The 55,508-nt window shown below is 68.3% G+C and carries 53 protein-coding genes and 3 tRNA genes (2 of these 56 cut by a window edge); 40 read left to right on the top strand and 16 right to left on the bottom strand.

The window, feature by feature from the left end:
* On the bottom strand, positions 1-992 hold the 5' portion of the coding sequence (locus HUS23_03130; GenBank protein ID QKT02873.1) for a rod shape-determining protein. Its footprint begins 55 nt before the window's first position; the window shows 992 of its 1,047 coding nt (coding positions 1-992); it begins with the start codon at positions 990-992; the stop codon falls past the left edge of the window.
* A 125-nt stretch (positions 993-1,117) separates the two neighbouring features.
* Between HUS23_03130 and gatC the strand changes: the two genes are divergently transcribed.
* The 4 genes from gatC to hslO all read left to right on the top strand — a co-directional run bounded on the left by gatC (position 1,118) and on the right by hslO (position 5,414).
* The gene (gatC, locus tag HUS23_03125; GenBank protein QKT02872.1) at positions 1,118-1,405 is read left to right on the top strand and encodes an Asp-tRNA(Asn)/Glu-tRNA(Gln) amidotransferase subunit GatC; all 288 of its coding nucleotides are present in this window, start codon (positions 1,118-1,120) and stop codon (positions 1,403-1,405) included.
* Positions 1,406-1,417: 12 nt separating this feature from the next.
* Entirely contained in the window at positions 1,418-2,872 is a 1,455-nt protein-coding gene (gene gatA / locus HUS23_03120) for an Asp-tRNA(Asn)/Glu-tRNA(Gln) amidotransferase subunit GatA (protein QKT02871.1), read from the top strand.
* 12 nt (positions 2,873-2,884) lie between these two features.
* Entirely contained in the window at positions 2,885-4,315 is a 1,431-nt protein-coding gene (gene gatB / locus HUS23_03115) for an Asp-tRNA(Asn)/Glu-tRNA(Gln) amidotransferase subunit GatB (protein ID QKT02870.1), read from the top strand.
* Positions 4,316-4,523: 208 nt separating this feature from the next.
* Entirely contained in the window at positions 4,524-5,414 is an 891-nt protein-coding gene (gene hslO, locus HUS23_03110) for an Hsp33 family molecular chaperone HslO (protein QKT02869.1), read from the top strand.
* Positions 5,415-5,439: 25 nt separating this feature from the next.
* Here hslO and HUS23_03105 read toward each other — a convergent pair whose 3' ends face one another.
* Positions 5,440-5,937, bottom strand: a complete 498-nt coding sequence (locus HUS23_03105; protein QKT02868.1) for a phosphatidylglycerophosphatase A — start codon at positions 5,935-5,937, stop codon at positions 5,440-5,442.
* 92 nt (positions 5,938-6,029) lie between these two features.
* Between HUS23_03105 and HUS23_03100 the strand changes: the two genes are divergently transcribed.
* Positions 6,030-6,212 carry a DUF3330 domain-containing protein gene (locus tag HUS23_03100; GenBank protein QKT02867.1) on the top strand — a complete coding sequence of 61 codons (183 nt, stop codon included), beginning with the start codon at positions 6,030-6,032 and terminating at the stop codon, positions 6,210-6,212.
* Between the two features lie 2 nt (positions 6,213-6,214).
* On the opposite strand, the gene genX is transcribed toward HUS23_03100, so the two are convergent.
* Positions 6,215-7,189 carry an EF-P lysine aminoacylase GenX gene (genX, locus tag HUS23_03095; GenBank protein QKT02866.1) on the bottom strand — a complete coding sequence of 325 codons (975 nt, stop codon included), beginning with the start codon at positions 7,187-7,189 and terminating at the stop codon, positions 6,215-6,217.
* 6 nt (positions 7,190-7,195) lie between these two features.
* Positions 7,196-7,765 (bottom strand): elongation factor P, encoded by a 570-nt coding sequence (gene efp, locus HUS23_03090; protein QKT02865.1) that lies wholly within the window; start codon positions 7,763-7,765, stop codon positions 7,196-7,198.
* Between the two features lie 51 nt (positions 7,766-7,816).
* On the opposite strand from efp, the gene epmB reads away from it, so the two are divergent.
* The gene (gene epmB, locus HUS23_03085) at positions 7,817-8,827 is read left to right on the top strand and encodes an EF-P beta-lysylation protein EpmB (GenBank protein ID QKT02864.1); all 1,011 of its coding nucleotides are present in this window, start codon (positions 7,817-7,819) and stop codon (positions 8,825-8,827) included.
* Between the two features lie 76 nt (positions 8,828-8,903).
* Entirely contained in the window at positions 8,904-11,057 is a 2,154-nt protein-coding gene (locus HUS23_03080) for an EAL domain-containing protein (GenBank protein ID QKT02863.1), read from the top strand.
* On the opposite strand, the gene moeB is transcribed toward HUS23_03080, so the two are convergent.
* The 5 genes from moeB to HUS23_03055 form a co-directional block, all read right to left on the bottom strand.
* Complete coding sequence (gene moeB / locus HUS23_03075) at positions 11,041-11,823, bottom strand: molybdopterin-synthase adenylyltransferase MoeB (protein QKT02862.1); 783 nt, start codon at positions 11,821-11,823, stop codon at positions 11,041-11,043. The two genes, HUS23_03080 and moeB, sit on opposite strands and share 17 nt — an antisense overlap.
* Positions 11,824-11,834: 11 nt before the next feature.
* On the bottom strand, positions 11,835-12,227 hold the full coding sequence (locus tag HUS23_03070; GenBank protein QKT04945.1) for a hypothetical protein: 393 nt from the start codon (positions 12,225-12,227) through the stop codon (positions 11,835-11,837).
* 116 nt (positions 12,228-12,343) lie between these two features.
* Complete coding sequence (prmC, locus tag HUS23_03065) at positions 12,344-13,210, bottom strand: peptide chain release factor N(5)-glutamine methyltransferase (GenBank protein QKT02861.1); 867 nt, start codon at positions 13,208-13,210, stop codon at positions 12,344-12,346.
* The gene (gene prfA / locus HUS23_03060; GenBank protein QKT02860.1) at positions 13,210-14,295 is read right to left on the bottom strand and encodes a peptide chain release factor 1; all 1,086 of its coding nucleotides are present in this window, start codon (positions 14,293-14,295) and stop codon (positions 13,210-13,212) included. Before prfA ends, prmC begins: the two co-directional genes overlap by 1 nt.
* 4 nt (positions 14,296-14,299) lie before the next feature.
* Positions 14,300-15,559 (bottom strand): glutamyl-tRNA reductase, encoded by a 1,260-nt coding sequence (locus tag HUS23_03055; protein ID QKT02859.1) that lies wholly within the window; start codon positions 15,557-15,559, stop codon positions 14,300-14,302.
* A 137-nt stretch (positions 15,560-15,696) separates the two neighbouring features.
* Between HUS23_03055 and HUS23_03050 the strand changes: the two genes are divergently transcribed.
* The 9 genes from HUS23_03050 (at position 15,697) to HUS23_03010 (ending at position 23,206) form a co-directional block, all read left to right on the top strand.
* Entirely contained in the window at positions 15,697-17,418 is a 1,722-nt protein-coding gene (locus tag HUS23_03050; GenBank protein ID QKT02858.1) for a tetratricopeptide repeat protein, read from the top strand.
* Positions 17,415-18,062 (top strand): outer membrane lipoprotein LolB, encoded by a 648-nt coding sequence (lolB, locus tag HUS23_03045; protein ID QKT02857.1) that lies wholly within the window; start codon positions 17,415-17,417, stop codon positions 18,060-18,062. The genes HUS23_03050 and lolB overlap by 4 nt, the downstream gene beginning before the upstream one ends.
* Positions 18,059-18,952, top strand: a complete 894-nt coding sequence (gene ispE, locus HUS23_03040; protein ID QKT02856.1) for a 4-(cytidine 5'-diphospho)-2-C-methyl-D-erythritol kinase — start codon at positions 18,059-18,061, stop codon at positions 18,950-18,952. Before lolB ends, ispE begins: the two co-directional genes overlap by 4 nt.
* A gap of 576 nt (positions 18,953-19,528) precedes the next feature.
* A tRNA-Gln gene (locus HUS23_03035) sits at positions 19,529-19,603 on the top strand.
* 47 nt (positions 19,604-19,650) lie between these two features.
* A complete protein-coding gene (locus HUS23_03030) occupies positions 19,651-20,589 on the top strand; it encodes a ribose-phosphate diphosphokinase (protein ID QKT04944.1) in 939 nt (312 codons plus the stop codon).
* Between the two features lie 116 nt (positions 20,590-20,705).
* Positions 20,706-21,338 (top strand): 50S ribosomal protein L25/general stress protein Ctc, encoded by a 633-nt coding sequence (locus tag HUS23_03025; GenBank protein ID QKT02855.1) that lies wholly within the window; start codon positions 20,706-20,708, stop codon positions 21,336-21,338.
* Between the two features lie 18 nt (positions 21,339-21,356).
* Positions 21,357-21,932, top strand: coding sequence for an aminoacyl-tRNA hydrolase (gene pth, locus HUS23_03020; protein ID QKT02854.1), 576 nt, complete (start codon positions 21,357-21,359; stop codon positions 21,930-21,932).
* A 29-nt stretch (positions 21,933-21,961) separates the two neighbouring features.
* Positions 21,962-23,053, top strand: a complete 1,092-nt coding sequence (gene ychF, locus HUS23_03015; GenBank protein QKT02853.1) for a redox-regulated ATPase YchF — start codon at positions 21,962-21,964, stop codon at positions 23,051-23,053.
* Between the two features lie 76 nt (positions 23,054-23,129).
* A tRNA-Met gene (locus tag HUS23_03010) sits at positions 23,130-23,206 on the top strand.
* A gap of 1,089 nt (positions 23,207-24,295) precedes the next feature.
* On the opposite strand, the gene HUS23_03005 is transcribed toward HUS23_03010, so the two are convergent.
* Together HUS23_03005 and HUS23_03000 are read right to left on the bottom strand one after the other, a co-directional pair.
* Positions 24,296-25,531, bottom strand: coding sequence for a conjugal transfer protein TraF (locus HUS23_03005; protein QKT02852.1), 1,236 nt, complete (start codon positions 25,529-25,531; stop codon positions 24,296-24,298).
* Positions 25,532-25,665: 134 nt separating this feature from the next.
* A tRNA-Glu gene (locus HUS23_03000) sits at positions 25,666-25,741 on the bottom strand.
* Between the two features lie 205 nt (positions 25,742-25,946).
* On the opposite strand from HUS23_03000, the gene pcnB reads away from it, so the two are divergent.
* From pcnB to HUS23_02925, 15 genes are all read left to right on the top strand, one after another.
* A complete protein-coding gene (gene pcnB / locus HUS23_02995) occupies positions 25,947-27,314 on the top strand; it encodes a polynucleotide adenylyltransferase PcnB (GenBank protein QKT04943.1) in 1,368 nt (455 codons plus the stop codon).
* Between the two features lie 19 nt (positions 27,315-27,333).
* Entirely contained in the window at positions 27,334-27,828 is a 495-nt protein-coding gene (folK, locus tag HUS23_02990) for a 2-amino-4-hydroxy-6-hydroxymethyldihydropteridine diphosphokinase (GenBank protein ID QKT04942.1), read from the top strand.
* Positions 27,829-27,883: 55 nt separating this feature from the next.
* Complete coding sequence (locus tag HUS23_02985; protein ID QKT02851.1) at positions 27,884-28,537, top strand: deoxynucleoside kinase; 654 nt, start codon at positions 27,884-27,886, stop codon at positions 28,535-28,537.
* Positions 28,534-29,328 carry a 3-methyl-2-oxobutanoate hydroxymethyltransferase gene (gene panB / locus HUS23_02980; protein QKT02850.1) on the top strand — a complete coding sequence of 265 codons (795 nt, stop codon included), beginning with the start codon at positions 28,534-28,536 and terminating at the stop codon, positions 29,326-29,328. Before HUS23_02985 ends, panB begins: the two co-directional genes overlap by 4 nt.
* A gap of 12 nt (positions 29,329-29,340) precedes the next feature.
* The gene (locus HUS23_02975) at positions 29,341-30,201 is read left to right on the top strand and encodes a pantoate--beta-alanine ligase (protein ID QKT02849.1); all 861 of its coding nucleotides are present in this window, start codon (positions 29,341-29,343) and stop codon (positions 30,199-30,201) included.
* Positions 30,202-30,278: 77 nt separating this feature from the next.
* The gene (locus HUS23_02970; protein ID QKT02848.1) at positions 30,279-30,659 is read left to right on the top strand and encodes an aspartate 1-decarboxylase; all 381 of its coding nucleotides are present in this window, start codon (positions 30,279-30,281) and stop codon (positions 30,657-30,659) included.
* A 112-nt stretch (positions 30,660-30,771) separates the two neighbouring features.
* Positions 30,772-31,665 (top strand): isoaspartyl peptidase/L-asparaginase, encoded by an 894-nt coding sequence (locus HUS23_02965; protein ID QKT02847.1) that lies wholly within the window; start codon positions 30,772-30,774, stop codon positions 31,663-31,665.
* Between the two features lie 8 nt (positions 31,666-31,673).
* Positions 31,674-32,756: a PA0069 family radical SAM protein gene (locus tag HUS23_02960; GenBank protein QKT02846.1), complete on the top strand. Its 1,083-nt coding sequence runs from the start codon at positions 31,674-31,676 to the stop codon at positions 32,754-32,756.
* A 162-nt stretch (positions 32,757-32,918) separates the two neighbouring features.
* Positions 32,919-34,289 (top strand): amino acid permease, encoded by a 1,371-nt coding sequence (locus HUS23_02955; protein QKT02845.1) that lies wholly within the window; start codon positions 32,919-32,921, stop codon positions 34,287-34,289.
* Positions 34,289-35,119 (top strand): class I SAM-dependent methyltransferase, encoded by an 831-nt coding sequence (locus HUS23_02950; GenBank protein QKT02844.1) that lies wholly within the window; start codon positions 34,289-34,291, stop codon positions 35,117-35,119. The genes HUS23_02955 and HUS23_02950 overlap by 1 nt, the downstream gene beginning before the upstream one ends.
* Positions 35,120-35,208: 89 nt before the next feature.
* Positions 35,209-35,463, top strand: a complete 255-nt coding sequence (locus HUS23_02945; protein ID QKT02843.1) for a Rho termination factor N-terminal domain-containing protein — start codon at positions 35,209-35,211, stop codon at positions 35,461-35,463.
* Positions 35,464-35,538: 75 nt separating this feature from the next.
* Positions 35,539-36,807, top strand: a complete 1,269-nt coding sequence (locus HUS23_02940; protein QKT02842.1) for an ABC transporter substrate-binding protein — start codon at positions 35,539-35,541, stop codon at positions 36,805-36,807.
* A complete protein-coding gene (locus HUS23_02935) occupies positions 36,804-37,655 on the top strand; it encodes a sugar ABC transporter permease (GenBank protein ID QKT02841.1) in 852 nt (283 codons plus the stop codon). The genes HUS23_02940 and HUS23_02935 overlap by 4 nt, the downstream gene beginning before the upstream one ends.
* A complete protein-coding gene (locus HUS23_02930) occupies positions 37,652-38,464 on the top strand; it encodes a carbohydrate ABC transporter permease (GenBank protein QKT02840.1) in 813 nt (270 codons plus the stop codon). The genes HUS23_02935 and HUS23_02930 overlap by 4 nt, the downstream gene beginning before the upstream one ends.
* Before the next feature lie 29 nt (positions 38,465-38,493).
* The gene (locus tag HUS23_02925; GenBank protein QKT02839.1) at positions 38,494-39,534 is read left to right on the top strand and encodes an ABC transporter ATP-binding protein; all 1,041 of its coding nucleotides are present in this window, start codon (positions 38,494-38,496) and stop codon (positions 39,532-39,534) included.
* Between the two features lie 43 nt (positions 39,535-39,577).
* On the opposite strand, the gene HUS23_02920 is transcribed toward HUS23_02925, so the two are convergent.
* Together HUS23_02920 and HUS23_02915 are read right to left on the bottom strand one after the other, a co-directional pair.
* Positions 39,578-39,865 carry a hypothetical protein gene (locus HUS23_02920; protein QKT02838.1) on the bottom strand — a complete coding sequence of 96 codons (288 nt, stop codon included), beginning with the start codon at positions 39,863-39,865 and terminating at the stop codon, positions 39,578-39,580.
* Between the two features lie 96 nt (positions 39,866-39,961).
* Positions 39,962-40,963 (bottom strand): SDR family oxidoreductase, encoded by a 1,002-nt coding sequence (locus tag HUS23_02915; GenBank protein QKT02837.1) that lies wholly within the window; start codon positions 40,961-40,963, stop codon positions 39,962-39,964.
* A 339-nt stretch (positions 40,964-41,302) separates the two neighbouring features.
* Between HUS23_02915 and HUS23_02910 the strand changes: the two genes are divergently transcribed.
* Together HUS23_02910 and HUS23_02905 are read left to right on the top strand one after the other, a co-directional pair.
* Positions 41,303-42,967, top strand: coding sequence for a diguanylate cyclase (locus tag HUS23_02910; GenBank protein QKT02836.1), 1,665 nt, complete (start codon positions 41,303-41,305; stop codon positions 42,965-42,967).
* Between the two features lie 94 nt (positions 42,968-43,061).
* Positions 43,062-43,616, top strand: coding sequence for a cytochrome c (locus HUS23_02905; protein ID QKT02835.1), 555 nt, complete (start codon positions 43,062-43,064; stop codon positions 43,614-43,616).
* A gap of 282 nt (positions 43,617-43,898) precedes the next feature.
* Here the strand turns inward: HUS23_02905 and HUS23_02900 are convergent, their stop codons facing one another.
* The gene (locus HUS23_02900) at positions 43,899-44,618 is read right to left on the bottom strand and encodes a hypothetical protein (protein QKT02834.1); all 720 of its coding nucleotides are present in this window, start codon (positions 44,616-44,618) and stop codon (positions 43,899-43,901) included.
* Between the two features lie 729 nt (positions 44,619-45,347).
* Between HUS23_02900 and HUS23_02895 the strand changes: the two genes are divergently transcribed.
* The 7 genes from HUS23_02895 to HUS23_02865 all read left to right on the top strand — a co-directional run bounded on the left by HUS23_02895 (position 45,348) and on the right by HUS23_02865 (position 53,335).
* Positions 45,348-47,645 (top strand): ABC transporter permease subunit, encoded by a 2,298-nt coding sequence (locus HUS23_02895; GenBank protein QKT02833.1) that lies wholly within the window; start codon positions 45,348-45,350, stop codon positions 47,643-47,645.
* 11 nt (positions 47,646-47,656) lie between these two features.
* Positions 47,657-49,321: a phosphate ABC transporter permease PstA gene (pstA, locus tag HUS23_02890; protein QKT02832.1), complete on the top strand. Its 1,665-nt coding sequence runs from the start codon at positions 47,657-47,659 to the stop codon at positions 49,319-49,321.
* Positions 49,322-49,349: 28 nt separating this feature from the next.
* On the top strand, positions 49,350-50,198 hold the full coding sequence (locus HUS23_02885) for a phosphate ABC transporter ATP-binding protein (protein QKT02831.1): 849 nt from the start codon (positions 49,350-49,352) through the stop codon (positions 50,196-50,198).
* A gap of 10 nt (positions 50,199-50,208) precedes the next feature.
* Positions 50,209-50,931: a phosphate signaling complex protein PhoU gene (gene phoU / locus HUS23_02880; GenBank protein QKT02830.1), complete on the top strand. Its 723-nt coding sequence runs from the start codon at positions 50,209-50,211 to the stop codon at positions 50,929-50,931.
* 290 nt (positions 50,932-51,221) lie between these two features.
* Positions 51,222-52,214, top strand: a complete 993-nt coding sequence (locus HUS23_02875; GenBank protein QKT02829.1) for a porin — start codon at positions 51,222-51,224, stop codon at positions 52,212-52,214.
* Positions 52,215-52,433: 219 nt separating this feature from the next.
* Complete coding sequence (locus HUS23_02870) at positions 52,434-53,132, top strand: hypothetical protein (protein ID QKT02828.1); 699 nt, start codon at positions 52,434-52,436, stop codon at positions 53,130-53,132.
* Positions 53,129-53,335 carry a hypothetical protein gene (locus tag HUS23_02865; GenBank protein QKT02827.1) on the top strand — a complete coding sequence of 69 codons (207 nt, stop codon included), beginning with the start codon at positions 53,129-53,131 and terminating at the stop codon, positions 53,333-53,335. The genes HUS23_02870 and HUS23_02865 overlap by 4 nt, the downstream gene beginning before the upstream one ends.
* A 139-nt stretch (positions 53,336-53,474) precedes the next feature.
* Here HUS23_02865 and HUS23_02860 read toward each other — a convergent pair whose 3' ends face one another.
* Together HUS23_02860 and HUS23_02855 are read right to left on the bottom strand one after the other, a co-directional pair.
* Complete coding sequence (locus HUS23_02860; GenBank protein ID QKT02826.1) at positions 53,475-54,890, bottom strand: TolC family outer membrane protein; 1,416 nt, start codon at positions 54,888-54,890, stop codon at positions 53,475-53,477.
* Positions 54,887-55,508 carry the final stretch of an efflux RND transporter permease subunit gene (locus HUS23_02855; GenBank protein QKT02825.1) on the bottom strand. 2,453 nt of this gene lie beyond the right edge of the window, so the window shows 622 of its 3,075 coding nt (coding positions 2,454-3,075); the start codon falls outside the window, past its right edge; it ends in the stop codon at positions 54,887-54,889. Before HUS23_02855 ends, HUS23_02860 begins: the two co-directional genes overlap by 4 nt.

The following is a 55,508-nucleotide window of genomic DNA, read 5'->3' as shown; positions in this document are numbered from 1 at the left end:
CCGCCGCCGCGCGCGACGCAGGTGAGCGGCTCATCGGCCACCAGCACCGGCAGGCTGGTCTCTTCCATCAGCAGGCGGTCGAGGTCGCGCAGCAGCGCGCCGCCGCCGGTGAGCACCAGGCCGCGCTCGGCGATGTCGGCGCCCAGTTCCGGCGGCGTCTGCTCCAGCGCCGTGCGCACCGCGCTGACGATGCCGGACAGCGGCTCCTGCAGGGCTTCCAGGATCTCGTTGCTGTTCAGCGTGAAGGTGCGCGGGATGCCTTCGGCCAGGTTGCGGCCGCGCACCTCGAGTTCGCGCACTTCGCTGCCCGGATAGGCCGAGCCGATGGTGTGCTTGATGCGCTCGGCAGTGGCCTCGCCGATCAGGATGCCATAGTTGCGGCGTACGTAGTTGATGATGGCGTCGTCGAAGCGGTCGCCGCCGATGCGCACCGAGGCGGCATACACCACGCCCGAGAGCGAGATGATCGCCACCTCGCTGGTGCCGCCGCCGATATCGAGCACCATGGAGCCGTGCGCCTCGCTGATCGGCATGCCGGCGCCGATGGCGGCCGCGAGCGGCTCGTCGATCAAGTAGACCTCGCGGGCGCCCGCGCCGGCGGCCGACTCGCGGATCGCGCGGCGTTCCACCTGGGTGGATCCACAGGGGACGCAGATCAGTACCCGCGGGCTGGGGTGCAGGAAGCGGGTTTTATGCACTTTATGGATAAAGTGCTGCAGCATCTTCTCGGTGACCGTGAAGTCGGCAATTACGCCGTCTTTCATGGGTCGGATGGCCACGATGTTGCCGGGCGTGCGGCCCAGCATGCGCTTGGCTTCCAACCCGACCGCCGCGATGCTTTTTGGTCCGCCGGGGCCACGATCCTGACGAATGGCCACTACCGAAGGTTCATCCAGCACGATCCCCTGCCCGCGCACGTAAATCAACGTGTTGGCGGTTCCGAGATCGATAGAGATGTCGTTGGAGAAGATACCTCGTAGGCGTTTTAGCATGGGAAGCGCGGGGTCCGTAGGGTTGAAGCGTGCGGGTACTTTAATGACTGCCGGGACTTTGGGCAAGATGGCGGATGTGGTAACTTCGGTGGTTTGCCAACCCCTGTCACAAAACCAGGTCCAGCATGTCACTAGAGAAGGCGGACGTAGAAAAAATCGCGCAGCTGGCGCGTCTGGCCATTCGGGACGAGGACGTTCCGGAGTATGCGCGCAATCTCTCGCGCATACTCGATTTGGTCGAGCAAATGAATGCCGTGGCCACCCAGGGCGTGACGCCGATGGCGCACCCGCTGGACGCGGTGCAGCGCCTGCGCCCGGACGCGGTAAGCGAGACCGACCAGCGCGAGCGTTTTCAGGCGATCGCGCCCCAGGTGGAGGACGGCCTCTATCTGGTCCCCAAGGTCATCGAGTAAGACACCCTAAATATGCACGACAAGACCATCGTGGAGCTCGCCGCCGGCCTGGCCGCGCGCGAGTTCTCCAGCGAAGAGCTGACGCGCGCCTACCTTGCGCGCCTCGAGCAGTCCAACCCCGCGCTCAATTGCTGCGTGACGCTGACGCCCGAGCAGGCGCTGGCGCAGGCGCGCGCGGCCGATGCGCGCCTGGCGCGCGGCGAGGGCGGTCCGCTCACCGGCGTCCCCATGGTGCACAAGGACATCTTCTGCACCGACGGCGTGCTCACCACCTGCGGCTCGCGCATGCTGCACAACTTCGTCGCGCCTTATGATGCGACCGTGGTGCGGCGTCTGGCCGAGGCCGGCATGGTGATGCTCGGCAAGGCCAATATGGACGAGTTCGCCATGGGCTCCTCCAACGAGACCAGTCACTACGGGGCGGTCAAGAATCCCTGGAACCCGGACACGGTGCCGGGCGGCTCCTCGGGCGGCTCGGCGGCCGCGGTCGCCGCGCGTCTTGCGCCACTGGCGACCGGCACCGACACGGGGGGCTCCATCCGGCAGCCGGCGGCGCTGTGCGGCATCACCGGCATCAAGCCGACCTACGGGCGGGTGTCGCGCTACGGCATGATCGCCTTCGCCTCCAGCCTGGATCAGGCCGGGCCGATGACGACCAGCGCCGCCGACGCGGCCCTGGTGCTGCAGGCGATGGCCGGTTTCGATCCGCTCGATTCCACCAGCGTGGAGCAGCCCGTTCCCGACTACAGCGCGGGGCTGGAACAGGACCTGAAGGGCCTGCGCATCGGGCTGCCGCGCGAGTTCTTCGGCGAGGGCATGCAGGACGGCGTGCGTGCCGCGCTGGACACGGCGCTGAAGGAGTACGAGGCACTCGGCGCCACGCTGGTGGAGATCGACCTGCCCAACGTCGGGCTGTCGGTGCCCACCTATTACGTGGTCGCCCCGGCCGAGGCCTCTTCGAACCTGTCGCGCTACGACGGCGTGCGCTTTGGCTACCGCTGCGAGCAGCCGCGCGATCTCGAGGACCTCTACAAGCGCTCGCGCGGCGAGGGCTTCGGCGCCGAGGTCAAGCGCCGCATCATGATCGGCACCTACGCGCTCTCGGCCGGCTATTACGACGCCTATTACAACAAGGCGCAGCAGCTGCGCCGCCTGATCCGCGACGATTTCGCGCGCGCCTTCGAGCAGGTGGACGTGATCATGGGGCCGACCTCGCCGACGGTCGCCTTCCGCATCGGCGAGCGCACCGAAGATCCGGTGTCCATGTACCTGTCGGACATCTACACCATCGCGGCGAATCTCGCCGGTCTGCCGGGCATGTCCATCCCGGCCGGCTTCGCCGACGACCTGCCGGTGGGGCTGCAGCTCATCGGCAAGCACTTCGACGAGGCGCGCCTGTTGAACGTCGCGCATCGTTACCAGCAGGCCACCGACTGGCACCGGCGCGTCCCGCCGGGCTTCGAGTAGGGGTTCAACGTCATGGAATGGGAAGCGGTCATCGGGCTGGAAGTCCACGCCCAGCTCGCCACCAAGAGCAAAATCTTCTCCGGCGCGCCCACCGCCTACGGCGCGGCGCCGAACACCCAGGCCTGCGCGGTCGATCTCGGCCTGCCCGGCGTACTGCCCGTGCTGAACGAGGGCGTGGTGCGCATGGCGGTCAAGTTCGGTCTGGCGGTCGGGGCGCGCATCGCGCCGCAGTCGGTGTTCGCGCGCAAGAACTACTTCTATCCTGATCTGCCCAAGGGCTACCAGATCAGCCAGTACGAGCTGCCGATCGTTGAGCTCGGCCACCTGAACGTGGAGCTCGAGGACGGCAGCGTCAAGCGCGTGGGGATCACCCGCGCGCACCTCGAGGAGGACGCCGGCAAGTCCCTGCACGAGGACTACCACGGCATGACGGGCATCGACCTGAACCGCGCCGGTACGCCGCTGCTCGAGATCGTGTCGGAGCCGGATCTGCGCTCGGCCAAGGAGGCCGTGGCGTACATGAAGAAGCTGCACTCGCTGGTGCGCTACCTCGAGATCTGTGACGGCAACATGCAGGAGGGCTCGTTCCGCTGCGACGCCAACGTGTCGGTGCGCCCGAAAGGGCAGAGCGCCTTCGGCACGCGTGCCGAGATCAAGAACGTCAACTCCTTCCGTTTCGTCGAGCGCGCCATCAACTATGAGATCGAGCGCCAGATCGCGCTCATCGAGTCCGGTGGCAAGGTGATTCAGGAGACACGCCTGTACGACTCGGACAAGGGTGAGACGCGCGGCATGCGCGGCAAGGAGGAGTCGCACGACTACCGCTACTTCCCCGACCCCGACCTGCTGCCGCTGGCGGTGAGCGAGGCCTTCATCGAAGAGGTGCGCGGCGAGCTGCCCGAGTTGCCCGACGCCAAGAAGGAGCGTTTCCAGCACGAGTACGAGCTCGGTGCCTACGAGGCCGGCGTGCTGACCGCCTCGCGCGAGATGGCCGATTACTACGAGGCCGTCGCCAAGGACGCGGGTGATGCGCGTCTCGCCGCCAACTGGGTGATGGGCGAGCTGTCCGCCGCGCTCAACAAGGATGGGATCGAGATTACGGCAAGCCCGGTCTCGCCCGCCATGCTGGGCGGCATGCTCCAGCGCATCACCGACAACACCATCTCCGGCAAGATCGCCAAGGACGTTTTCGAGGCGATGTGGAACGGCGAGGGTGACGCCGATGCGGTGATCGAGGCGAAGGGCCTCAAACAAATCACCGACACCAGCGCGATCGAGACGGTGATCGACGAGGTGATCGCCGGCAATCCCCAGCAGCTCGAGCAGTACCGCGCGGGCAAGGACAAGCTGTTCGGCTTCTTCGTCGGCCAGGTCATGAAGGCCACGCAGGGCAAGGCGAACCCCGCGCAGGTGAACGAGCTGCTCAAGCGCAAGCTCGCCTGAGGAAGCTCTGATTTATTCAGAGCTTCCCGCGGCACAGGGAGGTGCCGCCGTGATCAGCGGCTGCAAGCCGTTGATCACGAAGCAAAGTGAAAACCACGCTTTTCGCTTTGCGTGGTCTGAGAAATCCAGGATGGATTTATTTCAGACCTTCCCTAACGGCCCGGCGCGCCGCCGCCTGCGGCGCGCCCCTATCACGGAAGGACCCGCGATGGATCTCACACGCCACAACGACTCCCTGCAACGTTTCCTGTTCGAGCAGGCCGCCATCCGCGGCGAGGTGGTGCATCTCGATGCCACTTGGCAGGAGGTGCTGCGGCGCCAGGACTATCCCACCGTGGTACGCGACCTCCTCGGTGAACTGACCGCCGCCGCGGCGCTGTTGTCCTCCACGCTCAAGTACGAGGGCTCGCTGACCCTGCAGATCGAGGGTAAGGGGCCGCTCTACATGATGGTGGTGGAATGCACCAGCGAGCGTACCATCCGCGCGCTGGCGCGCTGGGCGGGCGAGGTGCCGGCCGGGTCGCTACGCCAGGCCACCGGCGAGGGTCGCCTCGCGATCACCATCGAACCGCGTCACAGCCCCGAGCGGTATCAGGGCATCGTCAGCCTGGAGGGCGACACCCTGGCCGAGGCGCTGCAGGAGTACTTGATGCGCTCCGAGCAGCTCGACACGCGTCTGTGGCTGACGGCCACCCCGCAAGGGGCGGCGGGCATGTTGCTGCAGCGCCTACCGCGGGACCACAGCGGCGAGGACCCCGACATCTGGAACCGCGCGCAGATGCTCGCCGAGACGGTGAAACGCGAAGAGCTGCTGGAGCTGCATCCCCTGCAACTGGTGCGGCGCCTGTTTCACGAAGAGGACGTGCGCCTGTTCGAGCCCGAGCCGATGAGTTTCCGCTGCTCGTGCTCGCGCGAGCGGGTCAGCGCCATGCTGCGCGGCCTCGGCCACGAGGAGGTGCAGAGCATCATCGAGGAGCAGAGCAAAGTGGAAGTCACCTGCGAGTTCTGCGGTGCCACTTACCGCTTCGATCCGGTGGACGCCGAACAGCTGTTCGCTGCGGACGCCTCCGCGCCGCCGGTGCCGCCCACCCGCCATTGAACGCGCGCGTTCGAGGCCGCTTCGCTCAAGCGCCGAGCAGCCAAGCTGCTAGCGCGAGCAGCACCGCCGCGTACACTCCCGCCAGGACGTCGTCCACCATGATGCCGAAGCCGCCGCTCACCTGCCGATCCAGCCGGCGGATGGGCCACGGCTTCCAGATGTCGAACAGCCGGAACAGGACAAAGCCCGCCAACATCCAGGCCCAGCCGACCGGCGCGGCCGCCATCGCGATGAGGTAACCCACGATCTCGTCCCACACGATGCCCGGATGGTCGTGCACCCCGAGGTCGCGGGAGGTCACCTCGCACAGCCATACGCCGATGCCGAACAGCAGCGCCGTCACACCGAGGTAGGCCCAGAACGTCAGGGGCGCCATGACGAGATAGAGCGGGATGGCGGCCACAGTGCCCCAGGTGCCGGGGGCGAAGCGCGCGAGTCCGCTGCCGAAGCCGAACGCCAGAAAATGGCTCGGTTTGCGCCATACCTGCGGCGCGCGGCGGGGTTGTTCGTGTTTGGATCGCATAAGGTCTCCCGGTGCGAGCCCGCCATTGTACCCACCCGCCGCCGCGCGGACGCTAGACTTTGGGAAAGCGTTCGATTCGAGAAGGAGTGTGTATGAGTACCGAGACACGTCCGCAGCCCAAGGAACCGGAACACCTGAGCTGCGCGCAATGCAAGAAGGAGATCCCCGCGTCCACCGTCGTCACCTCGGAAGGCGGCGAGTACGTGCTGCACTTCTGCGGCGTCGAGTGCATGGACGCGTGGAAGCGGGAAAAGAACCCGCAGTCACCGCGTTGACCTCAGGCGCGGGCCACCGGGAAGGCGACGACCTCTTCCAGCGCCCGCGCACCCACGGCCAGCATCAATAATCGATCCACACCCAAGGCGACCCCGGCGCAGTCGCCCAGCCCGGCGCGCAGGGCGGTGAGCAGGCGCTCGTCAGGCTCGACGCGGGGTAGGCCTGCCGCTGCGCGTGCGGCGTTGTCCGCGGCGAAGCGCCGGCCTTGCTCTTCGGCGTCGGCGAGTTCGTGGAAGCCGTTGGCGAGCTCCACGCCGTGCAGGTACAGCTCGAAGCGCTCGGCGACGCGCGGATCGTGCGGTGCCAGGCGCGCCAAGGCCGCTTGGCTGGCGGGATACTCATACAGAAAGGTCAGCGTATCCCGGCCCAGGGTGGGTTCCACGCAGTGCGTGAGCAGCAGGTCGAGCCAGGCGTCGCGCGCGGTCTCGGTCGGCTCGAGCCCCTGCACCCGTATGCCTTGCGCCGCGGCGGTCGCGGCCAGTTCGGCGGCAGGGGCTTGCAAGGGATCGAGGTCGAGCGCCCGCTGGAAGGCCGCGCGGTAGGTCATGCGCTCTTCGTCCAGCGGCCCGAGCAGGGCGCGTACCAGGTCGCGCACCTCGTCCATCAGCCGGTGGTGATCGAAACCGGGGCGATACCACTCCAGCAGGGTGAACTCGGGATTGTGCAGCCGCCCGGCCTCGCCGTCGCGGAACACCTTGCAGACCTGATAAATGGGTCCGCTGCCGGCGGCGAGCAGGCGCTTCATGTGGTACTCGGGCGAGGTCTGCAGGTACAGCCGCCCGCCGTGCGGGCCGTGGTAGTCGGTGCAGAGCGAGGCAAGGTGCAGGTCGGGGCTGCCGGTGCGCGCGAGGATGGGCGTTTCCACCTCCAGGACGTCGCGCGCCGCAAAAAAGGCGCGAATGCCGGCCAGCATCCGCGCCCGCGCCTGCAGCGTGGCGAGCGGCGCGCTGGGGCGCCAGTCCTCGCCGACGGTCATGGCGACCTACTCCTTCGCGCGCCCGACGTACTCGCCCGTGCGGGTATCCACCTTGATGAGTTCGCCGACGTCCAGAAACAGGGGCACCTTCACCACCGCGCCCGACTCCAGCGTGGCGGGCTTGCCGCCGCCGCTGGCGGTGTCGCCGCGCACGCCGGGGTCGGTCTCGGCGATTCGCATGACCACGAAGTTGGGCGGCGTGACCGCGATGGGGACGCCGTTCCACAGCGTCACGGTGCAGAAGTCCTGTTCCTTCAGCCACTGCTTGGCGTCTTCCACCGCGGCCTCGTCGGCCGCCACCTGCTCGAAGCTCTCGGGGTGCATAAAGTGGTAGTATTCGCCGTCCGAATACAGGTACTGCATCTCGGTGTCCATGACGTCGGCACTGTCCAGCGACTCGCCCGACTTGAAGGTGCGCTCGATGATGCGCCGCGTCTTCAGGTTGCGCATCTTGACGCGCGTGAACGCCTGGCCCTTGCCGGGCTTGACGAACTCGGTGTCCACCACGACGGCGGGATCGCCGTCCAGCATGACCTTGAGCCCGTTTTTGAAGTCGTTCATTCCATATGAAGCCATCGGTTCCTCGTCGTTCGCGCAGGTGCCGCCGGGGGCAGGAGTAAGGCGCCTATGATAGCGCGAAGCACGGCGCGGGGGCAGGGGCCGACCTCGTGGCAGCGGGCGCTGGCCGACGCGGTGCGCACGCCCGCCGAACTGCTGACGCTGCTCGGTTTGCCGCCCGAGGACGGTCCGGGCGTGCGCGCAGGGCTGGCGCAGTTTCCGCTGCGCGTACCGCGCGGCTTCATGCGGCGCATGCGCCCCGGCGATCGGCACGATCCCCTGTTGCTGCAGGTGCTGCCGGTAGCCGAGGAGGGGCGCGCCGTGCCGGGCTTCGGGTTCGACCCGGTGGGCGATCTGGGCGCGGTGGCCGCCCCCGGCGTGTTGCACAAATACCGCGGGCGCGTGTTGCTGGTTGCGACCGGTGCCTGCGCCGTGCACTGCCGCTATTGTTTCCGGCGCGCGTTTCCCTATCAGGAGGCGAACGCGCGTGCCGCGAACTGGCGCGGAGCGCTGGACTACATCGCCGGCGATGACACCATCGAAGAGGTGATCCTGAGCGGCGGCGACCCCCTGATGCTCGCCGACCGCAGCCTGCACGAATTCACCGACGCCTTGCGCGGCATCCGCCACGTGCGGCGTCTGCGTCTGCACACGCGGCTGCCCATCGTGCTGCCCGAGCGGGTGGACGAGGGCCTGCTGGCCTGGCTGGAGGCCCTGCCTTGGCAAACCGTCGTGGTGGTGCACTGCAACCATGCGCGGGAACTCGACGGCGAGGTGGCCGCTGGGTTCGGCGCCTTGCGCACAGCGGGCGCGACGCTGCTCAACCAAGCGGTCTTGCTGCGCGGCGTGAACGACGACGCCGGTGCGCTTCGCGATCTCAGCGAGGGCCTGTTCGCACAGGGCGTGCTGCCCTACTACCTGCACCTGCTCGACCGGGTGGCAGGGGCCGCCCACTTCGAGGTGGAGGAGGCGCGGGCGCAGGCACTTATGCACGAGCTGCGCGCCGCGCTGCCCGGCTACCTCGTGCCGCGCCTGGTGCGCGAAGTGGCGGGTGAGGAATATAAACGTCCGCTTATCTAGTGGCGGGCGCTGGCGCGTCCGCTATGCGATGCGGTAAAACGACACAAACCACGACTCGATCACAATAATCGCCCGCATGTCACACGACACGAACTCCTCCGCCGCGCAGGCCGCCGCCGTCGCGGGCGCGCTGGCGCCCGACGACGAGCAGTTACGCCTGCTGTTCCTGCATCCTTCCTCCAACGACATGGAGCGGCTGCTGAACGTGTTGCGTTCGGCGGGTCATCGGCTGCGCGCCCAGCGCGCCGAGCGGGCGGATGAGGCGCAGGCGATCCTCGAGAGCGAGGTGATCGATCTAGTGCTCGGCCGGCCCGAAGTCGGCGGCCTCGCATCGCCCGCGGCGGTGGAACTCATACGCCGCCTCGGTAAGGATGCGCCCTTCGTCCTGTTGTTGCCGCCCGGGCTGGACGAGGCGCTGGCCAGCCAGGCGGTTACGGCGGCATTCCGCGCGGGGGCGCGCGATGCGGTGTGGGAACTCGACCCGGAGCGCTTTCGTCACGCCGTGGAGCGCGAGTATGCAGACCTGCTCGAGCGCCGTCGCCATCGGCAATGCCAGAAGCTGCTGTGGGAGACCGAGCGCCAAGCGCGCGAGTTCATCGCCAGTTCGCGCGATGCCGTGGCATTCGTACACGGCGGCATGCACATCTACGCCAACCCCTCTTACCTCAAGCTATTCGGCTACGAAAGCTTCGACGACCTCGAGGCGCTGCCGGTGATGGATATGGTGGACGGCGAGGATCAAGGTCGCTTCAAAGAGTTCCTGCGCGACTACGACCGCGGCAAGGTCAAGGAGGCGACGCTTTCCTTGCGGGGCCAGCGCGCCGACGGCAAAGCATTTGACGTGAGCATGGCGTTTCAGCCCTCGCGCATGGACGGCGAGCCGTGCATGCAGATCATCATTCGCGATCAGTCACGCGATAAGGAACTGGAACAGCAACTCGCCTCGCTCACCACCCAGGACCTGCTCACCGGTCTGTATAACCGTCGCTATTTCCTCGATCTGCTGGAAGAGACCATCGCCCAAGCGCGCGACGGTTCACAACGGGCCGCGGTCTTGTACCTGACGCTGGACAAGTTCAAGGCCATCAAGGAAGAAGTGGGTATCGCGGGTAGTGACGTCGTCCTGGCCGACATCGCGCGCCTGCTGCAGGGTGCCTGCGGCGGGAAGACGACGCTCGCGCGCTTCGAGGCCAAGGCCTACACCGTCCTGCTGCCGGGCGCCGACGCGGCGGCCGCGGAGAAGCTCGCCCAGTGCCTAATACCGCGAGTCGCGGGGCATATCTCCGAGGTCGGCGGCAAATCGGTGACCACCACTGCGAGCATCGGCATCAGCCTGCTGAACGAGACGACGACCAGCGTGCAGGACGTGCTGGCGACCGCGGAGAAGGGCTGTGGTCTTGCCCACGCCGAGGGCGGCAACCGCTTCCATCTCGTGCATGCCGCGGCGCACGTCCAGGGCGACCGCGAAGAAGTGGTGCGCTGGAGCGCGCTCATCAAGACCGCGCTCAAGAACAACCGCTTCCGGTTGGTGTATCAGCCCATCGCCAGCCTGCGCGGGGAATCGGCCGAGAAGTACGAGGTGGCGGTACGGATGCTCGATCAGGAGGGCGGCGACGTGCTGCCGGACATCTTCATGCCTTTCGCCGAGCGCACCGGCCTGATGTCCTACATCGACCGCTGGGTGATCGCCAATGCACTCCAGGTGCTGGCGCAGCGGCGCGCGGCGGGTCAGCAGGGCAGTTTCTTTATCAGGATCTCGGGCGCCTCCTTGAGCGAGCCGCGCCTGCTGCAGTGGATCGTCGAGCGCATCCGGCTGGCACGCCTGGAGGCCGACAGCCTGGTGTTCGAGATCAGCGAGCCGGTCGCGCTGACGCACCTGAAGCAGGCGAAATTGCTCGTCGGCGCCCTGCATCAGGTGCGTTGTCGCGTGGCGCTGACGCATTTCGGCACCGAGCGCGACACCTGGGGCGCGCTTAACCATCTGGACGTGGACTTCCTGAAGCTGGACGGGAGCATCATCAATGGCTTGACGCAGAGCGAGGCGAAACAGGCCACCCTGAGCAAGCTGGTGGAGCATATCCACGGGCTGAACAAGCAGTGTGTCGCGGTGTACGTCGAGGATGCCAACTGCCTCACGTACCTCTGGCAGGTCGGCATGGACTACATCCAGGGTAATTTCCTGCAGGAACCGCAGGCGGTGATGGGCTACGACTTCAGCCAGTTGGGCTAGCCGCGCCGGCCTGTGGCCGCGTGCCGGGGCTCGCACAGACCGGGCAGTGCGGATCGCGCGGCAGACGCAGGCTGCGCCACTCCATGCGGTAGGCATCGAGCATCAGCAGGCGGCCGCGCAGGGGTTCGCCCACCCCCATCAGCACCTTCAACGTTTCGGTGGCCTGCACGGACCCGATCATGCCGACCACCGGCGCGAGTACCCCCGTCTGTGAGCAGGTCTCGCCCAGTTCCTCGCCCTCTTTGTACAGACAGCGATAGCAGGGGCCGTCGTGCCGCGGATCGAACACCGCGACCTGACCTTCCATGCGGATCGCCGCCCCTGAGATCAGCGGCGTGCCGTGCGCGACGCAGGCGGCGTTGAGCGCAAAACGGATGGCGAAGTTGTCGGTCGCGTCGACCACCGCGTCGGCCGCCGCCACCTCGCGGGCGAGCTGTTCGCCTTCCAGGACGACCGGCAGCGTGTCGATGCGCACGTCCGGATTCAAGGCGGCGAGGCGGGCGCGCGCCGAGTCGACCTTTGCGCGGCCCACCTCGGCGGTGGTGTGGATGATCTGACGCTGCAGGTTGGACAGATCGACATGGTCGAAATCGGCTAGCACCAGGTGCCCCACGCCCGCCGCGGCGAGGTACATGGCGACCGGCGAGCCGAGGCCGCCCAGGCCCACCACCAGCACGCGCGCCTCGAGCAGGCGCTGTTGACCCTCGACGCCTACCTCGGGCAACAGGATCTGCCGGCTATAGCGCAGCAGCTGTTCATCGTTCATGGGAGGCGCTCTCAAAGATAGTGGCGCCAGTGGTCGGGCCGTCGGTCGCGGCAGCCATGGCGCAGTCGGCGGTAGCGATGCACGAACACCTGGCGGGTGGGGTCCTCGTCGCTGGCGAGGTTGGCCCGCAGGGTCTCTTCGGTGTAGTGGATCAGCGCGCGTTTGAGGCGTTGCAGCAGGCTGTTGTCGAGGTGCAGTCCCGCGTCATCGAGGACATGTTCCAGATCGAGCAGGCAGATGGCGCGCAGGTCGTAGCGGATGGCGAGCTGGGTGGGCGCTTGCGCCTCGGCGGCGAGGACACCGGGGAGCGCCGCCAGCAGCTGCGCCGCGGTGTGCGCCTGATCGGCGTCCGGGTGCAGGGGGCAGAACGTCAGCTCCCGTGCTCTGAGGGTATCGCTGTCCATGACCACCGGCTCGCGCATCGCGTATGGGTTTCGAAGCAACTCGCGGGCTGCTCCCAAGCTGGGACCGCTTCGAGCCATGCTACCGCGCCGGAGACGATTTTCAAGCCGGCGGTCGCTCAGCCGGCGCGGCGCCCGGCGCTCACCCGCGGCTGGCCGGCGAGGTCGGCATGGGTGGCAACCTCCACGTAACCGTGGGCCGACAGCAGTGCCCGCACGGCCTCGCCCTGCTGGAAGCCGTGTTCCAGCAGTAGCCAGCCGCCGCCGTGCAGGTGCGCGGCGGCCCCAGCGATGATCGCGCGCAGGGCGTCGAGCCCGTCGGGACCGGAAACCAGGGCGAGGCGCGGCTCGTAGCGCACGCCGTCCGCCTCGAGGTGCGGGTCGTGCGCCGCGATGTAGGGCGGGTTGGAGAGGATGAGATCGTAGCGTTCGTCGTGCAAGGCGTCGAACCAGCCGCTGCGCGCCGCGCGCAGGTCGACACCACCCGGCGCCCAGCGCTCGATGTTGGACTGCGCAAGGGCCCGGGCCGCCGCGCAGGCCTCGGTTGCCACCATGCGGGCGCGCGGGCGCTCGCGCGCCAGGGCGATCGCCACCGCGCCGGTGCCGGTACCGAGATCGGCGACCGCCGCCTCGCGCTCAGGCGGCAGCAGCTGCAGGGCCAACTCCACCAGCAACTCGGTATCGGCGCGCGGCACCAGCGCGGCCTCGCTGACCCGCAGCGGCAGCGACCAGAACTCCTGCACCCCCGTGAGATAGGCGACGGGCACGCCTTGCGCACGACGCGCCACGAGCTGCGCATATGCGGAAGCGGCCGGCGGCGGCAGTGGGTCGTCCAGGTGCGCCCGTAGATACGCGCGGTCGCGCTGCAGCGTGTGGGCCAGCAGCACCTCGGCGTCGAGGCGGGCGGTGGCGCAAACCCCCTCGAGCCGCGCCGCGGCCGCCCGCAGCCGAGCGCCGAGGGTCTCCTGCGCGGCGGGCGCGACCATCAGGCTTCGCCGAGTGCGGCGAGTTGATCCGCCTGGTACTCGTTGATCAATGGGTTGATGACCTCGTCGAGGTTGCCCTGCAGGATGTCCTGCAGCTTGTACACGGTGAGGTTGATGCGGTGATCGGTCAGCCGTCCCTGCGGGAAGTTGTAGGTGCGGATGCGCTCGGAGCGGTCGCCGCTGCCGACCAGCAGGCGGCGCGTGGCGTCCTGTTCGGCCTGCTGCTTCTCCTGCTGCTCGGCGAGCAGACGCGACTGCAGCAGCGCCATGGCGCGCGCCCGGTTCTTGTGCTGCGAGCGCTCGTCCTGACATTCCACCACCATGCCGGTGGGCAGGTGGGTAATGCGGATGGCCGAGTCGGTCTTATTGACGTGCTGGCCGCCAGCGCCCGAGGCGCGGAAGGTGTCGATGCGCAGCTCGGCGGGGCTGATGTCGATGTGGTCGACTTCATCGACCTCGGGCAGTACCGCCACGGTGCAGGCCGAGGTGTGGATGCGGCCCTGGCTCTCGGTGGCCGGCACGCGTTGCACCCGGTGGCCGCCCGATTCGAACTTGAGGCGCGAATAGGCGCCCTGGCCGGCCACGCGCAGCACCAGTTCCTTGTAGCCGCCGTGCTCGCCGGGGCTCTCGCTGATGATCTCGACCTGCCAGCGGCGCTGCTCGGCGTAGCGCGCGTACATGCGGTACAGGTCCCCGGCGAACAAGGCGGCCTCGTCGCCGCCGGTGCCGGCGCGGATCTCGAGGTAGATGTTGCGCTCGTCGTGCGGGTCGCGCGGCAGCAACAGGCGCTGCAACTGGTGCTCGAGCGCGCCCTGGCGCGCACGCGCGGTCTCCAGCTCCTCTTCGGCCAGCTCGCGCATGGCGCTGTCGCTGTCGCGCAGCATGGTCTGGGCCTGCTCGATGTCTTCCGCGGCGGCGCGAAAGTCGGCGTAGGCCTTCACCACCGGCTCGAGCTCGGCGTATTCCTTGGACAGCGACCGGAAGCGGTCTTGGCGGGCGAGGGTCTCCGGGTCGGCCAACAGGGCGCTAAGCTCCTGCAGGCGCTCGGAGAGATTCTCGAGCTTACTGCGGATGGACGGTTTCACGGATTCAGGTGTCGTTCTTGGGGAGTAGCAGGGTACGGGCGGCGTCGAGGACGTCGCGTCGGTCGTCGTACGCGGCCTGGCGCAGCTGTGCGCTCGGCTGGTGCATGAGTTTGTTGGTCAGCAGCCGCCCCATGGCGGAAACCACCAACTGCGGGTCCACGCCGCGCGCGATCTGGCGCTGTGCCTCGGCGACGACCTTGTCGCGTACCGCCTCGCTGTGTTCGCGGTACTCGCGGATGACGTCGACCGACTCCAACGAGCGCAGCCAGCCCATGAAGTGCGCCACCTGCACGTCGATCATCTCCTCGGCCTGGGCGGCCGCTTCGCGGCGCGAGGCGAGGTTCTCGTCGATGAGGTCCTTGAGGTCGTCGACCGTGTACAGATAGACGTCGTCCAGTTCGCCCACCTCGGCCTCGATGTCGCGCGGCACGGCGATGTCGACCATGAACATGGGGCGGTGCTTGCGGCGGCGCAGGGCGCTCTCTACCGCGCCCTTGCCGAGGATCGGCAACGGGCTGGCGGTGGAGGAGATGACGATATCCGCCGCCGCCAGGCGCTCGGGCACTTGGTCCAGCGGTAGCGCCTCGCCTTGAAACTGTTGGGCGAGCAGCTGGGCGTGGGCCAGGGTGCGGTTGGCGATATACAGCTTTGCGATGCCGTTCTCGGTGAGGTGGCGCGCCACCAGCTCCACGGTCTCGCCGGCGCCGATCAACAGCGCCGTGTTCGCCCGCAGGTCACCGAATATCTGGCGTGCCAGGCTCACCGCAGCGAAGGCGACCGAGACCGGGCTCGAGCCGATGGCCGTATCGGTGCGCACGCGCTTGGCGACCGCGAAGGAGTGCTGGAACAGGCGGCCCAGGCGCCGGCCGACGGTGCCCGCTTCGGCCGCCGTGCCGTAGGCCCCCTTGATCTGGCCGAGGATCTGCGGCTCGCCGAGCACCAGCGAATCGAGTCCGCTGGCCACGCGCAGCATGTGGCGCACGGCGTCTTGATTCGGATGTAGATAAAGGTAGGGCTCCACGTCGCTGCGCTGCAGGCCGTGGTAGCCGCGCAGCCACTCGACTACGGCGCGCGCATCGGGTCGTTCCAGTCCACAATAGACCTCGGTCCGATTGCAGGTGGACAGGATGGCCGCTTCCTCTACCGGCTGGCGCCGCGCGAGGTCACGCAGAGCGTCCTTGAGCGCGTCCGGCGCGAAGGCCAGCCGCTCCCGGATCTCGACCGGTGCTGTCTTGTGATTGATACCGAGGGTCAGAAGCGCCATGGTGTTCCCAGGAGTCGGGCCCGAACCCCGCCGGGACAGGCAGCCCTGCGGGCGTGTAGCATATTATAAAGATGCTGCATTGGATATACACTCGGCGCCTGTCGCCGCACCGTCGCACACACAGGATTAGAACCGTCATGCGCGCCTTCGTTGCCGTATTAGTCAGTCTGCTCGCCGTCGGCGGTTGTCAGTCGGCACCCGTCGACCAGGCCGAGCGGGCCGAGCCGCAGGCCGAGCCCGCTGCGTTCACCGCCACGCGCACGCCCGCCACCTCGCCGCGCGAGGCCGAGGTTATCTTCCGCCTGCTGTTCGGCGAGATCGCCGCGCAGCGCGGGGCCGCCGATATGGCGCTCGACGCCTACCTCGGCGCGGCGCGCATCTCCCGCGATCCGCGCGTGGTCGAGCGCGCGGTGCAGCTGGCGATGTACACCGGCCAGGATGAGCGCGCCTTGGAGGCCGCCCGCCTGTGGGTCTCGGTGCAGCCGGACAACCTCGACGCGCGCCAGGTTGCCGGCGTGCTGCTGGTCCGTGCGGGCCGGTTGGACGCGGCCGCGCAGGAATTGGAACAGGTGGTGCGCCGCAGCGAAGGCGAGCCCATGGATGCCTATCTGGTGCTCGCCACCCTGCTGGCCCGCGAGACCGAGCCCAAGGAGGCGGCCGAGACCTTGCGCCGCGTGGCCGAGCGCAGCGGGCATGAGGCGGAGGCGCATTACGCCCAAGCCCATCTCGCCATGCAGCTAGGGGCCACCGATGAGGCGCTGGCGCACATCGATCGCGCGCTGGAGGCGCGGCCCGCTTGGCCGCTCGCGCTGACGCTGCGCGCCGTGGTACTGCGCCGCGACGGGCGCGGCGACCAGGCGCTGGTGGACCTGGAGTCGGCCCTGCGCCAATCCCCGCACAACATCGAGTTGCGGCTGCATTTCGCCCGCATGCTGCTCGACGAGGGTCGCCTGGATGACGCGCGGGTGCAGTTCGAACGCGTATCCGAGCTGGCGCCGGACAATGCCGATGCCTTGTTCGCGCTGGCCCTCTTGTCCATGCAGCTGAACGAGTTGGATGCGGCCGAGGGTCATTTCACCCAGCTCGCCCAGACCGGCCAGCGTACCGACGAGGTCGGCTATTTCATGGGGCAGATCGCCGAGGCGCGCGAGGATGCCGTGGCTGCCATCGGCTGGTACGACGTGGTGGGCGCGGGCGAGTACTTCCTGGACGCACAGCTGCGCGCCGCCGGGGTGCTGGCGCGCGAGGGCGACCTCGACGGCGCCCGCGAGCGCCTGCACGGCTTCGAGGTCGAGGATCACGTCGATTACGTACGCGTGACCCTGGCCGAGGGCGAGTTGCTGCGCCAGGCCGCGCATTACGAGGAGGCCTTCGCCGTCTACACCACCGCGCTCGCCGACATGCCGGATCAGGCCGACCTGCTGTACGCCCGGGCCCTGGTCGCCGAACGCCTCGATCGCCTGGAGGTGTTGGAACGCGACCTGCGGCTGATCATCGACCAGGATCCGGCGCATGCCCACGCGCTGAACGCTTTGGGTTACACGCTCGCCGACCGCACCGATCGCCATCAGGAGGCCTACGACTACGTGCGCCGCGCCTACGACTTGATGCCCGACGACCCGGCGGTCGTCGACAGCATGGGGTGGGTCTATTACCGCCTGGGGCGGCTCGATGAGGCGCTGAAGTATCTGCGGCGCGCCCTCGAGCTGGAGCACGATCCCGAGATCGCGGCCCACCTCGGCGAAGTGCTGTGGGTGGTCGGGCGCGAGCAGGAAGCGCGCTCGGTGTGGCAGAAGGCGCTCGAGGAGGCGCCCGAGCATCGGGTGTTGCAGGAAACCGTGCGGCGCTTCAAGAAGTGACGCGCGACGTTTACCGAGGGTGGCGTGCCGGCCTGCTCGGCACCGCGCTGGCCGCGTTGGTCGCGCTGGGGCTCGGCGGGTGCGCGACGCCGGGTGAGCGTGCGGTGGGCGCGGCCGAGCGCGAGCGCGCCGAGGCGGCCCTGGCCGCGCGTCAGGCGCAGCTCGCCGAATGGGCAGTCTGGGGCGTACGGGGGCGGCTTGCGATTCGCAGCGCGCACGAGGGCTGGCACGCCAACGTGCAGTGGCAGCAGGATGCCGACCACTACCTGATCGACCTGGTCGGTCCCATGGGGCAGGGCGCGGTGCGCCTGTCGGGCGATCCCTACCGCGTGGTGCTCGACTCGGGCAGCGAGCAGCGTGTGGCCGCTTCGCCGGAGGCCTTGCTGGAGGAAAACACCGGCTGGCGCCTGCCGGTCAACGGGCTGCGCTACTGGATGCGCGGGCTGCCCCAGCCGGGCGCACTCGGCCGTTTCGAGCTGGATGCGCAAGGGCGGTTGCTTGAGCTCGAACAGGACGGGTGGCACATCGCCTTCCAGCGCTACACCGATGTGCGCGGGGTGGCGGTGCCCGACCGCCTGGCGCTGCGGCACGCCGATCTGCGCGTGCGGGTGGTGGTCGACACCTGGACGCTGGGCGAGTCGTGAGTCCGGCCGCGCCCGCCCCCGAGGGAGCCGCCTGGCCCGCCCCCGCCAAGCTGAATCTCTTCCTGCACATTACCGGCCGGCGCGCGGACGGCTATCACACCCTGCAGACCGTATTTCAGTTCCTGGACCTCGCCGACACGCTGGAGTTGGCCGTGCGCCAAGACGGGGCCATCCAGCGCGCGAGCGAGCTCGAGGGCGTGGCGCCCGATGTCGACCTGGTGGTGCGCGCCGCGCGACGCCTGCAGGCGGCGAGCGGCACCGCGCTCGGCGTCGACATCGCGGTGCGAAAATGCCTGCCGATGGGGGCTGGGCTCGGCGGCGGCAGTTCGGATGCCGCCACCGTATTGGTGGCACTCAATCGCCTGTGGGGGTTGGATTGGTCCGCCTCGCGCTTGGCGGAACTCGGCCTTGCGCTGGGCGCGGACGTGCCGGTCTTCGTACACGGGCTGGCGGCGTGGGCGGAAGGCGTCGGCGAGCGCCTCAGTTCGGCGCCTCTCGAGGAGCCCTGGTACGTGTTGCTGGTGCCGCCTGTCGCGGTGAGCACGGCCCAAGTGTTTGCGGCGCCCGAATTGCGGCGCGATTGCGTGCCGGTTACAATAGAAGACTTTCTGTCCGGCAGGTGCGCCAACGTGTTCGAACCTGTGGTGCGGGCGCGCTATCCGCTGGTGGCCCGGGCGCTGGATCGGTTGGGGCCAGGGGCTAGACTCACGGGCACGGGTTGCACGGTGTTCGCCACGCATGCCGAGGAAGGCGCGGCGCGTCGCCAAGCCGCGGCGCTCCGCGCCGATATCGTGGACGCCGCTTGGCAGATACACGTGACCCGCGGCCTGAACCGCTCGCCGCTGCTCGAGCGCCTCGCGGCTGCCGCAGCGACGGACGAGAAGGCGTAGCAAAGTAAATCGTCCGATTGTCCCGCCGCGCAGGGACATGCCGCAGGCGGAAACTCGTTTTCGCCGCAGCGTCAAAGGACCGGCCTGGATGGCGGTGACCGGCACTGCGCCGAACGATCGATTGTTCTGCGGTGCAGGGAAGCACCGCCGCGCGCTGTAAAGCGCGCGAAGCAAGGCGGAAACTTGTTTTCGCCGCAGCGTCAAAGGACCGAGCCAGGATGGCTCGTGTCCGTTGGAACAGCAGCACCGCCGCGCGCTGTAAAGCGCGCGAAGCAAGGCGGAAACTTGTTTTCGCCGCAGCGTCAAAGGATCGAGCCAGGATGGCCGTGGCCCGGCACTGCGCCGAACGACCGATTGTTCTGCGGTGCAGGGAAGCACCGCCGCGCGCTGTATAAAGCGCGCGAAGCAAGGCGGAAACTTGTTTTCGCCGCAGCGTCAAAGGACCGAGCCAGGATGGCTCGTGTCCGTTGGAACAGCAGCACCGCCGCGCGCTGTAAAGCGCGCGAAGCAAGGCGGAAACTTGTTTTCGCCGCAGCGTCAAAGGACTGGGCCAGGATGGCCCATGTCCGCATCAATTGGGGCGTCGCCAAGCGGTAAGGCACAGGGTTTTGATCCCTGCATACCCAGGTTCGAATCCTGGCGCCCCAGCCACTTTCGTTTGTGCAGCACGTGAAGGGGTAGGCGTGGCCGACCGCAGCATGATGGTCTTCTCCGGCAATGCGAACCTGCAGCTCGCGCAGGACATTGCCGGCTACCTCAATATGCCCCTGGGCCGGGCGATCGTCGGTCGGTTCTCCGACGGCGAGGTAATGGTCGAGATCATGGAGAACGTGCGCGGGCGCGATGTGTTCATCGTGCAGCCCACCTGCGCACCCACCAACGACAACCTGATGGAGTTGTTGGTGATGGTCGACGCGGTACGCCGCGCCTCGGCCAGCCGTGTGACGGTCGTGATCCCGTATTTCGGCTACGCCCGCCAGGATCGGCGGCCGCGCTCGGCGCGGGTGCCCATCACGGCCAAGGTGGTGGCCAACATGATCGCCAGCGTGGGCACCGATCGTCTGCTCACGGTGGACTTGCACGCCGATCAGATCCAGGGCTTTTTCGACCTGCCGGTGGACAACGTATACGCCTCGCCGATCCTGCTGGGCGACATCTGGCTCTCGCATTACGAGAACCTGATGGTGGTGTCCCCCGACGTGGGCGGCGTGGTGCGCGCGCGGGCGCTCGCGAAGCGTCTGGACGATGCCGAACTGGCCATCATCGACAAGCGCCGTCCGCGTCCCAACGAGGCGCGCGTGATGAACATCATCGGCGACGTGGAAGGGCGCACCTGCGTGATGATCGACGACCTAGTCGACACCGCCGGCACGCTGGGTCTGGCGGCCGAGGCGCTCAAGGATCACGGCGCCGCCAAGGTGGTGGCGTACTGCACGCACCCGGTGCTGTCCGGTCCGGCGGTGGCCAACATCACGCGCTCGCAATTGGACGAGTTGGTGGTGACCGACACCATTCCGCTGCGCCCCGAGGCGCGCGAATGTGACAAGATCCGCCAGCTCAGCATCGCCGAGATGCTGGCCGAGACGATGTTGCGCATCAGCACCGAGGAGTCGGTCAGCTCGCTGTACATGGATTGAGGGCAGCCCGCGCGAGCGGATGCCTCGCGCCGCCGTACCGGCGGCATATCCCTCCTGGTCGCGGGAGGGTCCGGCCACCGCACCAGCGGTGGTTTTTCGTTGATAGGAGAAACGCAATGACTGCGCAGTTTGTACTGAATGGTGAACCCCGTGCCGACGTGGGGAAGGGTGCGAGCCGCCGCCTACGTCGCGCGGGCAAGGTGCCGGCCGTGATCTACGGCGCCGGCAAGGATCCCCAGTCCATCACTCTCGAGCAGCGCGAGATCCTCAAGCAGCTCGAGAACGAGGCCGTGTACTCGCACATCCTCGACCTGAAGCTCGGCGGCAAGGCCGAGCGGGTGGTGCTCAAGGACATGCAGCGTCACCCCTTCAAGCCGATCGTGCTGCACGTCGACCTGCTGCGGGTGAGCGAGAACGAGGCGCTGCGGGTGCATGTGCCGCTGCACTTCATGGGTGAGGATACGGCGCCCGGGGTGAAGGCCGGCGGTATCGTGAGTCGCAACATCATCGAGGCCGAGATCTCCTGTCTGCCCAAGGACCTGCCGGAGTTCCTCGAGGTCGACCTGTCGGGGTTGAACGTCGGCGACTCGGTCCACTTGTCCGACATCAAGCTGCCCAAAGGCGTCGAGCTGCCTGAGCTCGCTCATGGTCCCGAGCATGATCTGCCGGTGGCGAGCATCTCCCTGCCGCGTGGCGCCGTCGAGGCCGCGGGCGAGGAGGCCGAGGGCGAAGAGTCGCCCGCCGAGTAATGCGCAAGGAGCGGGCAGTTGCGGCCTGAGCTCATCGTCGGCCTGGGGAATCCCGGGCCGACGTATTTTGAGACCCGGCACAACGCGGGCTTTTGGTTCGTGGACGCGCTGGCGCGCCTCCACGGGGCGAGCTTCAAGAGCGAGTCGCGCTTCCAGGGCGAGGTCGCGCGCTTGGACGGGCCCGAAGGCCCGGTGTGGCTGCTCAAACCGCAGACCTTCATGAACCATAGCGGGCGCGCGGTCGGCCCGCTGGCACGCTTCTACAAGATCGCCCCCGAGGCGGTGCTGGTGGCGCACGACGAACTCGATCTGCAGCCCGGTCAGGTGCGGCTCAAGCAGGGGGGCGGCCACGGCGGTCACAACGGCTTGCGCGATACCGTTGCCCAGCTCGGCACCAACGCCTTTGCGCGGCTGCGTATCGGCATCGGGCATCCCGGCCCGGGTAACGACGTGGTGGGCTATGTGCTCGGCAAGCCGCCGGCGGCCGAACGCGAGTTGATCATCGAGGGGCTGGCCGAGGCCTTGGAGTGCATGCCCATGCTGCTCGCCGGCGAGTCCCAGAAGGTCATGCAGCGCCTGCACACCCGGAACTGATCCGGTCACAGTAAGGAACCTACGCGTCCATGGGATTCAAGTGCGGTATCGTCGGTCTGCCGAACGTCGGCAAGTCCACGCTGTTCAACGCTCTCACCAAGGCCGGCATCGACGCGGCCAATTACCCCTTCTGCACCATCGAGCCCAACGTGGGGGTGGTGCCGGTGCCCGATCCGCGGCTCGACAAGCTGGCCGCCATGGTGAAACCGCAACGCGTGCTGCCCACGACCATGGAGTTCGTGGATATCGCGGGCTTGGTGGCCGGTGCCTCCAAGGGCGAAGGCCTCGGCAACAAGTTCCTGGCCAACATCCGCGAGACCGATGCCATCGCCCACGTGGTGCGCTGCTTCGAGGACGAGAACGTGGTGCACGTCGGCGGCCGCGTGGACCCGCTCGGCGACATCGAGGTCATCAACACCGAACTCGCGCTGGCCGACCTCGAGACGGTTGAGAAAGGCCTCGCGCGCGTCAGTCGGCAAGCCAAGAGCGGCGACAAGGACGCGATTGCCCGTACCAAGCTCTACGAGCAGGTGCGCGCGACCCTCGACGAGGGCCGACCGGTGCGCGCCCTGGGCCTGGATGCCGATCAGCAGGCACTGCTCTACGATCTGCACCTGCTGACGGTCAAGCCGACCATGTACATCGCCAACGTGGCCGAGGACGGCTTCGAGAACAACGCCTACCTCGATCAGGTGCGCGAGTTCGCCGCCACCGAGGGGGCGGTGGTGGTGCCGGTATGTGCAGCCATCGAGGCCGACCTGGCCGACATGGCCGAGGAAGAGCGGGCCGAGTTCCTGCAGGAACTGGGGTTGGAGGAGCCGGGGCTGGACCGGGTGATCCGTGCCGGCTACCAACTGCTAGGCCTGCAGACCTACTTCACCGCCGGCGAGAAGGAGGTCCGCGCTTGGACCGTGCCGGTAGGCGCCACCGCGCCGCAGGCGGCGGGGGTCATTCATACCGATTTCGAAAAGGGTTTCATCCGCGCCGAGGTGGTCGGCTATGGCGACTTCGTCGCCGACGGCGGTGAGCAGGGCGCCAAGGAGGCCGGTCACTGGCGCCTGGAAGGCAAGGACTACATCGTGCAGGACGGCGACGTGATGCACTTCCGCTTCAACGTCTGAGCGCCGCTTGCCTTGACAGCCCGCGCCCCGGCAGGGAAAATGCGCGGCTTCCGGCCCATGCCGGCCGGTTCTCTTTGGCTACGTAGCTCAGTTGGTTAGAGCGCGGCACTCATAATGCTGAGGTCGGTGGTTCAAGTCCACCCGTAGCCACCACTTCCTTTGTGGCACAGCGGTTCTGCGCGCGCCGTGCCCGCGTCACGACCACCTCCCCTCTGTTTTGAATGCTGAGGTCGGGGGATGACTGCGGCCATCCATGGCCGCAGCGCTGCGGGCGTCGCTGCGCGACGTCCGTCCGCGCTCCGGGCGCGGCCGTCAAGTCCACCCGTAGCCACCACTCTACTTACCGCGCTGTGGTTCTACAGGCGCTTCTGCCGGCGTCACGACCACCTCCCCTCTGTTCAGAAAGCTGAGGTCGGGGATGATGCGCGCCATCCCTGGCGCGCCCCCTTCGGGCGCCGCTGCGCGGCGTCCGTCCGCGCTCCGGGCGCGGCCGTCAAGTCCACCCGTAGCCACCACTCTACTTACCGCGCTGTGGTTCTACAGGCGCTTCTGCCGGCGTCACGACCACCTCCCCTCTGTTCAGAAAGCTGAGGTCGGGGGATGACTGCGGCCATCCCTGGCCGCAGCCCTGCGGGCGTCGCTGCGCGGCGTCCGTCCGCGCTCCGGGCGCGGCCGTCAAGTCCACCCGTAGCCACCAATCTTCCTTAGCGCACTGTGGTTCTCTCAGCGCTTCTGCCGACGTCACGACCGCCTCCACTCTGTTTTGAAAGCTGAGGTCGGGGGATCTCTCGGCCCATCCTGGGCCTCGCCCCGGCGGGGCGCCGCTACGCGGCGAGCGGATTCGTTCCCGACGAATCCGTGACTGCGGCCATCCATGGCCGCAGCCCTGCGGGCGCCGCTGCGCGGCGTCCGTCCGCGCTCCGGGCGCGGCCGTCAAGTCCACCCGTAGCCACCACTTTGTGGCACAGCGGTTCTGCGCGCGCCGTGCCCGCGTCACGACCACCTCCCCTCTGTTCTTGAAAGCTCCTGATTAGCGAGTAGGGGAGATGTTGCATGTGGTGCCCGTAATGGGCCGCGTGAGTCTGGAACAACGAGGCTTGGGCGGGTGTGGCCGTCGGCTTTCCCAGGCACGGGTCCAGGAGGAAGCCTAGGGAAGCTCTGGAAACTCAGCGCTTCCCGCGGCCAGAGATGTGCCTTCGCGCGGCCTGGGAGCGCCAGGATGGCGGTATTTCAGCCCTTCACTTAGAAGCGTAGGCCGAGGTTCAGCGCGGCGGCGACGTCGCTGTCGTTGCCGGCGACGCCGAGGTCGAGGTGCACGCCGAAGGGCGAGAAGCCGAGCCCGACGGCATAGATATCGCCGGCGCTGATGTCGGTGGACACCAGATTGCGGCGGTAGCCCCCGCGCAGCTGCACGGTGTTCCAGAGGTTCAGCTCGGCGCCGAGGGCGAGGTAGCGGGTGCGCTCGTCGTAACCGAGCGGGTCGTTTTCGGTGAGGTCCATGTCCACCGCAAGCGTGGTCCACTTGCTGCGGTGGGCAAGCCCTACCCGCACCTGCGGTTTGAGCGTCACCTCATTGCCCTCCACCGTGGCGTAGCGCTGGGAGATGACGTTCTTCACCACTGCGCCGGCCAGGAAACCACCGCCCAGTTCGGTGGCGATGCCGAGGTCGGCGTTGAAGTTGCTGTACTGGCGCTCGCCCTCGCTGAGGGAGATCTCGGCGTCCTCGTCCTGGACCTGGAAACCGTAATCCAGCGTGCGCACGTTCTGGTACTTGGGGGTGATGCCGAGCGCGATCGTCCGGCCGCCGACCGAGAAGGCGCGCGCCAGCGAGACGCCCAACTCGGCAATCACCGCGCCGCGCAGCAGGACCTGCGACTGTAGATCGCGATCGCCCTCGAAGGGCGGCGGGGCACCGCTGCCGTCGTAGTCGATGTACTGATCCATCAGCGCGAGGTCGGCCTCGCTGATGCTGAGCAGGCCGCCGCCGCTGGCCCAGCCATGGCCGCTCACGGCGACGCCGAGGCTCTGGCTGGGCACCGCGATGCCGAGGCCGGCCTGCGCGTCGGCGACCAGTGCACGGCCGTGCAAGCGCTCCAGCCCGGCCTTCAGGTCGCGCGCGGCGTCCTGCACGGCCTCGGCGGTCGTCGGCGAGGGATTCGCCTCCGCCGCGGCGACCGCCGCCTCCAGGCGTTCGACCAGTTCCCTGTCCTGGAAGTCGTCGAGTTCGTCGAACAGGTCTTGCGGGTCGGCCGCGCGCACGCCGATCGAGGGCAGCATGAGCCCGAAGCGCTGATCGGGATGGGCGGCGAGCAGGGCCGGGTTATAGAGTGCGGCCTGGTGCGGGGCGCCGGCGGCGACGCCGGTGCCGGCCATGCCAAGCGCCCGGGCGTCGAGCGCCGTAAATGGTGCAGCCTGAGCGGCGGTGACACACGCGCCCGTAACAGCCGCGCCGACGGCGGCCAAGAGTTTGTTCTTCATTGGATGTCCCCCTACGGATGAAGGGCGCGTTCCGTGCGCGGCGATGTCTATGACGGCAGCTCGAGACGCAACTTGAGAACTGCGTCACACTAAACGCCGGATAGGGGGAGGTCGGACGATGGTGCAGCGAAAGATGGCGCTCCCTAGGGGACTCGAACCCCTGTTCCCGCCGTGAGAGGGCGGTGTCCTAGGCCGCTAGACGAAGGGAGCGTGCGGATAAAGCGAGCAATCATAGGATGATTGCCGAAGCGGTGGTATTATACCGAGCTTTAGCATTTGCTCAACATGAATCTTCGAGCCGCAGGGACGGGCGCCGTCCGGCCAGCCTCTCAACCCGGTTCCGGGGCTCTGCTTCGGAACCGCACGCGAAGGCGCCGCGTCAGTGGGCGATGTTGTAGCGGGCCCAATAGGCGCGATGGCCACCGCGGCCGCGCAAGGAAAATATAAGCAAAGCGAGGATCGTCTCATCAGCGCGTCACGAATCATCCCCCGGCCGGAGCACAACATCTCCCGAGCCGATATCAGCGACTACGCCCTCAAAGTCCTTTACCGCCTCCAGAACGCGGGTTATCAGGCCTATCTGGTGGGCGGCGGCGTGCGCGACCTGTTGTTAGGGCGCGAACCCAAGGACTTCGACGTCGCGACGGACGCGCGCCCCGAGGAGGTGCGCGCTCTGTTTCGCAATTGCCGCTTGATCGGGCGGCGCTTTCGTCTAGCCCACGTGCACTTCGGGCGCGAGATCATCGAGGTGGCGACCTTCCGCGGCCCCGCCACCGAGGAGGGTGAGGGCGCCTTGCAGGACGATTCTGGCATGATCGTGCGCGACAACGTGTACGGCACCCTCGAGGAAGACGCCTGGCGCCGTGACTTCACCGTCAACGCGCTCTACTACAACATCGCGGACTTCTCCGTCGTGGACTACACCGGCGGTCTGGACGACCTGCATGCAGGGGAGCTGCGCTTCATCGGCGATCCCTGGCAGCGTTGCCGCGAGGATCCGGTGCGCATGCTGCGCGCGGCGCGCTTTGCCGCCAAGCTCGGCTTTCGTTTGCACGCGGAGACCGCCGAGGCGGTGCGTGCGCTCTCGCCCCTGCTGGCACAGGTACCGCCCGCGCGCCTGTTCGAAGAGGTGCTCAAGCTATTCCTGAGCGGGCACGCGGTGGCGGCCTACGACCAGCTGCGCCAGTTCCACCTGTTCGACCATCTGTTCTCACAGACCGAGGCGAGCGTGTCGGTGCAGGCCGAAGGGGTGCCGCTCACCTTCGTACTGCGCGCGCTGGGCAATACCGACGCGCGCCTGGCCGAGGGTAAGCCGGTCACGCCGGCGTTCTTGTTCGCCGCGCTGTTGTGGGAGCCGTTGCAGTTGCACGCGCGCCGCTACGAGGCCGACGGCGTGCCGAAGGCGGAGGCCGTCCAGCTTGCCGCCGACGAGGTGATTGCGGGCCAGGTGGCGCGCGTGGCGATTCCGCGCCGCTTCACTCAGCCGATGCGCGAGATCTGGGCCTTGCAGGAGCGCCTGACGCGCCGCGCCGGGCGCCGCGCGGCGCAGTTGATCGAGCAGCCGCGCTTTCGCGCCGGCTACGACTTCCTGCTGCTGCGCGCCGAGGCGGGCGAGGACGTCGCGGAGCTGGCCCAGTGGTGGACCGATTTTCAGGAGGCGGACGGCACCACCAAGGAGGCGCTGGTGCGCGCGCCCGCGGCGACGGGGGAGGGTGAGCCCGAGCGCAAGCGGCGCCGGCGCCGGCGTCGCCGCCGAACGGCGCAGCCGACGCCCGACGCCTGAGCGGCGCGCACGGCCGGTGATGGTGCGGGCCTACGTCGGTATCGGCAGCAATCTGGGGGATCCCCTCGCCCAGGTCAGCCGTGCCCTCACGCGCCTGGCGCAACTGCCGGGCGTGGACGCCGTCATCGCCTCGCCCTTGTACCGCAGCGCGCCGCTCGGCCCGCAGGACCAACCCGATTACGTCAACGCCGTCGCCGCGCTGGACACCGAACTTGCCCCGCACGCCCTGCTGGATGCGCTGCAGGCCCTTGAGCAGGAGCAGGGGCGGGTGCGCGGTGCGCAGCGCTGGGGACCCCGCACCCTCGATCTGGACCTGCTCCTCTACGGGGATCTGCAGCTCGTCGATGCGCGCCTCACCCTCCCGCACCCGGGACTGCACGAGCGCGCCTTCGTCCTGTATCCTTTGCGGGATATCGCGCCGGACCTCGATATCCCGGGGCATGGCCCGCTGGGTCCGCTGGTGGCGCGCTGCTCCGACGCGGGGTTGGTGCGGCTGGCGACCGGAGTCGCGTGAGGCGGCTCATCCAGGCATCCTGTTTACACGGTACACACACGGGAGCGGCAGCCGTATGAGCAGCGCGTTTCGCTACATTGTCGTGGAAGGTCCCATCGGCGTCGGCAAGACCACCCTGGCCGGTCGTCTGGCGCAGAGTTTCAGCGGCGAACTGCTGCTGGAGGGTGACGAGGAGAACCCCTTCCTCGACCGCTTCTACCGCGACCCGCGCGGCGCCGCCTTGCCGACGCAGCTCTTCTTTCTGTTTCAACGGGCGCGGCAGCTCAAGGGGCTGCGCCAGGGCGACATGTTCCGACCCCTGACCGTCGCCGACTTCCTGATGGGCAAGGACCGGCTGTTCGCCGAGCTCAACCTGGACGAGGACGAGCTGGATCTCTACCGCCAGGTGTATGAACAGCTCACGCCCGCCGTCCCCACGCCGGATCTGGTGATCTACCTGCAGGCGCCGGTGGAAGTATTGCAGGCGCGCGTGAAACGTCGCGGCCGACCCAGCGAGCGGCACATGAACGAGGACTATCTGCAGCGCTTGTGCGACGCCTACACGCGTTTCTTTCACCACTATCACGACTCGCCGCTGCTGATCGTCAACGCCACCGAGATCGACTTCGCCACCAACGACGCCGACTACGCCCAGCTTCTGGAGCAGGTGCGGGGCATGCGCAGCGGCCGGCACTACTTCAATCCGTTGCCCATCGCGCTGAACTCATGAGCCGACTCAGTCTCACCCAACTGCGCCGCATGAAGCGGGAAGGTACGCGCATCGCGTGCCTGACCGCCTACGACGCCGCCTTCGCGACGGTGCTGGACGAGGCGGGCGTCGACGTGCTGTTGGTGGGCGATTCGCTGGGCATGGTGCTGCAGGGGCACGACTCGACCCTGCCGGTCACCGTGGACGACATGGTGTACCACTGCGCCAACGTGAAGCGCGGCAGCCGCCATGGCCTGATCGTGGCCGACCTGCCCTCGCTGAGCTACGCGACCCCGGAGCGGGCGCTCGACAGCGCCGCGCGGTTATTGAAAGAGGGTGGGGCGCAGGTGGTAAAGCTCGAAGGCGGTGCGCCGGTGCTCGACGCGGTGCGCTTGCTCGCCGCGCACGGCGTGCCCGTGTGCGCCCATCTCGGGCTGCTGCCGCAATCGGTGCACAAGGTGGGCGGCTACCGCGTGCAGGGGCGCGGCGCCGCGGGCGAGGCGCTGCTCGAGCAGGCGCGCGCGCTGGAAGCGGCGGGCGCCGACCTGTTGGTGCTGGAGTGCGTGCCGGCGGCGTTGGCCGCGCAGGTGACCCAGGCCTTGGAGATTCCGGTGATCGGCATCGGCGCGGGCGCGGGCTGCGACGGCCAGGTGCTAGTCTTGTACGACATGCTCGGCATCACGCCCGGCAAGCGCCCCAGCTTCGTGCACGACTTCATGAGCGAGGCGGGCGATGTTCCTGGCGCGGTGCGCGCCTACGTGCAGGCGGTCAAGGAGGGGCGCTTCCCCGGTCCGGAGCACAGCTTCGACTAGGGCACATTCCGCATGGATCTCTGCAACACCGTCGAACAAGTGGCCGCGCATCGGCGGCGCTGGCGGGCGGGCGGCGAGCGCTTCGCCTTCGTCCCCACCATGGGCAGCCTGCACGCGGGGCATCTGGAACTGGTGCGCGAAGCACGGCGGCGCGCCGCGCGCGTGGTGGTCAGCATCTACGTCAATCCCCTGCAGTTCGGTCCCACGGAGGATTACGCCGCCTATCCTCGGCACCTGGAGGCCGACGCCGGCCTATTGGCCGAGGAGGGCGTCGACCTGCTGTTCGCGCCGAGCGACGATCAGATCTACCCCTACGGTCGGGACGGTGCGATGCGCGTGGTGGTGCCGCCCGCGCTCGGCAACATCCTGTGCGGCGCCGCGCGTCCGGGCCACTTCGACGGCGTGGCCACGGTGGTCGCGAGGCTGCTGAACATCGTGCGCGCCGACGTGGCCGTGTTCGGCGAGAAGGACTACCAGCAGCTGTTGGTCATCAAACGCCTGGTCAGCGACCTACGCCTGCCGGTGCAGGTGGTGGGGGCGCCGACGGCGCGCGCCGCCGACGGGCTGGCGCTGTCCTCGCGCAATGCCTACCTGACGCCTGCCGAGCGCGCCCGCGCGCCGGCGCTGCACCAGACGCTGGAGGCGGCGGCGGCCGAGCTTGCCACCGGCGTGCGCGACTATGCAACGCTGGAGCGGGAGGGCGCTGCGGCACTGCGCGCGGCGGGCATGGAGCCCGACTACTTCAGCGTGCGCCGCCTGGAGGATCTCGCGCCGCCCGCGCCCGACGAGCAGCGCTTCGCGGTGCTGGCCGCCGCGCGCCTCGGACGCGCGCGCCTCATCGACAACGTGCTGGTGGGGCGCACCCCGGACTGAGGGGCGCGTTGTTGAATGCCGAGTGCGGTGGCTTCATAATGGTCGCCTTTGCTTGCGTCCCCGGTTGGGAAGGTGACATGCAGACCATCATGCTCAAGGCCAAGTTGCATCGGGCGCGCGTTACGCACGCCGAGCTGCATTATGAAGGCTCCTGCGCGATCGACGGGCACCTGCTCGACGTGTCCGGTATTCGCGAGTACGAGCAGATCGAGATCTACAACGTGACCAACGGCGAGCGCTTCACGACCTATGCCATACGCGCCTCCGAGGGCTCGGGCATCATCTCGGTCAACGGAGCCGCCGCGCATAAGGCGAACGTGGACGATCTGGTGATCATCTGCGCCTACGTCGGCCTCAGCAACCAGGAACTGGTGAACTACAAGCCGAACCTGGTCTACCTCGGCGAGGGTAACCGCATCACCCGCTGCTGCAACGCGATCCCGGTGCAGGTCGCCTGATCGCCGGGCGGTTCGCCGCCCGCATTCCTTTCGTCTGACCCGGCGCCCCGCCGGGCGCCATCGCGCGCGGCCTATACTCACCACGGAACGAGATGCTCGCCAAGGAGGCCGCATGCCCGCGATATCACCCCTGCCCAGCCTGATCGTGCACGGCGGCGCCGGCCGCTGCCCGGCGGATGAGTGGGAGGCCCGGCAGGAGGGTTGCCGCGCCGCCGCCGAGGCCGGTTGGGACGTGCTGGCACGCGGCGGAAGCGCGCTGGAGGCGGCCGAGGCGGCGGTGGTGGTGTTGGAGGACGACCCGCAGTTCAACGCCGGCACCGGCTCCGTGCTGACCCGCGACGGCGAAGTCGAGCTCGATGCCTGTCTGATGGATAGCGAGGGCCTGCGCGCGGGCGCCATCGGCGGCGTGCGCGGGGTGAAGAACGCCATTCGCTTGGCGCGGGCGATCTTGGAAGACGGCCGGCATGTGCTGCTGGTGGGCGAGGGCGCGCGCCGCTTCGCGGAGGCGCACCAGGTCGCCCTGTGCGACCCAAGCGAACTGGTGGTGGCGCGCCAGGCGCAGCGTCATGAGGAGGCGCGCGGGCAGGAAGGCGGCGACGGCGAGGTGAACGACACCGTCGGTTGCGTCGCCTGCGATGCGGCCGGTCGTTTCGCCGCCGCCACCTCCACCGGGGGCCGCTTCGGCCAACTCCCCGGACGCGTGGGGGACTCGGCGCTGGTCGGCGCCGGCAATTATGCCGACGAGGCCGGCGGCGTCTCCTGCACCGGGATCGGCGAGGCCATCATCCGCACCGTGATGGCGAAGTCGGCGCTCGACCTGACGCGGTTCGGGCTGGACGCGATGGCCGCGGCGCGCGAGGCGGTGGGGCTGCTCGAGGCCCGCACCCGCAGCGAGGCGGGCCTGATACTCATCGACCGGCATGGTCACGTGGGCTACGCGCACAACTGTGACCACATGCCGGTGTGCTACATCCAGGCCGGCGGGGCCACGGTCACCGATATCTGAGGCCACACGTGAGTGACGACGCCGTTCGCCGCGACCCGCGCAAGGGCCGCGGCGCGACCGACAATCCGGACGTCCGCTTCCACGCCCACCGGCGCGAGGCCTACGACGACGGCTGGGCGCGCGCCGACGAGGAGGCGCCGGTGCTGCGCACCACGGTGAGCCTGGACGCCACACGCAGTATCCTCGCCTTCAACCAGTCGCCCGACATCCCCTTCGACCGCTCGATCAATCCCTACCGCGGCTGCGAACACGGCTGCGTCTATTGTTTCGCGCGCCCCACCCACGCCTACCTGGGGCTGTCGCCGGGGCTGGACTTCGAATCGCGTCTGGTGGCCAAGCCCGAGGCGCCCCGTCTGCTGCGCGAGGCCCTCGCGCGCCCGGGCTACCGCTGTCGGACCCTGGCGCTGGGGACCAACACCGATCCCTATCAACCCATCGAGCGCGAGTGGGGTATCACGCGCCAGATCCTCGAGGTGTTGGCCGAACACCGTCACCCGGTGGCAATCGTCACCAAGTCCGCGCTGGTCGAGCGCGACCTCGATATCCTCGCCCCCATGGCCGCCGAGAACCTCGCCGCGGTGTACGTCTCCATCACCACCCTGGACCGCGCGCTCGCGCGCCGACTCGAGCCGCGGGCCGCGGCGCCCCAGCGGCGCCTGGAGACGGTGCGGCGGCTGGCCGAGGCGGGGGTGCCGGTCGGGGTGATGGTGGCTCCGCTGATCCCGGTGCTCACGGATGCCGAACTCGAGGACATCCTGCAGGCGGCCGCCGAGGCGGGGGCGCAGACGGCGAGCTATGTGCTGCTGCGCCTGCCGCTGGAGGTCGAGGGCTTGTTCCGAGACTGGCTGCAGGTGCACGCGCCCCTGAAGGCCGAGCACGTGATGGCGCGCGTGGCCGACACGCGCGGCGGCAAGGCCTACGATGCGCGCTTCGGCGCCCGCATGCGCGGCGAGGGGGTGTTCGCCGAGCTGCTGGCCAAGCGTTTCCGGCTCGCGCGCCGGCGGCTCGGTCTGGACGGACCGGGGCCGGCCCTGGACGCGGGCCGATTCGCACCCCCGCGCCACGGGCCGCAGCAGCTCGATCTTCTGTAAGTCTAGGAATTCCCGAAAGCCTCGCCGCGCCAAGCGGCGGCAGCGCCGAGTGCCGTCGCCTACACTTCGGTAAATCCTGCGCGTCCGCGTCGACGACAGGCCGGCCGATTCCCGCCTGACCGTCGTGCGGCCCGTGCGTGCTCACGCCAGGGGAGGTCGTGCATGAGGGCGAAGCCGCCCGAGTCCATAGGCTCTGCGCATCATGCGTTGCGGCCGATCGACGTGGTCGCCATCATCGTCGGCCTGGTCATCGGCGCCGGGATCTTCAAGGCGCCCGCCATCGTCGCCGGCAGCCTGGGCAGTGAACCGCTGATCCTCACCGCCTGGCTACTGGGCGGCATCGTGTCCCTCATCGGCGCGCTGTGCTACGCCGAGCTCGCCAGCGCCTATCCGACCCGCGGCGGCGAGTACCACTACCTGAGCCGCGCCTACGGGCGGCGGCTCGGCTTTCTGTTCGGCTGGTCGCGTCTGGCGGTGCTGCAAACCGGCTCCATCGCGCTGCTGGCCTTTGTATTCGGCGACTACGCCAGCGCCCTTTGGCCCCTTGGCGAGAACGGCGCGGCGATCTACGCGGCGACCGCGGTGGTGCTGCTCACCGGGCTCAATCTGGTCGGACTGCGTCAGGCCTCCGGGCTGCAGAATGCGATGACGCTGATCACCCTCGGCGGGCTGCTGACCATCATCGTGTTGGGCCTCACCCTCGGCGGCGGCGCGGTGCCCGCCGCGGAACCGGCCGGCGGCCTGCGCCCGGGCGAGGCGATCGGGCTCGCCATGATCTTCGTGCTGCTCACCTACGGCGGCTGGAACGAAGCGGCCTATGTCTCCTCGGAGCTGCGCGGTGCGCGGCGCAACATGGTGCGCGTGCTGGTGGTCGGCATCGGCCTGATCACCTTGGCTTATCTGCTGGTCAATCTCGCCTACCTGCGCATGCTCGGCGTGGACGCCATGGCGGGCTCGGAAGTGGTCACCGCCGACGCCATGCGCGCCGTGCTGGGGGACAACGCGGCGCGCCTGGTCAGCGCGCTCATTGCGGTGGCTGTGTTCGCCTCGATCAATGTCACCATCCTCACCGGCGCGCGCACCAACTTCGCGCTGGGGCGCGACTTCCCTGCGCTGGGCTTTCTGGCGCGGTGGCGCGCGCAGGGCAACGCGCCGGTGGGCGCGCTGCTGGTGCAGGGCGCCGTGGCGCTGGCGCTGGTGTTTATCGGCGCCCAGCAGCGTTCCGGTTTCGAGACCATGGTGCACTATGTCTCGCCCGTGTTCTGGCTGTTCTTCCTGCTGACGGGCTTGGCGCTGATCGTGCTGCGCGTGCGCGAGCCCCAGGTGGCGCGGCCCTTCCGCGTCCCGCTGTATCCCGTGTTGCCGATCCTGTTCGTCGGCAGCAGCACCTACATGTTGTATGCCAGCCTCGCCTATTCGGGATTGGGCGCGTTGTTGGGAGTGGCGCTGCTCGTCCTGGGCGTGCCGATGTTGTGGTGGGCGGGTCGCGGCCGCGGGCTGGTGTCCGCTTCGGTCAAACAAGGAGGTAGTTGATGCGCATGGCATGGACCGCTGCGGGATTGACCGCGCTGCTGTGGGTGGCCGCCGCCGGGGCGCGGGATGTGCCCTACGTTCCCACGCCGATGGATGTGGTGGAGGAGATGCTGGAGCTCGCCGAGATCGGGCCGGACAGCGTGCTGTACGACCTGGGCTCGGGCGACGGGCGCATCGTGATCAGCGCGGCCAAGGATTATGGCGCGCGCGCCGTCGGCATCGACATCGACCCCAACCGCATCGACGAGAGCTGGGAGAACGCGCGTGTCGCGGGCGTGACCGACCAGGTCGAGTTTATCGAGGGCAACCTGTTCGACCTCGATCTCAGCGAGGCCGACGCGGTCACGCTGTACTTGCTGTCGACGGTGAATATCAAGCTGCGGCCCAAGTTGCTGCGCGAGCTCGCGCCCGGCACCCCGGTGGTCTCGCACGCCTTCGACATGGGCGAGTGGGAGCCGGACGAGGTGCGCCACGTCCAGGGGCGCGTGGTGTACTTCTGGCGGGTACCGGCCGAGGTCAGCGGGGTCTGGCGCGTGGCGGCGCGCGGAGAGGAGGGCCCGCTCGCCTTCGATCTGCGCCTCGACCAGGTGTTTCAGGAGGTGCACGGCGAGGCGGAGATCGACGGCGTGCTGGTGCCGCTGGAGGCGGTGCGCCTGGACGGCGATCGTCTGAGCTTCACGGTGACCGCGCCGGGCGCGCACGTCTACGAATTCTCCGGCACCGTCGCGGGCGAGGACATGGTCGGTGCGGCGCGTCCGCGCGGCACGGATCAGGACACCTTGCATTGGAGCGGCCGCGCGAGCAGCCGCGGCGCGTCCCTGGCGCAGTAAGTGCGCACTTGACCCTGCCCGCGTGTGGGCCAGACTGAGTATGAGGACGGTGGCGCTGCACGGGCACATCGTCCGTCCGGGAGACACGGATGACCAAGGATCACGGACCGCAGATCAAGGACGACAGTCAGTACGAGCGTCTGCGTGAGCAGGGCGCGAGCAAGGAGAAAGCCGCACGTATCGCCAACTCGCCGCGCCACGCCACCGGACGCAAGGGTGGCCGTGCACCCAAGTACGAGGACTGGCGTCGCGAGGATCTGTATGAGAAGGCCAAGGAGCTGGATATCGAGGGCCGCAGCACCATGAACAAGGCCGACCTGATCGACGCCCTGCGCCGCCGCTAGGCGCGTCGACGGGTCTTGGCCCTCACCCGCGACAAGCGCCTTCATCATGCCGCTCTTTCGAGCGGTGCACCGCCCATGCTCCGCGCCGGCTGGCGCGGGGCGCGGTGCTTTGTCCTCATTGCCTTCGCGCTCGGCCTCCTCGCCGCGCTTATCGGTTGCCACCCGCCCCCGTCCGACGACACGCTGGTCTTCAAGCACGCCAAGCTGTTCGGCGACCCGCGCGCGCTGCGCGCGTTGCTGGACGACTTCGAGGCGCGCACCGGCCTGACCGTGCGCCAGGAGTTGTTGCCCTCCGGCAGCGACGAACAGCGCCAGAGCTATGTGATCGACCTGCGCGGGCGCGCCGCGAGCTTCGACGTGTTCGCGGTGGACGTGATCTGGGTGCCCGAGTTCGCCGCCGCCGGTTGGTTGCGCGACCTCACCGATGCCCTGCACCCCGATACGCGCGCCGCGCTGTTCGACGGCCCCCGCGAGGCCGTGACCTACCGCGGACGGCTGTACGCCGCGCCCTGGTTCATCGACGCGGGGCTGCTGTATTACCGCAAGGACGTGCTGGCCCGCCATGACACGGCGCCGCCCGAGAGCTGGGCGGAGTTGCGGGCGGCCGCGCAGCGCATCGCGCCGCAGGAGGGGATGTACGGCTTCGTCTGGCAGGGGCGTCAGTACGAGGGGCTGGTGACCAATGTCCTGGAGTACCTGTGGAGCAACGGCGGCGAGGTATGGCGCGACGGTGCACCCGTGATCGACTCCCCGGCGAACCGCGAGGCGCTCAGCTTCCTGGTCGCTCTGGTGCAGCGCGACGGGGTGACGCCGCGGTTCGTCACCACGCTCACCGAAGAGCCCGCGCGGCGCATCTTCGGCGACGGCAACGCGCTGTTCCTGCGTAACTGGCCCTACGCCTGGGCGCTGTTCGAGCGGCCCGAGTCGGCGGTGCGCGGCCGGGTAGGGGTGTCGGCCCTGCCGCGCTTCGCCGGCGGCGAGGCGGCCGCCACGCTGGGCGGGTGGCAGTTGGCGGTCAATCCCCATTCGCGCCGCCCGCAGCAGGCCGAGGCCCTGGTCGCCTACCTCACCTCGCGCGAGGCGCAGAAGGCCTTGGCGCTTGCCTACGGCTTTCAACCCGCGCGCCGCGATCTCTATGACGACCCCGAGTTACGCGCCGCCCAGCCGCAGCTCGCGCTGTTCTATCCCATCTTCGAACAGGCGCGGCCGCGCCCGGTGAGTGCGCACTACGCGCGCCTGTCGCAGATCCTGCAGGCGGAATTCTCGGCCGCCGTGGCCGGCGTCAAGAGCCCGGAGGCGGCGCTGCGCGATGCCCAGCGCCAGGCCGAGGCGGCGCTGTTTTGAACGGCGTGCACCGGCAGGCGGCGGGCTTTCTCGCCCCGGCGGTGTTGCTGCTGCTGGTGTTCACGGGCTTTCCCAGCGTCTACGTCATCTGGCTGGGCTTGACCGACGCCTCGCTGCTCGCCCCCGAGGCGGGCTTCGTCGGCGCGGACAATTATCTGCGTGTGGTGGCCGACGCGCGCTTCTGGAATGCGCTGTGGAACACGGTGTATTTCACCGTGGTGTCCGTGTCGGTCGAACTCGCGCTGGGGCTCGGCATCGCGCTGCTGCTGCGCCACGCGTTTCGCGGGCAGGGCATGATGCGCGCGCTGGTGCTGGTGCCGTGGATGGTGCCGACGGTGGTCTCCGCGCGCATGTTCGAGTGGATGTACAACGTCGAGTTCGGGGTGCTGAACTACCTGCTCGGCGCACCGGTGAACTGGCTGGGCGATCCGACCCTCGCCATCCACGCGGCGATCGCCGCCGACGTGTGGAAGATGACCCCGTTCGTCGCCTTGCTGTTGCTCGCGGGCCTGCAGGGCATCCCGCGCGATCTGTACCGCGCGGCGCGCGTGGACGGCGCCTCCGCGTGGCTGATGTTCCGGCGCATCACGCTGCCGCAGCTCGCGCCGCTGATCCTCATCGTGCTCATCCTGCGCGTGATCGACGCCTTCCGGGTGTTCGACGTGGTGTACGTGCTGACCGGCGGCGGCCCCGGCAACAGCACCGAGACGCTGTCGATCTACGCCTACAAGATCCTGTTCCAGACTCTGGATTTCGGCTACGGCTCGGCGCTGGCGGCGGTGACTTTCGCCCTGGTGGCGCTGATCACCGTCGGCTTCACGCTGCGCCTGCGGCGCGCCTGGCAATGAAGCGGGTCTGGCTGTACGGAGGTTTGGCCGTGGTGGCGTTCTACAGCCTGGCGCCGCTGCTCTGGCAGTTCGTCACCTCGCTGACGCCCGAGCACGAGCTCACCACCTTGCCGCCGCTGCTGCCTACGCGCGCGAGCACCGCGCACTACCTCGCGGTGCTCGGCGACCACCCCCTCGCGCGCATCATCGCCAACAGCCTGATCGTGGCGGCCGGCACCACCGCGTTGGCGCTCGCCGCCGGCTCGCTGGCCGCCTTCGCACTGGCCAAGCTGCCGGTGCGCGGCAAGGCGCTCATCCTGCTGGCGGTGCTGGCGACCTCGATGTTTCCCCCCATCGCGACGGTGAGCCCGCTGTACCTGCTGATTGTCGGTCTGGGCCTGCGCGACACGCTGCTCGCGCTGGTGTTGGTGTACACCAGCTTCTCGCTGCCGCTCGCCATTTGGCTGCTCACCGCGTTCCTGCATCAGATCCCCGACGAGCTTTACCGCGCCGCGCGCGTGGACGGCTGCACGCCGCTGCAGGCGTTTCGGCGCGTGCTGCTGCCGCTCTCGGTCCCGGGGCTGGTCGCCACCGGGCTGCTGGTGTTCATCGCCGCCTGGAACGAGTTTCTCTACGCGCTGACCTTCACCTCCACCACCGCCTCGCGCACCGTGCCCGTGGAGATCGCCCAGTTTCCGGGCCTGCACGAGGTGCCGTGGGGCGAGATCGCGGCCGCCACCATCACGGTGATCATCCCCTTGGTGGTGATTGCGTTCCTGTTCCAGCGGCGCATCGTGGCGGGCCTCACGACGGGGGCGGTCAAGGAATAGCCGAGGCCTAGAAGAACAAGGAGCACTGGATGGCGAGCATACGCTTCGAGCGACTGAGCAAACGCTACGCGGACAAGTCCATCATCGAGGGACTCGACCTCGCCATCCGCGATGGGGAGTTCTTCACCCTGCTGGGGCCGAGCGGCTGCGGCAAGTCCACCGCGCTCAATCTGATTGCCGGTCTGGAGGCGCCCAGCGCGGGCGCGCTCTATCTGGACGAGGCGCGTGCCGATCACCTGCCGCCCGCCGCGCGCGACGTGGCCATGGTGTTCCAGAGCTATGCCCTGTACCCACACATGAGCGTGTTCGAGAACATCGCCTTTCCGCTACGCGTGCGGCGCCTGCCGCGCGCGCAGATCGCGCGCGAGGTGCACGCCGTGGCGGCGGCGCTCGGGCTCGACGCGGTGCTCGCCGCGCGCCCGCGCGCCCTGTCGGGCGGGCAGCGCCAGCGCGTGGCGCTGGGCCGCGCGCTGGTGCGCCGCCCGCGCGTGTTCCTGATGGACGAGCCGTTGTCCAACCTCGATGCGCGCCTACGTCTGGAGATGCGCGAGGAGCTCAAGCGCCTGCACGAGACGCACGGCATCACCACGGTGTACGTCACGCACGATCAGGAGGAGGCGATGGTGCTTTCGGATCGCGTCGCGGTGATGCACGCCGGGCGCATCGAGCAGGTCGACACGCCGCTGGCGCTCTACCGCACACCGGCCACGCGCTTCGTGGCCGAGTTCGTCGGCAGCCCGCCCATCAATCTGTTGGAGGGCGCCGCGCTCGCCGACGCGGGACTGGCGCCCGCGCAGGCGCGCGACGCGTTGATCGGAATACGCCCGGCCGATGTGCAGGTGCGCGCGGGCGGCGGCGCGGCGGACGCACTTGCCGCCCGCGTTGAGGTACTGGAGCCCACCGGCAGCGACCTCTGGGTGGTCGGCCACTGGCAGGGCGGGCGGATCAAGGGGCGCGCGGCGCCCGACGAGCCCTTGCGCGAGGGCGAGACCGCGAGCTTTCACATCCCCCGCGAGTGCCTGCACCTGTTCGATCCCGAAAGTGGTGCGCGGCGGTCGGACGCGGCGTGAATGCATCGACCGGTGGAGCGCGGCACGGGGTTCTGTGGGTCCGCTAGTAGGCGTCCCGATTGACGAGCTTGAAGAAGCGGCTCTCGGCCCCGTCCTTCAGTTCGTCCTGATGTAGGAAGGCGAGGTTCTGATCCTCGAACTTGTCGAAGAACGCGTCCCAGGACAGGTCCTCGAGTTTGTCGTCCGCCTCGCTGCCGGGGAAGTTGATGCGCAGGATGCCGGGATCGTCGCCGGCGCCGGTGTTCTTCACCGCCGCCGGGCGCCCGCCGCGCGCCTCGACCCACTGGCGGATCGCGGCGTGATCGGTGGTTACGTGTGCGTCGCTCATCATGCACCTCCTTGTCCATGTGAGGATGCTGCGCAGTTTCCGCTGCTCTACTCGAGCGCTCTCCCTGAGTATAAGCAGAGCGCAGGGATTGCCCTCGCGTCAGGCGCGGCGTGTGCGCCGTCGGGCCCCGCTCGCGGCCAGCACGCCTGCTACCGCCGCCCCCAGCGCCAGCCAATGACGGTGCTGCGAGGCCTTCAGCTGCACGCTGTGCTCGCTGGCCTCGGCGTCGAAGCGCCCGCGCGCGCCGTGGTCCTCGTCGATGGGCTCGAACAGATTGCCCGTGCGCCCGCCTTCGAGCGGCTCGTCGGTCTGCTGTCCGCTCCAGGCCTTGCGCGCCAGCACGTGGTCGAGCAGCCAGGGCGCCACGCGGTTGCCGAGGATGGTCTGCGCGGTGGCCTTGCCGACCCAGATCTCACGGCGGCGGTGGTGCGCCACGTGACGAATGGCCTCGGCAGCCACCTCCGGCTGGTAGATCGGCGGCAGCGGCTGGGGATGATAGGGCAGGTGGCTGCGCGCCCAGCCGAACTGGGGCGTATTCATCGCGCCAAGCTGCACCATCCCGACATGCACCCGGCTGCTCTCGTGGATCAATTCACTGCGCACCGCCTCGGTGAAGCCGCGTAGCGCGAACTGGGAGCCGCAGTAGGCCGATTGCAGCGGGATGCCGCGAAAGGCGAGTGCCGAGCCGACCTGGATGACCGTGCCGGCGTCGCGCGGCGTCATACGCCGCAGCGCCGCCATGGTGCCGTACACGGCGCCGTGGTAGCACACATCCGTGACGCGGCGAAACTCCTCAGGCTCGAGCAGCTTCAACGGCGAGAACACCGTGACCATCGCGTTGTTGATCCAGAGGTCGATCGGACCGAAGGCCTCCTCGGCCTGGTCCGCGGCCGCCTCGACCTGCGGCGCGTCGGCCACATCGCACGGGATCACCAGCGCCTCGCCGCCGGCATCGCGCACCTCACGCGCCGCCGCGTCGAGCCCGGCGCGCCCGCGCGCGAGCAGCACCACGTTCGCCCCCTCGCGGGCAAACAGCCGGGCGGTCGCGCGGCCCACGCCAGCCGACGCACCGGTGATCACTACCACTTTCGCTGCAGGCATGGCGCAGCATCCTCCATGATGACCCGTGATCCAAACAACATAGTTCACGCGGTGCACGGCGTGCTTGACCCGCTCTCGGCGTAGGCATAGCGTGACAGGAGCAAAATCTCGAATAAGGGCTACCCTGCACGTTGCCGACGCGGTACATCCGCTAGGCTGCGCCGGATCGAGACGTTGCGCGTTTGATCCGCGGGCGAGGCCGGGATGTGCCGCCGTGGTCGACGCCAAGGAGTTGCGCGCGGAGCAAAGTGAAGACCGCGCTTTCGCTATGCGTGGGTCGTGAAATCCTGGATGGATTGGTTCAGACCCTTACCGTAGCCGTCGCGGCCTGGAGGGGGTATGCGCGCGCACAAACCGTGGCTGATCACAGCGCTACTGCTGGCGCTCCTGCCGGCCCCGCGGGCCGCATTGGCAGATGCGGATGCGGGCGCCCACGAGCGCTCGGTGGTGCGCATCGGCGTGTTGGCACACCGCGGCAGCGAAGCGGCGTTGTATGCGTGGCGGCCGACCGCCGCCTATCTCACGCGCACTATCCCGGGCCGCGAGTTCATCGTCGTCCCACTCACCAACAGCACCATCGGCCCGGCCGTCGCGCAGGGCCACGTCGATTTCGTCATCACCAATCCCGGATCCTATGCCGCGCTGGAAGCCCACCACGGCGTGACGCGCCTGCTGACGCTGCGCAATTTGCGCCAGGGGCAGTCCTACACGCGCTTCGGCGCGGTGATCTTCACCCGCGCCGACCGCACCGACATCGCCTCGCTCGCCGATTTGCGCGGCAAGTCGTTCATGGCGGTGCGGCCGGACGCCTTCGGCGGCTATTTGATGGCGTTGCGCGAGATGCGCGACGCGGGGCTGGACCCGGCCCGCGATCTCGCCCACGTCGCCTTCGCGGGTCTTCCGCAAGATGGCATCGTGTTTGCAGTGCGCAACGGCGTAGTCGATGCCGGTACCGTGCGGACCGATACCCTGGAGCGCATGGCCGGCGAAGGACTGATCGCGCTTGAGGATTTCAAGATCATCAATCGCCAGGAGGCGGCGGGTTTCCCGTTTCTGCTCAGCACCCGTCTTTATCCCGAATGGGCGTTCGCGCGCACTGCACGCACCAATGAGGAGCTCGCACACCGGGTCGGCACGGCGCTGCTGCAGCTCCCGTCCGACGGCCCGGAGGCGCGCGCCAGCCGCTCGGCAGGCTGGACGATGCCGTTGGATTACACCGCCGTGCACGAACTGCTGCGGGAGTTGCGTGTCGCCCCGTACGATAGCGTTGAGGACATCGAGTTGGGCAGCTTGGTGCGCCAGTACGGTTACTGGCTGATCGTCCTCGCGCTCGCGGTGCTGCTGTCGGTTGCGACGGCGCTCCATATCCTGCGCATCAATTGGCAACTGCGGGCCTCGCAGACCCGCCTGATTAGTCTTACGCGCGAGCTCGAGCATGCCAATCACGTGCTCAAACAACTCTCCATGCAGGACGGGCTGACCGGCTTGGCGAACCACCGCTACTTCGAAGGCGCGCTGGCGCGAGAGTGGGCGCGCTGCGACCGCGAGCGTCGGCCGCTCAGTCTGTTGATGACCGACATCGACCACTTCAGTCAACACAACGACCGGCATGGCCATCCGGCCGGCGACGAGTGTCTGCGCCAAGTGGCGGCGGCCTTGCGTGCCTCTGTATGCCGGCCGAGTGACTTGCTGGCACGCTACGGCGGCGACGCGTTCGCCGTGCTGCTACCGAACACCGAGCTCGCCGGCGCGCGGCTGGTGGCCGAGCGCATACGCGCGTGCGTCGCCAAACTGCGTCTGGAGGCGCGGGATGACGCGCTGGCGCACGTCACCGTCAGTGTCGGAGTGGCCACGATGGTTCCCGACGGCGATAACGACATGCACATGCTGATCGAGGTGGCCGACGAGGCGCTCTATCAAGCCAAGGCGGCCGGTCGCAATCGGGTGGTCGTCCGCCCGGGACGCACTGCGCCCGCCGAGGACGAGCTGGTGCCGCCGCACTAGCGGGCCTCGTGAAGGGGAGAGGCTTCAAGCGCCTGCTAGACTCTGGCCGAAGCGGCTTAGCGCGGGTGTCGAGGTCGAACGTGGCGGCAGGCATATGATTACTCTCGGTTGGCGACAGGTGCTGCTCGCGCTCGCCGTTTTCGTGCTCCTGGCGGCCGGGGGTGGCGTCGCCTTCATCTACTCCGGCATCTACGATATCGCCGCCACCGAGCCGCATACGCGCCCCGTGCGCTGGGTCATGCAGACCACCATGGAGCATTCGGTGAAGCGCCGCGCCGCCAATATCGAGGCGCCGGAGCTTGGCGGCGACGCACTCATTCGTCGCGGCTTTGTGCATTTCCGCCAGGAGTGCGTGTACTGCCACGGCGCACCGGGCGTCGCCCCCGAAGACCTCGGTCTCGGCCTCTGGCCGCCCGCCCCGCCCCTGGTCGACGCGCCGCGCAAATGGACCTCGGCGGAGCTGTTCTGGATCACCAAGTACGGCATCAAGATGACCGGCATGCCCGCTTGGCGCCTCACCGAGGACGACGAAGACCTCTGGGCCATCGTCGCCTTCCTTGAATACATGCCCAATCTGTCTCCACGCGACTATCAGGCGATGGAGCAGGCCGTGGAGATGGACGAACGGTTGGGCAGCACCCCTCGATAGCGCTTCGCCCTGCCGATGCGCCAGTGTCGGCGGTCGATGGTCGCCTCGACGAAACAGTGGCGCTGGATTATGGGCTCGCAGGTCGGGACGCGCGCGACTCCGTTCGCAGCTCTCGCTGCTCAGAAGCTCGTCGCGCAGTTTGCTCCGGCGAATTAGGAACACCTTGATCTACACGTGTACGTCTCGCCGATCCCGGAGGGTGCGACCTTCTCGGCGCTCAGTCTTCGCGCCCTACGTCAAGAGACCCCGCGAGAACGCGGGGTCTCTTGACCTTCCGAGCAGTCAGTCCCAGTCGTACAGATAGGCCATGTCCTTGTAGATCAGGTGGGGCAGCAGGCGCGTCTCATAGGGCAAGCCGTAGTGATAGCGCCAGCCGTTCTTGTCGCGGTCGTCAAGGACACCGTCGTGGTTGAGATCAACGGCCTGAACAGCGATGGTGCCGTCCTCCTGTACCTTCGGGGCCGTCAGGTAAATGCCCACGAAGCCTTCCCAGATGTTCCGCACGTGTGTGTAGCCTGCATCCGTGAGCAGGTTCGATGCAGCGACGCTGCGTACGCCGGTGCGGCACAGCATGTAGATCGGGGTGTCCTTGTCAGGAACGAGGTTCTGTACATAGGTGACGAATGCCGTGTCGTCCTGGAGGATGCGGGCGCCGCCGCCGGCGCAGGCGCCGTCCGGGTGCCGCTCTTCACAGTGCTGATAGATGAAGGGATACGGGATGTTGTATGCATGCTTCGGATGCCCCGCCTTGTATTCAGGCGTGCTCCGCACATCAAGAATCACCGGCCCGTCGGAAGGGCGCGTCGCATTGCCGCGGTTCAGAATCGCATTGACGTAGGCCTCTGCAGGACTGATTTGGGAATGGTAGTAGCCACAGAGACCCGACCGGCTTTCGTCGAACGGGCATGGGGGTTCCTCGTTCGCATGGGCGGTGCTCCCAAATGCCAAGGTGATGGCGGTAGCCATTGTCGCAAGGGTGTTGTGAATTATTGATCTTTTCACGTCGAATCCTCCTTGTTTCTTCTTTTGGGCGCGCTTGTGCGTAACCCTTCCGTTATATGCAGGAGAACCCCCGACGAGGGGCGCATGGAATAAGAGTCGGCTCCGCCGCCGGTTCTTTGCCGCGCTGCTCGGTATGTTGCTAGGGGTTGGAGTCCTGTACGTTAAGTGAAGTACTTGTTGTAAAAAAAACAAGTGCAGCCGAAGTCGGACAATATCGGAGTCGAAAAAAGTATAAAAGGTGCGGATGCCGACCTTCACCAACACAGCGGGGTTGCCGAGCGAAGACGGCCGCTGCGCATACCCGGGCGCACGCGCTACGGCGGGGAGACGTGAGACCACGTGGATGCTGCGCGCGCTTCGACGTTTCGGCGAAGTGTTCAAGGCTGGCGCAGCTTGCCGCAATGAACCTACACCTTCGGAAGTGTGGTGGAGCTCGATCTTCGATTCGCACAGCAGGCGAGGGAAGTGCGCCGCCCTGGGGCGATTGGCGTATTGAGGGGGGGCGCTCCTGTGCAGGAGGGCCGCTCGATCACCTTCTGCACCGCGCCCGCGCTCGGCGCCGTGATCATTACCAAGGACGACGGTCGTAGGCAGCTGACGCCCCTGGTACCCACCGGAATCAAGGGGGCCGGTCCGCATTGCGGACGGGCCTTTTTCGTTTGGTCCTGTCACACGCGCGTAACAAACCCGCACTAAGGTGGCGCGCATGATTCGACCACCGGTTTTCCCATGAGCGATCTGCAAGCTGCCGGGGCGTCCGCCCCCTCCACCGCGCGACCCGCCTTGCCGGATGCCGCCGCCCGTCGGCGCCTGCGCCGCTGGCGCGGGGTCAAAGACTTGGTCGCCCGCTATGGCGTGGCGCTGGGTGGGTACAGCGTGATCGGCGCGCTGGCGCTGATCTTCGTCTACCTCATGAGCGAAGTGGTGCCCATGTTCCGCGCCGCCTCGATTACCCCGGTGGCGAGCTACACCGTGCCGGGCACGGGGCCGGCGCAGACCGCGTACCTCGCCATGGACCGGCACCGGGAGGTGGGCACGCGCTTCAGTCCGACGGGGCAGGTGACCTTCTTCGTGCCCGACACCGGGCGGGTGCTGGCCGAGCATGCCCTGCCGGTGCCCCAGGGGGTGGAGGTGGTGAGCGTGGCGGCGGCAGAGCCGCGCACCGGACTGCTGGCCTTCGGGCTCTCCGACGGTCGTGCGGTGGTGGTGCAGTATGCCTACGACATCAGCTATCCCGACGACGTGCGGCAGGTGAGCCCGCGGCTGGACTTTCCGCTGGGCGAGGAGCCGGTGGTCGTGGACGAGGGCGGCGCGGCGCTGGTGTCGCTCGCGGTGCAGGAAGGCACGCGCGGCACCACGGTCGCGGCAGTGACCGCCGACCGGCGCCTGCTGCTGGTGCAGTACACCGCCACCACCTCGTTCATGACCGGCGAGACCGTCACCCGCCGCGCGAGCTACGTGTTGCCCGCGCCGCCCGCCTCGGCCACGCGCCTGCTGGTGGACGGCGCCATGCGCAACCTTTACGTCGGCGACGCCGAGGGCATGCTGCACTATTACGACGTGAGCAACCCGGCCCAGGCGCGCCTGGTGGATAGCCGCCGCGTGCTGACGCGGGAGGACGCCTCGGTGACGGCGCTGGAGTTTGTGCTCGGCACCGTGTCGATCATTGTCGGCGGCTCCGAGGGCAGCGTGTCGCAGTGGTTTTTGGTGCGCGGCGCCGACAACCTCGGCCGCCTCGCGCATGTGCGCAGCTTCCCGGCCCACGGGGCCGCGGTGACCACCATCGTCCCGGAGCATGCGCGCAAGGGCTTCGCCACCGCCGATGCCGAGGGCGAGGTGGCGCTGCACTACCCGACCTCGGCGCGCACCGTGCTGCGTCAGCGCCTCGCCGAGGCCCCGATCGCGGGGCTGGCCATCGCGCCGCGCAACAACGGACTGTTCGTGCTGGAGGCCGACAATACCCTCCAGTACCACCGCCTCAGCAACCCGCACCCGGAGATATCCTTCAGCGCGTTGTGGCGCAAGGTCTGGTACGAGGGGCGCGGCGGTCCCGACTATGTGTGGCAGTCCTCCTCGGCCACCGACGAGTTCGAGCCCAAGTTCAGCCTGGTGCCGCTCAGTCTGGGCACGCTGAAGGCGGCGTTCTACGCCATGCTGTTCGCCATGCCGCTGGCGATCATGGGCGCGATTTATACCGCGTACTTCATGAGCCCCAAGATGCGCGGCGCGGTGAAGCCGACCATCGAGATCATGGAGGCGCTGCCGACCGTGATCCTCGGTTTCCTCGCCGGGCTGTGGCTGGCGCCGTTCCTGGAGAATCACCTGCCGGCGGTGTTCAGCGTGCTGTTGCTGATGCCGCTCGGGATGCTCGCGCTGGCCTTCGGCTGGACGCGGCTGCCGGCCGGGCTGCGCCACGCCATCCCCGGTGGCTGGGAGGCCGCGCTGCTCATCCCGGTGGTGCTCGCGGTGGGCTGGGTGAGCGTGCAGCTGAGCCCGCTGCTGGAGGTCTGGTTCTTCGACGGCAGCATGCGCCAGTGGCTCACCGATGTCGGCATCACCTACGACCAGCGTAACGCCATGGTGGTGGGCATCGCGATGGGCTTTGCGGTCATCCCGACCATCTTCTCCATCGCCGAGGACGCCATCTTCAACGTGCCCAAGCACCTCACGCAGGGCTCGCTCGCGCTCGGTGCCACGCCCTGGCAGACGGTGACGCGCGTGGTGCTGCTCACCGCGAGCCCCGGCATCTTCTCGGCGGTGATGATCGGCTTCGGCCGCGCGGTGGGCGAGACCATGATCGTGCTCATGGCGACCGGCAACAGCCCGATCGTCAACTTCAACATCTTCGAGGGCATGCGCACGCTGTCGGCGAATATCGCCGTGGAGATGCCGGAGACGGCGGTGGGCAGTTCGCACTTCCGCATCCTGTTCCTCGCCGCGCTGGTGTTGTTCGCGCTCACCTTCCTGGTCAATACCGTCGCCGAAGTGGTGCGGCAGCGCATGCGTCGCAAGTACGCGGCGTTGTAAGGGGATAGCACGTGAAAGACTGGTTCAAGAGTGGTGCCCCCTGGATCTGGCTGCACGCCGGTGCGGTCGCCATCAGTGTGGTGATGGTGGTCGGCCTGCTGCTGTTGATCGGGGTGCGCGGCTTGGGGCACTTCTGGCCCGCCACGGTGTATGAGTTCGACTACCGGCAGCCGGGCGGCGAGAGCGTGCGCGTGCTCGGCGAGCTTTCGCGCAGCGAGACGGTGACCGCCGCGGCGCTGCGCGAGGCCGGTTTTTCGGTGCCCGAGGGTCAGGAGGTGGTCCAGCGCCACCTCATCAAGATGGGCAACCGCGACCTGACGGGGCGCGATTTCGGCTGGTTCATCGGCGACCTGATCGACGCGTGGCGCACGCCCGGTCCAGCGGTGGTGATGGAGCGCACCGAGTGGGGCAACTTCTACGGCTACCTGGTGGCGGTGAAGGAGGCCGGCAGCGAGGTCGCGCAGGGCGAGGCGGCGTGGCCGGAGTTTCAGGCCCGCCTGGCGCGCGCCAATGCGCTGGCCGAGGAGATCCGCCGCATCGAGCGCTACGAGATCGGCGCGGTGAACCACCGCATGGAACGCCTGCGCCTCGATGAGCGCCGTTTGGAACTCGATCGCGGACTCGATGCGCTGACGCGGGAGGCGCGCCGTGCCGAGATCGCGGCGCAGCGCGAGGCGCTGCACGGCGAGTACGCGGCGTTTCAGGAGCGCTTGGATGCGCTGAACGATGCCGCGCGGCGCGACAGCGTGGTGACGCAGACCGCCGACGGGCGCAGCCTCGAGCAGCCGCTCGCCCACATCGTGCGCGCCTGGCAACCGAACGCCATGGGGCCGGTCGCGAAGACCGGCCACTATGCGCGGAGCCTATGGGGCTTTCTCGCCGGCACACCGCGCGAGGCCAACACCGAGGGCGGTATCTTTCCGGCCATTTTCGGCACGGTGCTGATGGTGATCCTGATGTCGATCGTGGTCACGCCGCTCGGCGTGCTGGCCGCGATCTACCTGCGCGAGTACGCCAAGCAGGGCGCGGTGACGCGCATGATCCGCATCTCGGTGAACAACCTCGCCGGCGTGCCGTCGATCGTGTTCGGCGTGTTCGGTCTGGGCTTCTTCGTGTACTTCCTGGGCGGCAACCTCGATCGGCTGTTCTATCCCGAGGCGCTGCCTTCGCCGACCTTCGGCACGCCCGGCCTGATGTGGGCCTCGCTCACCCTGGCGCTGCTCACCCTGCCGGTGGTGATCGTAGCCACCGAGGAAGGCCTCTCGCGCATCCCGCGCAGTATTCGCGAGGGCAGCCTGGCGCTCGGCGCCACCAAGGCCGAGACGCTGTGGAAGACCGTAGTGCCGCTGGCCGCGCCGGCCATGATGACCGGGCTGATCCTGGCGGTGGCGCGCGCCGCGGGCGAGGTGGCGCCGCTGATGCTGGTCGGCGTGGTGAAGCTCGCGCCGAACCTGCCGGTGGACGGCAACTTCCCTTACCTGCACCTGGAGCGCAAGTTCATGCACCTGGGCTTCCACATCTTCGACGTGGGCTTCCAGAGCCCGAACGTGGAGGCCGCGCGTCCCTTGGTGTACGCCACCGCGCTGACCCTGGTGGCCATTATCGTGGTGCTGAACCTGACCGCCATCGGTATCCGTAATCACCTGCGCGAGAAGTACCGCGCCGAGAGCGACTGACGCGCCGGCCGTGCGCGAGGAGCAAGACATGAACGATCAGACCCTACCCGCGGCCCAGGCCGATCTGAAGCCACGGTTCTTCGAGGGCGGCACGCGCAAGAAGCGGTTGCGCCTCGCCGACGAGGCGCCGGGGCTGGAAGTGAAGGGCCTCAATCTCTACTACGGCGAGACGCACGCGCTGCGCAACGTGACGCTCACCATTCCCGCCAAGCGCGTGACGGCCTTCATCGGGCCGAGCGGCTGCGGCAAGTCCACCCTGCTGCGCTGTTTCAACCGCATGAACGACCTGGTGGACAACTGCCGCATCGAGGGCGAGGTACTGATCGACGGCGCCAACATCTACGACAAGGGCGTGGACGTGGCCGAGCTGCGTCGGCGCGTCGGGATGGTGTTCCAGAAGCCCAACCCGTTTCCCAAGTCCATCTACGAGAATGTGGCCTACGGGCTGCGCATCCAGGGCGTGCGCAACCGCCGCGTGCTGGACGAGGTGGTGGAGCAATCGCTGCGCCGCGCGGCGCTGTGGGACGAGGTGAAGGACCGTCTGCACGAGAACGCCTTCGGCCTGTCCGGCGGTCAGCAGCAGCGTCTGGTGATCGCGCGCGCGGTGGCCATCGAGCCGGAGGTGATCCTGCTCGACGAACCGGCCTCGGCCCTGGACCCGATCTCCACCGCCAAGATCGAGGAGCTGATCTACGAGCTCAAGCAGCAGTACACCATCGTCATCGTCACGCACAACATGCAGCAGGCGGCGCGCGTGTCGGACTACACGGCCTATATGTACCTCGGCGAGATGGTGGAGTTCGACGACACGCTCACGCTGTTCACCAATCCGCGCAAGAAGGCGACGGAAGACTACATCACGGGCCGCTACGGCTGAGGCGAGTCACATGGACACAATGAATCTCGGGCAGCACATTTCCAAGCAGTTCAACGAAGAACTGGAAGACGTGCGCAACCGCGTGCTCGCCATGGGCGGGCTGGTGGAAAAGCAGATCAACGAAGCGGTGACGGCACTGGTGGCCGGCGACAAGGAGCTCGCGAGTGCGGTGATCAACGGCGATCTACAGGTCAACGCCTTCGAGGTGGAGATCGACGAGGAGTGCGCGCAGATTCTCGCGCGCCGCCAGCCCACCGCCAGCGACCTGCGCCTGATCGTTGCCATCATCAAGACCATCACCGACCTCGAGCGCATCGGCGATCAGGCCGAGAAGGTCGCGCGCATGGGCCTGCACCTGGCCGAATTGGAGCGGCCGAAGACGCAGTACGTCGAGCTGCGCGCGATGGGCGAGCGGGTGGTGCACATGGTGCGTGGCGCGCTGGACGCCTTCGCGCGTACCGACGTGGAGGCCGCGCTCGCGGTGGTGAAGTCCGATGTCGGTGTCGACAGCGAGTACGAGGCCATCAGTCGGCAGATGATCACCTTCATGATGGAGGACCCACGCGCCATCACCCGCTGTCTCGACGTGCTGTGGGCGGCGCGCGCGCTGGAGCGCATCGGCGATCACACGCGCAACATGTGCGAGTACATCATCTATCTGGTGAAGGGCAAGGACGTGCGCCACGTCAGCCTGGAGCAGATGGAGCGGGCGGCGCTGGAGGAGCGCGGCTGACCAACGGCTTCCTGAGCCTGCCCTCGGCGCGGCTAGCATCATCAGGCTTTGGCGTCGGGATAATCTGCTAGGCGACCGCCGCGCGCGTGGCCTCTGGCCATATGGCGCGCACGCCCCGCGTGCGCGCTCGGCCACCATCGCGACCGAACAAGAAGACGGCGGCGTCATCGGTGCTTGAGCCGCGCGTCACGCAATCTTCATCGCCCCGTCACCCAACCTGCACATGCGTTGCTCATCCTAGCCGCCGTTGGGGCCGCCCGGCCCCTACTACGCGGAACTAGGAGAGAACAATGCGAAGCAAGATGATGGCACTGGCGCTGGCGGCGGCGACCGCAGCCCCTGCCGCGGCCGTGGCCGAGGTTTCCCTCTACGGGCGTGCGCACGTGTCGGTCGATCACCTGGACGATGGCGCCGATAGCGGCCTCAACGTCTCCAGCAACTCCAGCCGCCTCGGCTTCAAAGCCGACCGCGAACTGCCGCAGGGCATGAAGGCCCTGATGCAGATCGAGCAGGAGGTGCGCTTCGACCAGACCGGGACCAACTTCGCCACGCGCGACACCTTCGCCGGTTTGTCGGGCGACTTCGGCTTGGTACGTCTGGGATACATGGACACGCCGCTGAAAGGTATCCGCAGCCGCACCGACCTATTCGGCGATCAGATCGGCGACGCCCGCAACCTGACGCGTTTGTCCGAACTCGGCGCGGACTTCGATACGCGCTTTCGTAACGGCATCCACTATCGCACGCCGGCGATGGGCGGGCTGACGGCGGACCTGCACTACGCGACCAACAACGCGGCGACCAGCAATCCGCCCGATGACGAGAACAGCGCCTGGAGCGCTGCGCTCACCTACCGCGTCGGCGGCACCTACCTTGCGATCGCCCACGAAGACAACGAGGCCAACGACTTCAATGCGACACGCTTAGGCGCCTACCAGGACTTCGGCGCCTTCCGCGTGACCGGCCTCGTGCAGCGCGCCGACATCGGTTACGACGTGGACACTTACGGTATCGGTCTGCGCTACAAGATGGGTAACACCTCGCTGAAGACGCAGTACTACGTGCTGAGTTCGGATCAGGCCGACGCCGACGCCGCCATGCTCGCGTTGGGTGTGGACTACCAGCTCGATCGCGCCACACGCGTGTACGCGGCGATGGCCATGACACGCAATGACGACAATGCCGCGTTTCGGATGTCGCGTGGCGGCCACGGCGTGAGCCCCGCCACGGTGACGGGCGAGACGGCGCGTGGCGTCAGCGTGGGCATGATGTACAACTTCTAGACCCTTGCGGGTCACCCGATCCAAAACAACCAGGCGCAGGGACGCGCCCTCCGCCAAGGATGGCACCTGTGCCCGCACGATGGCGGGCTTTTTTTCCTGTCGCTGAACCTTCATCCGCGCGACGTCGCCGTGTCATCTCACGCCTCGACACTTGCCGCATCGCAATCGCAATGTACCGACGCCCGGCCGAGCCGGGCGACAGCAAGAGGAAGTCGATCCATGAATGTCATGCCGAAACACATCCGGACCCCGCTCGGGACACCGCTGCGGGTGCGGGGACTGCAGCCGACCGAAATGCACGCCGTTCTCGATCTGCGCATGCGCGATGCGCGCGCGCAAGGCGCAGGCGGGAATGTCGAGTACCTCTGCCGCGATGCGCTCGATCCCTTCGCACATCACCTGGTGGTGGAAGGCGAGGGCGGCGCACTGCTCGGCGCGGCGCGCGTGCTGGCACCGGCGGACGCGTTGAGCGCGGGTGGTAGCTTCGTCGAAGCCTTGTTCAACCTCGGCGCATGGCGCGAGGCGCCCCCCTCGTTGGAGCTAAGCTGGCCGGTGCTGGCCGCCGGACCGGACCGGCTCGCGGTGGCGGCGCTGCTGATAGAGGCGGTGCTGCGCTACGCCCGGCGCCTGAACCTCGCGCACCTGCTCCTGTGCGTGCACCTCTCGCCGACCGAACTCGGCGCCTTGCGGTGCGGCGGCGCGCCGGTCTGGATGCCGGCCTTGCTGCGCATGCGCCCCTGGGCCGGAACGCCGAGCCTCACGCGGGAGGCGCGCGGCGAGGTGTCTCCCTGGGTGGGACGCCTGCTCGTGGAAGGGGCGCGTGTGTGCGGCGAACCGGCGTGGGATCCGGCATTGCGGCGCGCGGTGCTGCCGATGTGGCTGGAGATCGGGGCACGCACCTCGCGGAGGTGCGCATGAGCACCTCGGTCAGTGTGGTGCTCGACTATCCGGCGCTGGGCTACATCGTGGGCCGGGCCCATGCCGCCGACGATGAGGGGTTTGAGATGACGAGCGTGCCGGTGCACCTGCCGCGCGGTGCACGTGTGTGCGCCGCGCTGGTGGCGCGCGGGTGGTCGTCGCGCGCGTGGAGGCGTTGGCATACCCGGGCGCTCACGGTCTGACGCTCAAGGTGGCGGCGCAAGATCTGCCGATTTGGTCCGCCGAGCGCCGCTGAGCCGGGCATGCGCCGCACTGCGCGGCGCCGCTGCGGATCGCGCCGCCTAGGCGCTCCTACTCCCTCGCCCGCGCGTTGCGGGACGTCTAGCGCGTCGGCCGTAGCTCCAGCCGCTCCAGCATGGCACCGGCGGCCGAGGCCGGCTCGAGCAGGGCGTCGAGTTCGGTCAGTGCCTCGGGCTCCAGCGCGCCGGCCGCGGCGGCGAGCTGCAGCTGGTTGAGCAGGTAGTCGAAGCGCGCGTTCATCCACTCGGCGTGGGCGACGAACACTTGCTGCAGGGCGTCCAGCACGTCGATGTTGGTGCGCACGCCGACCTCGGCGCCGCGCTGCGTCGAGCGCAGCGCGCTCTCCGCCGACCGCACCGCCTGCTCCAGGGCCTGCAGCCGCGCGTGCCCCGCGGTGGTGCGCATGAAGGCGCTGCGCGCCTCCAGTTCCGCCTGCTCCGTCAGGTTCTGCAGCGCTGCCCGCTCGGCCGCCAGGTTGCGGGTGACCTCGCGCACGCGGGCCTGCTCGGCGCCGCCGGAGTAGAGCGGGATGTTGAGCTGCAGACCGACATGGGCCTCGCGCGTGTCGCTGGAGATGCCGCCGAACTGCTGGCCGCGACGGTCGGTGTAGCCCGCCACGGCGTCCAGGCGCGGCTGAGCCAGCCCCCGGCTGCGCGCGATCTCCGTCTCGGCGATCGCCACCGCCTGCTGCTGCAGGCGCACTTCGATGTTCTCGCTGCGTGCGCGCTCCATCCAGTTGCCGACCTCGCCCGGCGGCGTCGGCAGCGGCTCGCTGGTCAGGTGCAGCAGGCGCCCCACCGGGCGTCCCAGCACGCGTGCCAGCGCGTGGCGGCGGATCTCGAGTTCGGTCTCGGCCTCGATGCGCTGCGCGCGCGCAAGGTCGGCGCGTGCCTCGGCCTCGTTGACGTCCACCGCTGTCACCTGGCCGAGCTCGAAGGCGCGCCGCGCCCGTTCCTGCTGGGCGGTGATGGCGCGCTCACCTGCCTCGGCGGTGGCCAGTTGTTCGGCGGCCGCGAGCACCGCGAAGTAGCTGGAGGCGACCCGCAGCAGGAGTTCCTGCTCGGCACCGGCCAGCGCGACGGATGCCTGCTCGGCACCGGCGCGGCTCTGGCGCAGTTGCTCACGCGCGGGCCGGTCGTACAGCGGCTGCACCACGTTCAGGCCCATGCCGCGACTGGTAAAGGTGCGGTCCAGTTCGCCGTTGTCCTCGTCGCCGCCGAGGCGGATGTTCGAGTGCCGCCGGCTGACGTCGGCAGTGGCCGAGACCTGCGGCAGCAGGCCGGCGCGTGCCTGCGGGATGCGCTCGCCGGCGGCGGCCGCGCGATGCTCCGCACCGGCCAGTTGCGGATCGCGCTCGCGCGCTATCTGGTACGCCTCGCTCAGCGAGAGGCCGTTCTCCTGCGCGAGGGCCGCCGGCGGGCCGCCCAGACACAGCAGCCCGAGCGTCAGCCCGAGGGCGCGGTAGGAGTTTTTGTTGTTTTGTCGCGGGCGACTCATGCCTCGGCCTCCGTGGATACACGTTCGAGTTGGCGCTGCTCGCGGTGGCGCTCGATGAGGGAGTAGACCACCGGGACCACCACCAGGGCGAGCAGGGTGGAGCTGATCATGCCGCCGATCACCGCCACCGACAGCGGGCCGACGGTGGCTCCGCCGGCGCCCCAACCCGCCGCGGCCGGCATGAGCGCGAGGATCAGCGTGAGCGAGGTCATCAGGATCGGGCGCATGCGGATCGGACAGGCCTCGCGCAGCGCGTCGTCCACCGACTTGCCCTCGGCACGCAGCTGGTTGGTGAGGTCCACCAGCAGGATGGAGTTCTTCGCTACCAGACCGATGAGCAGGATCATGCCGATCATCGAGTAGATGTTCAGCGTGTGGCCGGTGGCCCACAGCGCCACCAGGCCGCCGATTACCGCGAGCGGCTGCGCCATCATGATGATGAAGGGTTGGATGAAGGAGTTGAACTGGCTCGCCAGCACCATGAACACCAGGATGGTGGCCACCAGCAGCACGAAGATGACGTAGTTAATGGTGCGCCCGAATTCCTCGGCCTGCCCGGTCATGCGCACGGTGTAGCCGAGCGGCAGCACCTCGGCCGCCACCCGCTCCACGTGGTCC

This window comes from Ectothiorhodospiraceae bacterium 2226, assembly GCA_013348725.1.
Taxonomy (GTDB): domain Bacteria; phylum Pseudomonadota; class Gammaproteobacteria.
The sequence above is the reverse complement of the archived record's forward strand: the minus strand, read 5'-3'. Positions and strand labels throughout refer to the sequence as shown.

What these genes read in the sequence shown, in the direction of transcription:
- gatC (QKT02872.1), top strand. Translation starts at nt 1,118, where the DNA reads ATGTCACTAGAGAAGGCGGACGTAGAAAAAATCGCGCAGCTGGCGCGT.
- gatA (QKT02871.1), top strand. Translation starts at nt 1,418, where the DNA reads ATGCACGACAAGACCATCGTGGAGCTCGCCGCCGGCCTGGCCGCGCGC.
- gatB (QKT02870.1), top strand. Translation starts at nt 2,885, where the DNA reads ATGGAATGGGAAGCGGTCATCGGGCTGGAAGTCCACGCCCAGCTCGCC.
- hslO (QKT02869.1), top strand. Translation starts at nt 4,524, where the DNA reads ATGGATCTCACACGCCACAACGACTCCCTGCAACGTTTCCTGTTCGAG.
- HUS23_03105 (QKT02868.1), bottom strand. Translation starts at nt 5,937, where the DNA reads ATGCGATCCAAACACGAACAACCCCGCCGCGCGCCGCAGGTATGGCGC.
- HUS23_03100 (QKT02867.1), top strand. Translation starts at nt 6,030, where the DNA reads ATGAGTACCGAGACACGTCCGCAGCCCAAGGAACCGGAACACCTGAGC.
- genX (QKT02866.1), bottom strand. Translation starts at nt 7,189, where the DNA reads ATGACCGTCGGCGAGGACTGGCGCCCCAGCGCGCCGCTCGCCACGCTG.
- efp (QKT02865.1), bottom strand. Translation starts at nt 7,765, where the DNA reads ATGGCTTCATATGGAATGAACGACTTCAAAAACGGGCTCAAGGTCATG.
- epmB (QKT02864.1), top strand. Translation starts at nt 7,817, where the DNA reads ATGATAGCGCGAAGCACGGCGCGGGGGCAGGGGCCGACCTCGTGGCAG.
- HUS23_03080 (QKT02863.1), top strand. Translation starts at nt 8,904, where the DNA reads ATGTCACACGACACGAACTCCTCCGCCGCGCAGGCCGCCGCCGTCGCG.
- moeB (QKT02862.1), bottom strand. Translation starts at nt 11,823, where the DNA reads ATGAACGATGAACAGCTGCTGCGCTATAGCCGGCAGATCCTGTTGCCC.
- HUS23_03070 (QKT04945.1), bottom strand. Translation starts at nt 12,227, where the DNA reads ATGGACAGCGATACCCTCAGAGCACGGGAGCTGACGTTCTGCCCCCTG.
- prmC (QKT02861.1), bottom strand. Translation starts at nt 13,210, where the DNA reads ATGGTCGCGCCCGCCGCGCAGGAGACCCTCGGCGCTCGGCTGCGGGCG.
- HUS23_03055 (QKT02859.1), bottom strand. Translation starts at nt 15,559, where the DNA reads ATGGCGCTTCTGACCCTCGGTATCAATCACAAGACAGCACCGGTCGAG.
- HUS23_03050 (QKT02858.1), top strand. Translation starts at nt 15,697, where the DNA reads ATGCGCGCCTTCGTTGCCGTATTAGTCAGTCTGCTCGCCGTCGGCGGT.
- HUS23_03030 (QKT04944.1), top strand. Translation starts at nt 19,651, where the DNA reads ATGATGGTCTTCTCCGGCAATGCGAACCTGCAGCTCGCGCAGGACATT.
- HUS23_03025 (QKT02855.1), top strand. Translation starts at nt 20,706, where the DNA reads ATGACTGCGCAGTTTGTACTGAATGGTGAACCCCGTGCCGACGTGGGG.
- ychF (QKT02853.1), top strand. Translation starts at nt 21,962, where the DNA reads ATGGGATTCAAGTGCGGTATCGTCGGTCTGCCGAACGTCGGCAAGTCC.
- HUS23_03005 (QKT02852.1), bottom strand. Translation starts at nt 25,531, where the DNA reads ATGAAGAACAAACTCTTGGCCGCCGTCGGCGCGGCTGTTACGGGCGCG.
- pcnB (QKT04943.1), top strand. Translation starts at nt 25,947, where the DNA reads ATGGCCACCGCGGCCGCGCAAGGAAAATATAAGCAAAGCGAGGATCGT.
- folK (QKT04942.1), top strand. Translation starts at nt 27,334, where the DNA reads ATGGTGCGGGCCTACGTCGGTATCGGCAGCAATCTGGGGGATCCCCTC.
- HUS23_02985 (QKT02851.1), top strand. Translation starts at nt 27,884, where the DNA reads ATGAGCAGCGCGTTTCGCTACATTGTCGTGGAAGGTCCCATCGGCGTC.
- panB (QKT02850.1), top strand. Translation starts at nt 28,534, where the DNA reads ATGAGCCGACTCAGTCTCACCCAACTGCGCCGCATGAAGCGGGAAGGT.
- HUS23_02975 (QKT02849.1), top strand. Translation starts at nt 29,341, where the DNA reads ATGGATCTCTGCAACACCGTCGAACAAGTGGCCGCGCATCGGCGGCGC.
- HUS23_02970 (QKT02848.1), top strand. Translation starts at nt 30,279, where the DNA reads ATGCAGACCATCATGCTCAAGGCCAAGTTGCATCGGGCGCGCGTTACG.
- HUS23_02965 (QKT02847.1), top strand. Translation starts at nt 30,772, where the DNA reads ATGCCCGCGATATCACCCCTGCCCAGCCTGATCGTGCACGGCGGCGCC.
- HUS23_02955 (QKT02845.1), top strand. Translation starts at nt 32,919, where the DNA reads ATGAGGGCGAAGCCGCCCGAGTCCATAGGCTCTGCGCATCATGCGTTG.
- HUS23_02950 (QKT02844.1), top strand. Translation starts at nt 34,289, where the DNA reads ATGCGCATGGCATGGACCGCTGCGGGATTGACCGCGCTGCTGTGGGTG.
- HUS23_02945 (QKT02843.1), top strand. Translation starts at nt 35,209, where the DNA reads ATGACCAAGGATCACGGACCGCAGATCAAGGACGACAGTCAGTACGAG.
- HUS23_02940 (QKT02842.1), top strand. Translation starts at nt 35,539, where the DNA reads ATGCTCCGCGCCGGCTGGCGCGGGGCGCGGTGCTTTGTCCTCATTGCC.
- HUS23_02930 (QKT02840.1), top strand. Translation starts at nt 37,652, where the DNA reads ATGAAGCGGGTCTGGCTGTACGGAGGTTTGGCCGTGGTGGCGTTCTAC.
- HUS23_02925 (QKT02839.1), top strand. Translation starts at nt 38,494, where the DNA reads ATGGCGAGCATACGCTTCGAGCGACTGAGCAAACGCTACGCGGACAAG.
- HUS23_02920 (QKT02838.1), bottom strand. Translation starts at nt 39,865, where the DNA reads ATGATGAGCGACGCACACGTAACCACCGATCACGCCGCGATCCGCCAG.
- HUS23_02915 (QKT02837.1), bottom strand. Translation starts at nt 40,963, where the DNA reads ATGCCTGCAGCGAAAGTGGTAGTGATCACCGGTGCGTCGGCTGGCGTG.
- HUS23_02910 (QKT02836.1), top strand. Translation starts at nt 41,303, where the DNA reads ATGCGCGCGCACAAACCGTGGCTGATCACAGCGCTACTGCTGGCGCTC.
- HUS23_02905 (QKT02835.1), top strand. Translation starts at nt 43,062, where the DNA reads ATGATTACTCTCGGTTGGCGACAGGTGCTGCTCGCGCTCGCCGTTTTC.
- HUS23_02895 (QKT02833.1), top strand. Translation starts at nt 45,348, where the DNA reads ATGAGCGATCTGCAAGCTGCCGGGGCGTCCGCCCCCTCCACCGCGCGA.
- HUS23_02885 (QKT02831.1), top strand. Translation starts at nt 49,350, where the DNA reads ATGAACGATCAGACCCTACCCGCGGCCCAGGCCGATCTGAAGCCACGG.
- phoU (QKT02830.1), top strand. Translation starts at nt 50,209, where the DNA reads ATGGACACAATGAATCTCGGGCAGCACATTTCCAAGCAGTTCAACGAA.
- HUS23_02875 (QKT02829.1), top strand. Translation starts at nt 51,222, where the DNA reads ATGCGAAGCAAGATGATGGCACTGGCGCTGGCGGCGGCGACCGCAGCC.
- HUS23_02870 (QKT02828.1), top strand. Translation starts at nt 52,434, where the DNA reads ATGAATGTCATGCCGAAACACATCCGGACCCCGCTCGGGACACCGCTG.
- HUS23_02865 (QKT02827.1), top strand. Translation starts at nt 53,129, where the DNA reads ATGAGCACCTCGGTCAGTGTGGTGCTCGACTATCCGGCGCTGGGCTAC.
- HUS23_02860 (QKT02826.1), bottom strand. Translation starts at nt 54,890, where the DNA reads ATGAGTCGCCCGCGACAAAACAACAAAAACTCCTACCGCGCCCTCGGG.